Genomic DNA, 55,214 nt, shown 5'->3' with positions numbered 1-55,214 from the left:
TCAAATTAATGAAAAAGTGTTAAATTTAATATGGATAGGTGTTTTATATATGTCTCATTTGGCTAGGTCAGTTCAATATTCCTATTTGTTTTTCCTCTTGGGGGCTCCAAACCTACTTGTAGCAGTAGTGTTAACCCTCAATTACATTTAATTTCTTCAAAGAGTATTTCTTCATTTCAATTTCATATAGTATTGATGTCTAGCTCCAGCGCCTAAACCCTTGAGGCCATAAGCCAATCAGTCAAGGAGGATTAAATCCATCCTTCTCGCCAGCTTTTCTTATGCTTTTCGGACTTGCACATGATGTGCTGGCGTCTACGTTTGCCACAGGACGTGGCAGTAGTTAGTAGACGTTCAATTTCAAGGCGCTTGCGCTTTTCTTAATTTGTGAACAATTTTAAACACCTCCGTTTTCTGTGATGTACCTCACATTGCTTACTATTTTATAATGCTAAAATGTGTACATTAACAAGGGAGGTTTGCCTCATGTTTGAAAGAGACTATAACAAAGATCCGTTTATTGTGATTTGGGAGCTTACAAGGGCTTGCCAATTAAAATGTTTACATTGCCGTGCCGAAGCACAGTATAAAAGAGACCCTAGAGAGCTTTCCTTTGAAGAGGGGAAAAAGCTAATCGACCAAATATATGAGATGAATAATCCGATGCTTGTATTCACAGGTGGGGACCCGTTAATGCGGCCTGACGTTTATGACATTGCCGAATATGCAATTAAAAAAGGTGTGCGCGTTTCCATGACACCAAGTGCGACACCAAATGTAACAAAAGAAGCCATTCAAAAGGCGAAAGAAGTAGGATTAGCTCGCTGGGCATTTAGCTTAGATGGTCCAACTGCTGAAATTCATGACCATTTCCGCGGAACAAATGGTTCATTCGATTTAACAATGAGAGCCATTAAATATTTACATGAACTTGAAATTCCAATTCAAATCAACACTGTAATATCAAGATACAATGTCCATGCATTAGATGAAATGGCAAAATTAGTTGAGGACCTCGATTGTGTACTATGGAGCGTCTTTTTCCTAGTACCTACTGGTCGTGGAAAAGAAACGGATATGATTTCTCCGGTTGAACATGAAAAGGTATTTCGCTGGTTGTATGACCTAAGTAAACGTGTGAAATTTGATATAAAAACGACTGCTGCACAACACTATCGCCGTGTCGTTATACAATCAAAATTGCGTGAAACAAAGGATGCAAAACAACAAATCCGTTATGAAGACGCACTTATGCAAGGGAAAACGGGGCAAATTGATGGACTTGGAAGAGCGCCACAAGGTGTAAACGATGGGAATGGGTTTGTCTTTATTTCTCATACTGGAGATGTGTATCCGAGTGGTCTATTACCTGTAAAAGCAGGGAATGTTCGTGAGACTCCACTTGCTGAAATTTATCGTGAATCCCCAATCTTCAAAGATTTGCGTAATCCTGACAAATATAAAGGGAAATGCGGAGTATGTGAATTTAGACATATATGCGGTGGATCCCGTTCTCGTGCATATGCCATGACCGGCGATTACATGGAGAGTGAACCATTCTGTGTATATATTCCTGAAGCATTTCGTAAAAAAGAAAGAACATTACATTAAAATATCTAAGACCCATGGAGCCCGTGGGTCTTTTCTTTAGGTTATTCAATACTACAATATTTAGCTGGACATTCCTCGCACTGTATTGCTTTTTTGATATATCCTAAATTGTGAATAGTGATATAGCCCTTGTGAACAGAAATAATATCCTTCACTCGTAAATCATGCAGCATCCGGTTTACACTTTCTCTTGTGGTTGCACAAAAATTAGCTAGTTCCTGATTGGTCAGACGTAGGTCAATTAAAGTGCCGTTTTCCTTTTCAACCCCATAGCTGTTGGTCATCCTAATTAATGTGGAATATAATGCTCCTTTTTTGCCTAATAAAACAAGGTCTCTAAACTTTGTTTGTGTTTTTCGGAAATGATCACTCATCCACTTCATAAATTCAAATGCTAGTGTTGTATTTTCAAAGAGTTTTTTTTCTAATTCATCCTTTTGAATTACAGCAACTTCACAATCCTCCAATATCCTGCAATCAAATAAATATTTAGGTTGATCTGTAAATAGGGTCAACTCCCCAACGATTTCATTTTGGCTACAGATTCGAAGCGATAACTCATTGCCATCCGATGTCCCTTTACTTACCTTTACACGCCCTGATAGAATCAGATAGAGTTCAGAAGCTTTCATTCCTTCACGAAATAAATAGGTTCCTTTTTTCATATTGATGACTTGATTAGCTGATTTAAGAAGCTCGGTTAATTCATCTGAAATGGTTGATTGATGTAATGCTAATTGACTCATAGGTACCACCTTCCAAATAGGAATGCTATACTTGTTTCTAAGAAAATCATATAATGTTAGGCAGACAGTAGGTGTATAATAAATCACACTTACTTCATTTTTGAAGCATAATACCTTGGAAAATAAGGATTCCTGACATTTTGAACAATTTTTAACAATTGAGGTTTGTATAATGGAACTTACTTTTTGGTCACCTATTAAATTATCGATCACCATCGCCATAACGGCAGGTTGTATTGTCTTACTCCTTGGCCTAATCATAGGCAAATGGATGGCACATAAGCAATTTAAAGGAAAGCTCTTTCTGGAAACATTGTTAATGCTGCCACTGGTTTTGCCTCCATCGGTTGTTGGTTTTTTATTAATTGTGATTTTTGGACGAAATAGTTTTGTAGGAACGTTTCTTGAGAAATTAACAGGACAACCGATTATGTTTACGTGGTGGGCAGCTGTTATTGCTTCGACTGTTGTTGCCTTTCCGTTAATGTACCAATCCGTAAAGACGGGATTTCAAACAGTAAATACAGATATTGAGGATGCGGCAAGAACGGATGGAGCAAATGAATTTAGTATATTTCTGTTCATTTCGATTCCTTTATCGTTGAAAGCAATTGTAACGGGTTTTATCTTGAGTTTTACTAGAGCACTTGGGGAGTTTGGTGCAACCCTGATGTTTGCTGGTAATATACCAGGAAAAACACAAACACTGCCAACAGCAATCTATGTTGCCATTGATACCGGAAATATGGAATTGGCCTGGCTATGGGTATTAACAACGGTCTTCATCTCATTCCTAATGCTAGCGTTAACCTACTTAATTAAATAGTCGTTATATAAAGATGCATTCTTGACAAGAATGTGTCTTTTTTTGTTTCAGTCCCATTTTGTGACAAACTTAACAGATTTATGGCCGAGCAATATGTGACAATCTTGCTGAAAAGAGAAATTAGGAGGGGGTTTCTTTGTACCAAACAGCCGCTTGGTATCTTTCCATTATTTTAATGGCCTTAATTACAGTTATTTTTATTACCGTCGTATTAAAAACCAATAAGCGAAGAGAGTATGAACCAATTCAGAAAAAATGGTACCGTTTTAGAACGATTTATTTCTTAGTTCTACTCGTTGTATTTGGAACTTTAACGTATTTTACACTACAGGATCTTCCATTTGAAAGACCGGTATATGGACAAGAAGAAAATCCAGTCATTGTCGATGTTGAAGCCGTTCAATTTGGATGGAACATGAGTCTAACGGAATTCAAAGTGGGGGAGCCAATTGAATTCGATATCACAAGCTTAGATGTTAACCATGGCTTTGGTATCTATGACAAAGACATGAATTTATTAGCACAAACTCAGGCAATGCCAGATTATACTAATACGATTTACTACACATTCTCGGAGCCTGGGACATATCAAATATTATGTATGGAATACTGTGGGCTTGCTCACCATCTCATGGTTGGTGAAATTGTCGTAACAAATTAAGGAGGGGGTTAACAATGTCTACTAATATGGTAATGGGAGCGACAAATAACTCTCGAAACAAAACAATCGCTATTTATCTATTAACAGGTAGCCTCATCATTTTCTCAATGATGGTATTCGGAGTGTTAATGCTATTTGCACAAGGAAAAATGATTGATGTGGACCCTGCATTCTTTTATGAAATTATGACCGTCCATGGAACGGGAATGATAGGGGCCGCAGCATTAGCCGCAGCTGCAGTCATGTGGTTCTTCTTAAGTAAATATGTAAAATTAAGCAAAGCTATTTTAATCACAAATTTTATCACATTCATTATCGGTGTCCTAATGGTATTGGTAGGAATATTTGTATTTGACTTTGCAGGAGCTTGGACGTTTTTATATCCGCTACCAGCTATCTCTGCTGGTGGATGGGAGATGGCGGGAGCAACACTATATTTAGGTGGTATGCTCATACTTGGGGTAGGATTCTTATTGTTAAATTTGGATGTTGCTAGAGCGATTATTAAACAATATGGAAGTTTAGGAGAAGGTTTAGGATGGTCTATTGTCTTCGGTAAGGTAAAGGGCTATGGTCCCCCAGCTACTGTCGTTGCTAGTACAATGGTTTCAATTGTAAACACCACTGCATTAATCGCAGGTGCAACAGCACTCGTTATGAACCTTATTAATCTATATATTCCAACAATCACAATTGATCCAATGCTTGCAAAAAATCTAACATATGCATTTGGTCATATCTTTGCAAACTCTATTATTTACATGGGAGTTATCGCAGTTTATGAGATATTAGCGGCTTATACAAATCGTCCATGGAAGGCAAACCGCCCATTCTTAATTGCGTGGAACTGTTCAACATTATTTACGATTACTATCTATACTCATCACTTGTTAATGGACTTTGCATTACCAAAGTGGATGATTATAATTGGACAAGTACTCTCCTATGCAAACGGATTACCAGTATTAGTTATCACAGCATACGGTGCGCTAATGATTGTCTATCGTTCAGGAATTAAATGGGACATTGCCTCTTCGTTCATGTTTTTATCCATGTTTGGTTGGGTAATCGGAGTCGTACCAGCAATTATTGATGCAACAATTGTTGTAAACCATGTCATGCATAACACAAAATGGGTACCAGGTCATTTCCATATGTATATGGGATTAGGTGCAACTGCGATGTTATTTGGATTTATGTATTACTTGGCAAAAGTGAATAAAAAAGAGAAGGAAACAGCAATTGATGGAATTAGCTTTTGGGTATACATCATGTTTTTCATTGGATTATGTGGATCTTTTCTATTTTCCGGTAAGGTCGGAGCTCCAAGAAGATGGGCGGAGCATTTTCCAGAGTGGATTCCATATGACCGTATGGGAGCTATTTTCGGTATCTTTATAGTCTTAGCTGTATTGATATTTATAATCCGCTTTTGGAATTTCTGCAGGTCAATTGATTATAAATTTAAAGAAAAAATAGGATCAGATCGTCATGTTGCGTAAAAGTATTGGTATTCTATTTGCACTTGTAGCGGGTCTTTCATTGCTATGGATAGGTACAGATGGATTACGGGCTTTTACGGCTGAGAAAGCAAGAATTATTGAATTAGAAAGGGAGCAGCCAAAGCTCCCATCTGCTACATTAATTGATTCCAATTCAGAAAACTTTCAACTACAAGAGTTAAAAGGGAAATATACGCTTTTAACCTTCATGTATACATCGTGTGGGGACGTATGTCCGGTTTTAGAAAGAAATTTTGCAGAAATTTATGAAAATATCCCTAATGATGTCCTAGGGAAAGAAGTTGTGCTTGTAAGCATAAGCTTTGACCCAGAGAATGATTCTCCGACGGTATTAAAATCATATTCTAATCATTTTGGTGCAGATGGGGAGCATTGGAAAATGGCCACTATTCAGGATGAGCAGGAATTAAAGAATGTCCTTGACGCCCTTGAAGTAGTAGTTATCCCTAATGAATACGGGGGCTATGAGCACAATTCTGCATTTTATGTGATTAATCCAGATGGAAAATTAACGAATATCTTTGATTACCAAACACCACAAGTTGTTGTGGAATACATGGATTCTATCCTATTCTAGAGGTGAAAATATGTACCGTTTTCGATATGTAATGATAGGGCTACTTTTACTTCTATTCGTTTCACTTCCGTATATAATGTCTTTGTTAGAAGAGAGTATGGTTGGAACAATGCTTATTCAATATCCACTATTAATAGGAAGTGGATTTTTTCTTGCAAAAGGGTTTCCGAGAAAATGGCGAGGTTTCTTCGTGTTTTACAATGAAAATGGTATTGCGGGTATATTTACAGCAATATGCGTTGTAGGTTTTTGGCTGTTGCCTAGGTCAGTAGATGCCGCACTTAATGAGCCAATCATGGAGATTGCGAAATATATGAGCCTATCACTTCTTGTGGGGGTACTCTTGTTTTATAGTTGGCAACTGCTAGGTCCGATAAGTAAAGCCTTTATTTGGGCTAATCTGATTTCTATGATTTTTGTGATGAGCTGGCTTTATTCAGTATCACCAGTCCGTCTTTGTAATAACTACTTAGTGACAGCCCAACAACAGCTTGGAAAAGCGATGTTTGTATTAGGAGTAGCGATCTGTATTTTATTTATTGGACGGGTATTTTTAGGAAAGCCTGAAATCAATAAGAATACAACTATGAAAAAAAGGAAATATATTAACCTGAATATTCATGCAAAAGAACTGGATGAACGGATGACATAAAAAAGAGCTGACATATGTCAGCTCTTTTTGATTTGGTGTTAGTTGCCAGTCGCAGCTCTTGGAAAAAGTATATTATTTTCTAAATGAATATGCTCGAATAAATCTGCTTCAAGTGCCTCGAGACGTTGGTAGACAAGACGATACGTTCCACATGCACCGATTGGTGGTTGGAAATCATTTGTGATGTTACGAATTTCTTTTATAATATTTCCGGCCTCATCATGATCGTCTTCTAATTCGATTACATGCTTCTTCACTAATTCTTGATTTTCAGCAGTTGGTTCTTTTTCAAATTTTACGATGAGTGGAAAAGAATCTGCTTCTTCTTTAATAGTGTGTTGTTCTAGCTCAACCTTCAATTGATTAAAAAGTGAATGTACCCTTGCTAGGTGTGGATGATTTCCACCGTGAACGCGTAATACCTTTGTTACATATGGACTAAGCTGTGGAAGTTCTTCATTTAAATAACGATGGTGTTTATTAACGATATGATCAATTAATTCTGAATAGCTCGCAGCTTTCCAATCCACCGTTTTTTCATTTAATTCTTTCATGTCCTGGTAAAGAGCATTTAGTTTAGTTAAAACTTCATCTTTTGAAAGATTTCTTTCCTCAATTGCATCTATAAGTGGTCGGTTTCCACCACAGCAAAAATCAATTCGAAGTTTTTTGAAAAGGTCCCCAGCCTTTGGAAACTCAGTTACAATTTCTCCAATGATATGTTGTTCAGTAAAAGTGTGTTCCATGATTCTACCTCCTATTTAGTAAGCTACTTCTAGCATAGCTTGTAACACAATCAAATGAGGTGATGCGAATCACACTTTTGCTAAATAATCGTCGAAAAATAAGATGAAAGTGATGGAAATCACAAATACAAATGGGACAAGTTTGATAGTATTAAGCTATATTAAGATGGCTGCAAGGAGTTGGGGTAAATGTTTATTCGTAAACAATATATAGAAGATCTCGAAAAAGAAAATATCCAACTAAAAAGAGAATTAGAAGAATTAATAAATGAAAGAGATCGGCAAAATGAAAGCACTGCTACGTTTATTAAACATTTTTACGAAGAGCTTGTGGCGACAATTGAACAGCATGAGCATGTTAATGGACAGCATCATGTTTTAGGTGAACTCGTAGCAAAAATAAAGTCTAAATTCGATAGAGTGGAAGAGTTAAGTCTCTTATCCTTTCAAAATTCAACGAAATTATATAAAAATGGTCAATCCTTACTATCAGCAGCAAGTGATATGGTTACAAAATCAACGGAAGGAAAGAACGAAGTATTAGAGGTTGAATCAATCATGAAAAAGCTTGGAAGCCAATTAAATGATACATCTGAAAAAATGAATCATCTTAATAGCCGCTCAAGGGAAATCGAGGATATTGTTGGAGTCATTAAAGAGATTGCAGATCAGACTAATTTATTAGCATTAAATGCCTCAATTGAAGCTGCTAGGGCAGGTGAGCAGGGGAAAGGATTTTCAGTTGTGGCTGCAGAGGTTAGAAAATTAGCAGAGAGTACGGCAGTTAGTACGGAGCATATTAGTTCACTCACAAAGGCGATTCAGAAAGAAATCAATGAATCCTTACAATCGACTACACACAGTACAAGTCTTGTTCATTTAGGGGTTGATGTAAGTATAAATACAACCGAAAGATTTAATTACATTATGACAGTGATTCAGTCTGTGCAACAAGAAGTTCACTTGGTCTTGGACACAATCGAGGAACAAAAGGAGTTTTCACAAGATGTAATGAATGAAATATCAAATACAAAAGAGCTATTTGATAATGCTAATCATTTAATTGTTCAACATATTATAGATGCTAAAGTTGTTGATGATAAATTAGAAGAAGGAATCATTCAACTTAATGACATCACTGCAAGAAAGTAGTGGTTTTTGTTTAAATATACTACAATAGGAAAAAAGTAGATAAAAGAAGCGAGTGGATAACATGGTTGAAAAACGAACACCGATACCGGTTCCAGAAGCGGTATCTCGTGTAATGGAATTTGCGGGTACAGGTACAAAAGAATTAGTACCGATAGAGGCCAGTTATGGACGATTTTTAGCAGAGGATTTAATTGCTGATCACGATGTCCCTCATTTCAATCGTTCCCCATATGATGGCTTTGCTTTAAGGTCAGCGGATACAATAGACGCCAGACAGGACCATCCAATTGAATTTGAAGTAATAGAAGAAATTGGAGCAGGTTCAATTGCTACGAAAAAGGTAGATGCTTTTCAAACAGTTCGAATCATGACAGGGGCGCAAATGCCAGCCGAATGCGATGCGGTTGTGATGCTGGAATTGACAAATGAATACGAACGTAATGGCAAAAAATACATGTCGATTAAAAGACCTTTTAAATCCGGAGATAATGTTTCATTTCAAGGTGAAGATACAAAAAAAGATTCTGTCCTAGTCGAAAAAGGAATATTCATTAACCCTGGAGTAAAAGCACTTTTAGCAACCTTTGGCTATCATCAAGTTGAAGTGGCAAAGAAACCTGTAATCGGCATTTACGCTACAGGAACAGAGTTGCTTGATGTTAATGAAGGATTACTACCTGGGAAAATTCGTAACAGCAATTCTTATATGGTCAGTGCACAAATTGAAAGAGTAGGGGCAAAGCCCAACTATTTCGGTAAACTTTCGGATGATTTTGACCTTTGCTATGATGCAATCAAAAACGCATTAGATGAAGTTGATATTCTCATTACAACGGGTGGAGTTTCAGTTGGGGATTATGATTATCTACCCGCAATTTATGAAAAATTAGGTGCAGAAGTATTATTTAATAAGATTGCAATGAGGCCTGGTAGTGTCACAACGGTTGCTCAACTAAATGGCAAGCTATTGTTTGGCTTATCTGGCAATCCTTCTGCCTGTTATGTTGGCTTCGAACTATTAGTCAGACCAGTGGTGCGAACAAGATTATATTCGAATCATCCACATCTATTAAAAATACAAGCTGAACTCAATGCTGACTTTCCAAAACCAAACCCATTTACAAGGTTTGTACGGAGTAGAATTAGCTTCTCTGATGGCAAAATTTTGGTGACGCCTAGTGGGCTTGATAAATCGAATGTAGTTTCCTCGCTTGCTGGGGCGAACGCATTAATGGTGTTACCCGGTGGAACACGCGGGTTTGGAAAAGGCGACGAAGTGGATGTGTTATTACTGGAAGATCAGGAAGGAAGTATGTGGCCTTGGAAATAAGGTTTCCACTTTTACAAATCGTTGGATATCAAAACAGTGGAAAAACAACGTTAGTTGAAAAAATTTTAAAAAGAGGCACAGAACTTGGGGTTAGGATTGCAACAATTAAACATCATGGACATACAAGCATTCTGAAGGGACTTAATAAAGAAAAAGATTCTTCGAGACACTTTAAAGCAGGTGCATCTGCAACTATTGTTGAAGGCGGTGGAAGTCTTCAGCTAGAAGCAAAGACTTCCGGCTGGACTTTAGAAAAACTCATTCAGCTGTATGCTTTTTTTGAAAATGATATGGTATTAATTGAGGGGTTTAAATTAGCCGATTATCCCAAAATTGTTCTGATTAGGAATGACGCGGACAAGGAGTTGCTAACTTCATTAACAAACATAGTAGCAGTTATTTCTTGGATTCCAATCGAATCTAATTTTCCTCTTTTTCATATAAAAGATGAAGAAATTTATTTAGAATGGATATTTAACTTTATTCAAAAAGGATAAATGTAGTAATGAAGTTTAAAGGAGCAATCCTGAGTAGAATGAAGTTAAATGTCTCCGGCGGATGCAACAGATTTTTTATAAAAAGTTTACGAGAATAAGATAAAGGACTAAGAACGCCACGTCCTATGGCAACTTTTTTTTGACCCGCATCGTGTGGCGTTAAAAATCTGTGCGCAAATACGCCTATGCGTATTTGGATTGAGGGAGGTAAATCAATGACTAATACATTATATAAAATTACGAAAGAACCTATCAATGTTGAAGAAGTTACGAATAAAGTCGTTAGACGTGAGGCCGGTGCTGTTACTACTTTTATCGGCACAGTCCGCGAATTCACGAAGGGGAAACGGACCCTCTATTTAGAATATGATGCATATGTTTCAATGGCAGAAAAAAAGCTTGCTCAAATTGGTGAGGAAATAGCTGAAAAATGGCCAGAAGCTAAAACTGCCATTATTCACCGAATTGGTCGATTGGATATATCAGAAGCTGCTGTTGTCATCGCAGTCTCCACACCACATCGTAAGGATGCCTACGCTGCAAACGAGTATGCAATCGAAAGGATTAAACAGATTGTTCCCATTTGGAAAAAGGAGCATTGGGAAGATGGAGAAATGTGGATAGGCAATCAATTAGAGACAAAACAATATCTAACCGGTCGACCAGAAGAGGAGGATCTAAAATGATAACTGTTTTATTCTTTGCTCATTTACAGGAAATGGCAGGAACAGATAGAATAATTTTACATGAAAATGAGCTAACTGTAACAGATTTGAAAGAAAAGCTTTCGAACGACCATGGTATAATAAACCTTGACCAAATTATGTTTGCAATTAACGAAGAGTATGCAGGAGATAAGGACGTTGTAAAAGCAGGAGATACAGTGGCGTTGATTCCACCAGTAAGTGGAGGGTAATTATAAAACCATCGACTACTGGTGTTTTTTTTGTATAAAAAAACTGAATTATTTATAAAAATACAATTGATTTTATTTTTATACGGACTTATAATGAAACATATTTCAAAATTTAATTTGTAACTAAAAACAATGAGGTGGATATATTGAAAGCGGCAATTATAGGGGTTACTGGTTATGGCGGAATTGAATTATTAAGACTATTGACAAACCACCCAACTATAGACGTTCATTCTGTTCACACTTCGTCTCAAACAGGGATGAAGCTTTCAGAGGTCTACCCCCATGTTACTAATCTGGTAAATCATTCTTTAGAAGATATTGATATTCCTAAGATTGCAAATGAAGTTGATGTTGTATTTCTTTCTACACCATCAGGGGTATCAACCACGATTGTACCTGAACTATTGAAAGAAAATGTGAAGATTATTGATCTATCTGGGGATTATCGTTTAAAAAATCCTAGTGCCTATGAACAATGGTATAAAAAGCCAAGCGCCCTACAAGCAGACCTAGACAAAGCTACATATGGTCTTCCTGAATGGAATAAAGAAGAAATTAAGAGTAGTAGTTTTATATCCAATCCTGGGTGCTATCCCACTGCAACAGTGCTTGGTTTAGCTCCGTTAGTGAAACATAAACTAATAGATGAAAAATCAATTGTGATCGATGCTAAATCAGGAATATCCGGAGCTGGAAAGAGCCCTTCTAGAACTACGCATTTCTCTGAAAGCAATGATAACTTTTCAATTTATAAGGTAAATCAACATCAACATATTCCGGAAATTGAACAGGTGATACAAGGGTGGGACGATTCAATCCCATACGTGACGTTTAGTACACATTTGGTTCCAATGACCAGGGGAATTATGTCAACGATGTATATCAATCGTGCAGTAGAGACATTTACAATGGACCAACTTTATGAACTTTATAAGGAAAGCTATCAAGATGCTCCATTTGTAAGAATCCGAGAAAAAGGCGCATTTCCTGCCACAAAAGAGGTTTATGGAACGAATTATTGTGATATTGGCCTTGCATTAGATGAGCGAACAAATCGAATTACCGTTGTGTCAGTCATCGATAATTTAGTTAAAGGGGCTGCTGGTCAGGCCATCCAAAATGCAAATATAATGTTAGGTTTAGAAGAAAATACGGGATTACACTATGTCCCTCTATTCCCATAATAGAATTATGATTGATAGATAAGGAGTGACTTTGCATGATAGATATGAAGGAGATTCAAATAATAAAATTGGAAGAGGGAACTGTTGTAACCCCAAAAGGTTTTAAAACAGCAGGAGTCCATGCCGGATTACGTTATAAAAAGAAAGACTTAGGAGCGATTGTTTGTGATGTTCCGGCTAACTGTGCCGCTGTATATACGCAAAGTCATTTTCAAGCCCCTCCTTTAAAGGTTACGAAAGAGAGTATTGCCGTAGAGAACAAATTACAGGCTGTTGTGATCAATAGTGCATGTGCTAATGCATGTACTGGTGAGCAAGGTTTGTTAGATGCATACGAAATGAGAGCTGAATCTGCAGCTCAGTTTGGTATTGAAGATCATTTAGTTGCAGTTGCTTCAACGGGTGTCATCGGGGAACTATTACCGATGGATAAAATAAAAGCAGGCATTAAACAACTTCAGCCAACTGATACAGTAGAAGCAGCTGAAAGCTTCCAAACGGCTATTTTAACAACAGATTTAGTTATGAAAAAAGCATGTTACCAAACAACAATTGATGGAAAGACGATTTCAATTGGTGGAGCAGCAAAAGGTTCTGGAATGATTCATCCAAACATGGCAACGATGCTAGGTTTTGTAACAACTGATGCTAATATTGATTCAAACTCCCTACAAGCTGCAATCAAAACAGTGACAGATGTGACCTTTAACCAAATCACAGTCGATGGAGAGACCTCAACAAATGATATGGTTTTGGTAATGGCCAGTGGTTTGGCGGAAAATGATCTACTTACACAAGAACATCCTGAATGGGATTCATTTGTTTCTGCACTTCAATCCACTTTCGAAGATCTTGCAAAGCAAATTGCAAAGGATGGAGAAGGAGCTACAAAACTGGTCGAAGTGAATGTAACGGGAGCTGTATCTGATGTGGATGCACGTATTATTGCTAAAAAGATTGTCGGTTCAAACCTTGTTAAAACAGCAATCTACGGAGCAGATGCGAACTGGGGAAGAATTATTGGAGCGATAGGTCACAGTACAGCTACTGTGAATCCTGATAATGTAGATATTTCAATTGGAACAATCCAAATGCTACAAGGAAGTCAGCCGTTGACTTTCTCAGAAGAGCTTGCAAAAGAATATCTTGAAGGTACTGATATTGTTATACACGTTGACCTCCATTTAGGAAAAGGTACTGGTACGGCATGGGGCTGTGATTTAACCTATGATTATGTCAAGATAAATGCAAGCTACCGAACATAAGGAGACTTGAAATGGAGACAATTGTTATCAAATGTGGAGGTAGTATACTCAGTGAGTTATCAGACTCATTTTTTAATAGTATTAAAGAATTAAAAAACAGTGGCTATAATGTAGTTGTTGTGCATGGTGGCGGGCCAGAAATAGCTCAGACCCTCGCCTCACTGAACTTAAAAAGCGAATTTGTTAACGGGTTAAGGAAAACAACAAAAGAGGTCCTTAATGTTGTTGAAATGGTATTATCAGGAACGGTTAATAAAAAGGTTGTAGTTGAGCTTGGGAAGGCTGGTATCCCAGCAGTTGGGTTATCTGGCTGTGATGCAGAACTAATAAAAGTGAAGCCTGTGGACCTTGAAAAATTGGGGTATGTTGGCGAAATTGTAGATGTTAATGTTTCATTCCTGGAGTTTCTAATTTCTCAAAATTATGTTCCGGTAATTTCTCCAATTGGGATTGATGAGGACTTTAGCAAATTCAATATCAATGCTGACACTGCTGCAGCAAGTGTTGCCATAGCCCTTCAGGCAAAACATTTATTATTCGTAACGGATGTAGATGGAATTAAAAAAGACGGTGAAGTCTTACCATCGCTTACAACAGATTCAGTTTTATCCCTCATCGATGAAGGGACGATCTACGGGGGAATGATTCCAAAAGTAAAAGCAGCCCTCTCAGCTTTGAATGATGGGGGACTTAATGAAATAACGATTATTAACGGGAAAAGCTCTTTATTATCCGTAGATGGAATGTTAAAAGGAACAAAAATTGTAAAAGAACTAGAGGTGGTATAATGGATGCACTATTTCCAACCTATGCAAGATGGGATTTAACGGTTGAATCTGCAGAAGGTGCAATCATTGTAGACAATAAAGGAAAAAAATACTTGGATTTCGTTTCCGGAATCGCAGTTTGTAATCTAGGACATCGCCACCCTAAGGTTATGAAAGCAGTAGAAGAGCAGCTGCAGAAATATTGGCATGTATCAAATTTGTTTAAGTCAGATATTCAACAAGAAGTGGCTGAAAAGCTAGTATCAAATTCAGAGCTTGATGCCGTTTTCTATTGTAATAGTGGAGCTGAAGCAAATGAAGCAGCTTTAAAACTTGCTCGTAAATACACACAAAAATCAAAAGTCATTACATTTAAACAATCCTTCCATGGAAGAACATTTGGAACTATGGCTGCTACTGGACAGGAAAAAATTCATACAGGATTTGGCCCTCTTTTGCAGGAATTTGTCTATCTTCCATACAATGACTGTGACACGTTAGAGCGCGAAATGGATGATAAAGTTGCAGCGGTTATGGTAGAAGTTGTGCAGGGTGAAGGTGGAGTGGTCCCTGGAACAGAAGAGTTCCTTAAAAAGATTGAAGAACTTTGTGCAAAACATGGTTCCCTATTTATTATAGATGAAGTTCAAACAGGAATTGGTCGTACTGGAAAGGCCTTTGCTCATCAGCATTTCAACCTTACACCAGACATTATTACGTTAGCAAAAGGTTTAGGAAGCGGCCTACCCATTGGTGCTATGCTTGGTAAGGAAAAACTGAAGGATGCATTTGGCCCTGGTTCACATGGGTCAACTTTCGGTGGAAACCCGATTTCATTAGCTTCTGCTAAAGCCACCCTATCGATTATTTTTCAGGATGAGTTTTTAGAAGAAGTTGAGAAAAAAGGGGCTTATTTACAAAATGAGCTTACCACAGCACTTTCAGATCAGGACTTAGTTACAGAGATTCGTGGTAGTGGATTAATTGTAGGGATTGCTTGTAAGGAAGAGGTAGCAGCTACAATTACAGCACTTCGAAAAAATGGTCTTTTAACTCTGCCAGCTGGCCCGAATGTCATTCGCTTATTACCACCATTAACTGTTACTTACGAAGAAATCGATGAAGCAGTTAAGATGATTAAAGAAACACTTGTGGCAGTACATATTGCCTAGGATTGATGCTGGTAGTTAGGAATCTATCTAACTACCAGCTTATACAATCGAATTTTTTTTGAATATGTTTGCATAAAAATACGTCTACCTAAATAAAAATACGAGGTGAAACAATGAAGGGATATCTGCATTTAGAAAATGGTGAAAGCTTTGAAGGAACGTTATCGCAAGCTTCTGAAAAGGCTGTAACGAACGGTGAAATCGTATTTTATACTGGGATGACTGGGTATCAGGAAGTGTTAACGGATCCTTCTTATAAAAATCAAATCATTGTTTTCACATACCCATTAATCGGAAACTACGGAATAAATGAATTCGATTTTGAAAGTAAAGAACCTCACGTGGCTGGAGTCATTGTATATGAAACAAAGGATTCTTATTCTCACTATAATGCAAAGTATTCCTTAAAACAGTATCTTGAGAAATGGAATATACCATTGCTATCCCATGTTGATACTCGTGCAATTGTAAAGAGAATTAGAACTGAAGGAACAATGCAGGCTGTAATAAGTGATTCTCCTTCGTTTGATGTACCGGCCATGTCTGTTACTGCTAATCCTGTGGGAGAAGTATCAAGTAAGGAGTGGCAAACATTTGGTACAGGAGATAACCACATTGTATTAGTTGATTTCGGGTATAAGAGATCGATCTTACAATCTCTTTTGTCAAAGGGATGTACGGTAACTGTAGTTCCTTATACCACATCTTTTGAAAAGGTCAAACAACTTCAACCAAATGGTATTGTCTTGTCAAATGGTCCTGGAGATCCAAAGGCTCTAGCTGAACATCTCCCGACAATTAAGCAGATGATCGAATACTTTCCAACACTAGCCATTTGCTTAGGACATCAGCTTGTTGCCTTAAGCCTTGGTGGAGATACAAAGAAGTTGAAATTTGGCCATAGAGGTGCAAATCAACCAGTGGTAGATTTGCGTAATGATAAAGTTTATATTACCTCACAAAACCATAGTTATGTAGTTGATGAAGACAGTTTGAGTGAAACAAAACTGAAAGCGCGCTTTATAAATTGCAATGACAAGTCAGTAGAAGGATTAACGCATTCAACGCTTCCAATATTAACTGTTCAATTTCATCCGGAAGCACACCCAGGACCAGCTGAAAGCAGTTGGGTTTTTGATGAATTTATAGCCAACAACTGTACTGTTAGGAGAGAAGAGATATATGCCTAAGGATCATTCAATACAATCTATATTAGTAATTGGCTCTGGACCCATTGTAATCGGGCAAGCAGCAGAATTTGATTATTCTGGGACACAGGGGTGCAGAGCTCTACGTGAAGAAGGCTATAAAGTCATCTTAGTAAATAATAATCCAGCAACCATTATGACAGATGAAGTCAATGCAGACACAGTATATTTTGAACCATTAACTGTTGAAAGCCTTGAAAAAATCATTGCAAAGGAACGTCCAGACGGTTTACTCGCAACACTTGGTGGTCAGACAGGTCTCAACCTAGCTTTTAGTTTAAGTGAAGCAGGTATTTTAGATAAGTATAATGTGAAAGTACTTGGTACTCATATTGAATCCATCAAAAAGGGAGAGGACCGTGAGGCCTTTCGAAGCTTAATGAATGAACTAAATGAGCCAGTACCGGATAGCGAAATTGTAACAACAGTTGAAGAAGCGAAAACTTTTGCAGAAAAGGTTGGATTTCCTGTCATTGTTCGTCCAGCTTACACATTGGGGGGAACAGGAGGAGGCATTGCGCATGAACTGCAACAATTAGAAGAACTAACGAAAAATGGCTTATCCGAAAGCCCAATTACTCAATGTTTGATTGAAAAAAGTATTGCTGGATATAAAGAGATTGAATATGAGGTAATGAGGGACAAAAAGGGAACCTGCATTACTATCTGTAACATGGAAAATATTGATCCCGTTGGAGTCCATACTGGTGATTCAATCGTTGTGGCACCATCACAAACACTAACAGATGAAGAATATCAAATGCTACGAGCTGCATCTATTAAGATTATTTCTGCTTTAGGTATTATTGGCGGCTGTAACATTCAATTTGCTTTGGATCCATTTAGTAAGAATTATTATCTAATTGAAGTAAATCCACGAGTTAGTCGTTCTTCAGCACTAGCTTCAAAAGCAACTGGATATCCAATCGCAAAAATGGCCGCAAAGCTTGCGGTAGGATATACATTAGATGAATTAGTAAACCCGGTTACAGGAAAAACATTCGCTAGCTTTGAACCAGCGTTAGATTATGTTGTTGTTAAATTCCCACGCTTTCCATTTGATAAGTTTACAGATGTTCCTACTACGCTTGGAACTCAAATGAAAGCAACGGGTGAGGTAATGGCCATTGACCGAAATCTAGAAAGTGCCATTCAAAAAGCTGTACATTCGTTAGAAGGCGATAATAAAAGCCTTCGTTTACCTGCAATTGTAAATAAATCTGGTGAGGAACTCCTCCAACTTGTTGAAAATGGAAGTGAAAATCGTTTCTTTGCTGTTCTAGAATTGTTAAGAAGAGGAACAACTGTCGGGGAACTTCATTCGATTTCAAAAATAGATCTATTTTTCCTAGAGACGTTCAAGGTCTTAGTAGACACTGAAGAAAAAATTCAACAAACTGCACTTAATGATTTTACTGTAGAATTTATGCAAAACGTAAAGGAAAAAGGGTACTCCGATCAGCATATTGCGTTCCTTTGTCATGAAGAGGAATCGATTGTTCGTGCAAAACGAAAAGAACTTGGCATTATTCCAAGTTACAAATGCGTGGATACCTGTGCAGGAGAGTTTGCTGCACAAACTGCTTATTATTATTCAAGTTATTTTGGTGAAAATGAGCTGGGCGTTTCCGAAAAGCAAAAGGTATTAATTCTTGGCTCTGGACCTATTCGAATCGGTCAAGGCATTGAGTTTGACTATAGCTCAGTTCATGGGATATTTGCGCTACAAGACGAGGGTTACGAAACCATTTTGATGAATAACAATCCTGAAACTGTAAGTACCGATTATGAGATTGCTGACAAATTATTTTTTGAACCCTTAACTCTTGAACATGTATTAAATGTAATTGAAGCAGAAAAAGTGGATCAAGTAATGGTTCAATTTGGTGGTCAAACCGCGATTAATCTTGCCCAAGGATTAGAAGCTGCAGGTATTTCAATTGTTGGAATCACACACGATATTATTGACCAGCTTGAGGACCGTGACCGTTTTTATCAGCTTTTAGAAAAAACGAATATTCCGCATATTCCTGGTGAGATTGCCGTTAATGCGGAGGAATTAGTGGAAAAGGCTAAGGTGATAGGTTATCCTGTCTTAATCCGTCCTTCGTATGTTATTGGCGGCAAGGGAATGCTCGTAATAACTGATGAGGACGAGCTTGTATTATTTTTAAAAGACATAACAAAGGATACGTATCCACTTCTGATTGATGCATATGTACCTGGATTAGAAATCGAAGTTGATTTGCTTTCTGATGGCGACGAGATTTTAATTCCAACCATTGTTGAACACATTGAAAAAGCAGGAGTTCACTCTGGTGACAGTCATGCAATAATGCCTGCAGTTTCTTTAACAGAAGATAACAAGAAAACGGTTGAAACCTATGCTACTAAGATTGTTCGTGAATTAGACTTTAAAGGTATTATGAACATACAATTCGTAATCAGTAACAATCAAATTTATGTACTCGAAGTGAACCCAAGAGCAAGCCGTACGGTACCAGTTATTAGCAAAATTACAGGGATTCCAATGGCTCAACTAGCGTCAAAACTTGTGCTTGGTAGATCACTACAAGAAGTAACTTCAGAAAGTGGATTATTACGTGATTTACCGTTCTATACAGTGAAATATCCAGTTTTCTCAACATATAAACTACTCGGTGATCCGACAGTAGGACCTGAAATGAAATCTACCGGTGAAGGAATCAGCATTGCTGCAACAATTGATGAAGCACTAACAAAAGTTTTCCACAGCTACATCAATTCAAAAAAAGGCGCTGATGAAATTGTCTTTGATGCGGATTATATTCCTGAAGAAGTGAACCAAATAGCTAAGGAAATGGGACTAAAAACGTATGTTGCTAACGACATTTCAGAATGGTGTAAGAGTGAAAAAGCTTTAGCATTTGTAAGCCTTACAGGTGAGAAAAGTGCAAAAAAGAATAAGTTAGAGGCAAGTCAAAAACGAATTCATGTATTCACTGAAATTGAAACATTACACGCATTCTTAAAAGCGTTCCGGGTATCGCATTTTTCCGTAATGTCGATTCAAGAACGAAGAAATACATTTAATAACCAGAAAGAAGTGATTAGCAAATGACAACTGCTACTAAATATAATGCTAAAAACGTTCTAAAGGGAAAGGATCTACTCACTCTCCTTGATTTAACGGGTGAAGAAATTATCAATTTGTTGGATACAGCTATTGAAATAAAACAAAAGCATAAAAATGGGGAAGACACACCGTATTTAAAAGGAAAAACCTTAGCGATGATCTTTGAAAAGCATTCAACCCGTACAAGAGTATCATTTGAGGCAGGCATGCTTCAGCTTGGGGGAAATGCAATCTACCTAAATAGCAATGATATGCAGTTAGGTAGAGGAGAATCAATTGCTGACACAGCAATGGTCCTATCTGAATATGTAGATGCAATCATGATCCGCACATTTGAACATGAAAAAATTGAGGAACTCGCTAAATTCGCAAATATTCCAGTCATTAACGGTTTAACAGAAGATTATCACCCATGCCAAGCATTAGCCGACTTACTCACGATTTATGAAAAAAAGAAAATCTTCAAAGGAAGCAAACTTGTCTATGTTGGGGATGGCAATAATGTTGCTCATTCGCTAATGATTGCTTCGGCAAAGGTTGGATTGGACTGTACGGTTGTTTGTCCGCCTAATTATGCTCCGAAGGCTTTTATCGTAGAGAAGGCAAAAGAAATTGCAAAGGAAACACATGCAGTTATTGAGGTTAGCCATGATCCAGTCTGTGGCCTAGAAGGTGCCGATTATATTTACACAGATGTATGGGCTAGCATGGGGCAAGAAAAGGAACAGCAAGAAAGACTTAAGGCGTTTATGCCATATCAAGTTAATTCAGAGCTTGTAAGTGCTGCTAATGAAGACTACATGTTCATGCACTGTTTACCAGCTCATCGTGGTGAAGAAGTTACGGCCGATGTGATTGATGGACCACAATCAGTTGTATTCGAACAAGCGGGAAATCGTCTCCACGTTCAAAAAGCAGTATTAAAAGCAATTATGGAATAAGGAAATTTAATGAAGCTTCAGCCTTTTTAGGTACTGGGGCTTTTTTTCATGATTTTAAAGGGTAGTGGGAATAGTAATCTTGTAATACTATTCAAAAAGGAGGATTATGATGGGGCAAAGTCATGAATTTCGTGCAGGGCAAAAAGCACCGAATAATGGGATTTATGTAGAAATCGGAGAGCAAGGAGATATGGTTAAGAACCCTAAAAGTGTTAAATTAAATGCCGGTGACCCGTTCCCGGAGAACTCAAACCACAACCGCAAATGGTCATATAAAAGAAAGCCGTAAACAACAAAAAAAGACCCGTTCGGGTCTTTTTTTGCATTGTCTAGTTCAGGCGCCATCGGCTCGAGGTCATAAGCCAATCGCTTCGGAAGGTAAAAGGCACCTTCTGTCAGCGCTTGTCTTATGCTTGTCGCCGATAAGCAGGCGCCTTACACTTTTCTTAATTAATGATGAGGTTCCTCTACAGGCTCGTTTGGAAGAACAGAACCTAAAATAATGATTAGGGCTGTAACGATCACAGCAACGATCGAAGCTGTTTGGAATGAATATGTAGCTGCCTGCATTGATCCAATAACATATGAAGCCATTTGGATTAAGAGGAATGTCCAAAAGAAAGTCCAAAAATAACGCAATGTTTTCACCTCATTAAATTTAACTATATCTTTAAGTAGTTTACCACATTTGTCATCTTTAAGAAAAGTTATTTATAGGCATTTCCCCCTTTCATCTTTTATTCCACAACATACACTAATAATGAAGGACGAAAATTAGGAGTAGGAGAAGAGAGCAATGGTTCAAAATAAAGTATTTTTCAAGCTCGACACGGAGTGGTCTGCTCTTCATTTGCCAAAACGTCCAAACGGCTTTGCTGTATTAATCATTGGGGATAATACGAATTTTGTAGAAGAGAGCTCAAGCTTCTGGATACAAAACTACGCAAGATCCCAAATTCTCGAATACCTTAAGGATGAGGGATATACTGTATTTTATTCAAACTTGTATGGTGCAAACTGGGGAAATCCTGCCTCCATAAAATTAGCAATACAGTTGTATCACATCGTGATGAAACGTGAAATCCTAAATAAACGCATCCATATTCTTGCAGAAGGAATGGGAGCATTAACTGCCATGCAGTTAAGTAAAAGGATGCAGGGGGAGATACGATCTATGGCCTTCCTAAATCCATGCATTGACTTAGTTGCACATATTGAGAATGAAAGAAAAAATAAATTTTTTTATAAAAAGCTGCTAAAAGAAGTTGCGAAGGCTTACCACCTTGAGGAAAGAGAAGTTGAATCTAAAATTGCAGATTTAGCACCAAAAGATAATCTTGTAATCCCAAGTATCCCAATCAAAATTTGGCATAACACAAATGAAAGAACATACACTCCTGAAATACACAGTAAGAAATATCAAAGTGGAAACGAGATGGTCACGTTAAGCTATCATATCAGTGAAAATACGTATGCATTTAGTCGCTCAATTGGTAGCTTCTATAAAGAAAATGAAAAGGAATTATAAAAAGTCCCAGTTTCTATAAAGAATAGGGACTTTTTATTTACTCTTTCGCATACGATACTGTAACTTTATTCAGCAGAAGTCCCTATTAATATAATGGGGGGATGAGGAGTAAGGGGTTAGTCTTTTGTGGGAGTTCAAACTATGGCTGAATAAAGTTAGCCTCCGGCGGATGCCACGATTTTTCAATGGAAGTTTTTCGAGCAGGCTCGAAAAAAATCGGGCGGCAAATACGCCAAGGCGCATTTGATTAATAATATATGGGGGATGTTACAAGTGAAGAAGGTTTTACTATTCGATGCTTTCTCCTTTATAGGATATGGACTCTGTTGCAAGATGCTAGACGAGGAAATCAATGTCATTGGGATAGATGCTGAACCGATGGAAAATAGTCCGGAAGAGAATAAATTGCTCTTTATTGGGCGTAATGCATATTTTCGTTTTTTCGAGAATTCGAAGGCATCATTGAACCAAGGTTTGTTCGATAAAACAGATGCTGTCATCTATCCTTGGTGTAGTTCTACCCATCCCAATCAAAATGAGGAAAAAGAGGAGAGACTTCAATCCATATTCGACTATTGTAATGATTCAAAAACCAAACTTATCCTGGTATCGGCACATGAAATAAACAGAGTTGAAATTGACTCTTTAGCAGATGAATTGGATGATGGTTGGTATTCAAAAATTAATATAAAAAATAGTCTGTGGGAACATCGGAAAATACGAACAAAGAACGTAGATTTTTTGTTTACTTTTATCGATTTTGCTAATAAAAGTTTTACTGAATGTATTCGAATAATGAATGACCATAGGGAATATATCTACCAAAACATAGACAGCTAATACTTCTTTTGCTTTCCAAGTAGTACAAAGTACAATAAAATAAATATATAGAGGACGAATATTGTTTTTGTTTTTGAAGGAGTTGTAGGAATGCAAAAGTGGTTTAGGTGGGTGACACTCTTAATCCTGTTAAGTTTTCTTGTATCCTGTGGACAAACAGATGCAGATACTGGGGTCAAAAAAGTAGGTTTGCTTGTACCTGATACAATTGATGACCAAGTATGGGGTACGAAGGGGTATAAGGGGCTTTTACAGATAAAATCTCAATTTGAGGTTGATGTTTTTTATAAAGAAGGAATTACAACAGAAGCTGCAACTAGATCTGCTGTAGATGAATATGTTGATAAAGGTGTTAATTTAATATTTGGTCATGGTAGTGAATACACTACAATTTTTAATGATATCGCTGACGAGTACCCTGATGTGCATTTTGTTTTTTTCAATGGGAATACGAGAAAAGAGAATGTGACGAGCCTAAACTTTGAAGGGCATGCAATGGGATTTTTCGGTGGCATGGTTGCAGGTGAAATGACGACTACAAATAAAATCGGAATTATTGCTGCTTTTGAATGGCAACCGGAAATCAATGGGTTTTATGAAGGTGTTTTATTTCAAAATGATGAAGCCGATGTAGAAATAGGATATGTTCAAAACTGGGATGATGACGAAAAGGCAATTTCGATTGCAGAGAATATGATCTCAGAGGGTATCGATATTATATATCCTGCTGGGGACGGTTACAATGTCCCAGTGATAGAAAGGCTGAAGGAAGAAGGCCTATATGCAATAGGTTATGTTTCGGACCAATCTGACCTGGGCAAAGAAACCGTCTATACAAGTACTGTTCAACATGTGGATCAACTCTATTTATTAGTTGCCGAAAAGTTCAATAAAGGTGAACTTGCTTCAGGAAACCTCTCGTTTGACATCCAGGATGGAGTCATTTCAATGGGGGTTTTTAGCCCGAAGGTAGATGAAAACTTTATTTCAGAACTAAATGATTATATTAATCAATATGTAGAATCAGGAGATCTTCCATCAAAATAGAAGAAGCTATCACATCAAGTGATAGCTTCTTATTTTTTACGAAAATAATCAAGTAGTGGCGAAAGATCTTTTAAAGCTGGTTTGATTTTGTCAATTGAGGTCATAATATCATTAATTTGTCCCATTAATTGGTTGAAATCTACTCCATCAGCATGGTTTTGATTGGATTTTGCCTCAGAAGGTTCATTTTCATTTCTCTTTGCCGAACGAGGACCAAACATGAGGCGATCAAACTTATCCATTGAAGAAGAATCACTCTCACTCTTTTTTGCCTTTAAATCAAATTCTTCATTCTCATTACTCATTTTTATCACCACTCACATTAGAAGTTTTCATCAAAACATTTTTATTATATTCATATGATACATCTCAAAAAATGAGATGGGCTAGTATCACTTAAAACCCTAGGCTAATATGGAATCTAACAAAAAATAAAACCAAAGAGTTGATAACAATTAAAAAATGGATTAAAATTAGTACCAAGTCATAATAATTGATAATAAGAAAAGCGCGGAATAGGAAAAGCTTTTTTGATAAAAATTATGTTTTCTCATAAAAGGGAGATGTTTGTATGGGTGTAGGAATAATTGGAATCAATCGATTTGTACCAGATAGAGTGGTAACAAATAAAGATCTCGAAAAAGTTTTGGATACATCAGATGAATGGATTCGTACAAGAACAGGAATAGAAGAACGTAGAATTGCAGATGATGATACAAATACTTCTGATATGGCGTATGAAGCAGCCCGTAGAGCTTTAGAAGATTCAGGTATCACCGCGGATGCATTAGACCTAATTATTGTCGCTACAGTAACGCCTGACCATCCATTTCCGTCAGTTGCATGTATGATTCAAGAACGTCTTGGTGCAAAAAATGCAGCGGCAATGGATATTAGTGCAGCATGTGCAGGATTTATGTACGGAATCATTACCGGTAAACAATTTATTGAAAATGGAGATTATAAGCACGTATTAGTAGTAGGTGTTGAAAAACTATCTAAAATTGTGGACTGGAGCGACAGAAATACAGCTGTACTATTTGGAGATGGAGCAGGTTCAGTTGTTCTAGGTGAAGTTTCTGAAGGAAGAGGAATCCTCTCTTTCGAATTAGGAGCAGACGGAACTGGTTCAAAACATCTTTACCAAGATGAACACATTATTATGAATGGACGCGAAGTCTTCAAATTTGCAGTAAGACAAATGGGCGAATCAAGTGTAAATGTAATTGAAAAAGCAGGATTAAAGCGTGAAGATGTTGATTATTTAATCCCACACCAAGCAAACATTCGAATCATGGAGGCTTCAAGAGAAAGACTTGAACTACCAGTAGAAAAAATGTCTAAAACAGTGAATAAATACGGAAATACATCTGCCGCATCTATCCCAATTTCAATTGTTGAAGATATTGAAGCAGGAAAAATTAAGGATGATGACGTAATTGTTATGGTAGGGTTTGGTGGAGGACTAACTTGGGGTGCCATTTGCATCAGATGGGGTCGCTAAAAAAGAACTAACAGATTAGAACATCATTAGTCGAAAATATTGATAGAAATGTTGAAATAGGCTGGAAGGAGAAAGATTATGGAAAAGAAGCGTGTAGTAGTAACAGGATTAGGCACGGTTTCGCCGTTAGGTAACGATGTGAAAACGACGTGGGAAAACGCGAAAAACGGTGTTTCAGGTATCGGTCCATTAACAAGAGTTCAAATCGAAGGCTTACCTGCAAAGGTAGCAGCGGAATTAAAGGATTTTAATCCGGAAAATTATATGGACAAAAAGGAAGCACGTCGTATGGACCGCTTCACACAATATGCAATAGCTGCTTCATTCATGGCAGTTAAGGATGCAAATTTAACAATCAATGAAGAAAATGCTGAGCGCGTTGGAGTATGGCTTGGTTCAGGAATTGGCGGAATGGAAACTCATGAGGAACAGCATAAAATTTTCTTAGAAAAAGGATATCGTCGTGTAAGTCCATTCTATGTACCAATGATGATTCCAGACATGGCAGCTGGCCAAGTTTCCATCGCAATTGGAGCAAAAGGAATTAACACATGTACAGTTACGGCATGTGCGACTGGTACGAACTCAATCGGTGATGCGTTTAAGGTAATTCAACGTGGAGATGCAGACGTTATGGTCACTGGTGGAACAGAAGCACCATTAACTAATATGTCATTTGCCGGTTTCGTTTCAGCAAGAGCCGTATCATTAAATCCAGATCCAAAAACAGCAAGCCGTCCATTTGATAAAAATCGAGACGGATTTGTAATGGGTGAGGGAGCTGGAGTTCTTGTCCTTGAAGAACTTGAACATGCATTAGCACGCGGAGCCAATATTTATGCAGAAATCGTTGGCTACGGTGCAACAGGAGATGCTTATCATATCACGGCTCCAGCACCAGGTGGTGAAGGTGGAGCTCGCGCAATGCGCCAAGCCATTGCTGATGCAGGATTAAATCCAAGTGAAATTGATTATATCAATGCACACGGAACTAGCACAGATTATAATGATAAGTTTGAAACTGCAGCAATTAAAGAAGTACTAGGTGATCATGCATATAAAGTAGCGATTAGCTCTACCAAATCAATGACAGGTCACTTGCTTGGAGCAGCTGGTGGTGTGGAAGCGATCTTCTCAGTACTTGCAATTAAAGAAGGAATCATTCCACCAACGATTAACTATGAAACACCAGATCCAGAATGTGACTTAGACTATGTACCAAACAAAGCAAGAAAACAAGAAGTAAATGTTGCCTTAAGTAACTCACTTGGTTTCGGTGGTCACAACGCAACTATTCTATTTAAGAAATATCAATAACATATAAATCCAAGGAGTCAGGCCAAATGGTCTGGCTCTTTTTTTATGTAAATCGAATACGATAAAGAGGTAAGAAAGGATGTGGTGACGTGGGGTAATCCGCACTGATCAATGGCTGAAGGATTCACATGATAATCCAATTAAACTTTGTAAAAAATTAAAAAGTTATTTTTCAAATAGAGCATCTGAACGTGAGATTTATGAGTATCTAAAAATGCACGGAATGTACAGAACAGTATCTGAAAACATACTTGAGAGCCTTCCTAAAAACGTATGGGGAAAGGTAGAAAAAGAATATAGTGTCTTGCAAAAAAAATGGAACGGTCCGCAGGTCCCAATTTTCATTTTTCCAGCAGACAAAACAAACTCAAGGATCAACAATGAATATAATGGGAAATCAGGGCTTGCCTTTAAGGACAAATTATTTCTATTTTTCTCTCCGCACAATTCTCATGACGAAATCAAAGCAGTCCTCACACATGAATACAATCATGTTTGTCGTCTAAAAAAATATAAAAAGGATGAAGCTGATTTAACTTTTTTAGATACCGTGATCTTAGAGGGTATTGCAGAAAATGCAGTTCGTGAGCATTGCGGTGCAGAAAATCTAGCGGGGTGGACAAAATATTACTCGGATGTACAGCTACAAAAACTAGTCAAACAACTAATATTTCCGAACCAATCTGTAAAAATAAAAGAACGAAAACACAACGATCTCTTATACGGAAAAGGATTCAGCCCCAAGATGGCCGGATATTGTGCAGGATATTACTTAGTTAAGCAATATTTGGAAGCCAACAAACTTCAAACGAACGCAATCTTGGGTGTGGATTCGAAGGAATTTGTGAAGGAGTATCTTTGATGGTGGTATTTTGTTTTTAATCTAATCATATGTGTAAAAAATGTATTGGTAATAGTAGTTACGATCTCACTTTTAAAAAAATGGTAAAAATAGCTCCGTATAAGAAGTGACTTTTGGAAAAACGGGAAAAAGTTCAAGCATAGGTATCGAATAAACTAGGAGTTTTGGATAAAACAGGGAAATGTCCAAGTATAAGTTGCGGATATGACAGGGGTTATGGATAAAACAGGAAAAGGTCCAAGCATAAGAAGCGAATAAACCACCGGTTTTGGATAAAGTAGGAAAAAGTCCAAGTATCAGCAGCGCATAAGACTGTACTATTGGATAAAACAGGGAAAAGTCAAAGAATACCCTTGATTCAAAATGGAATCGTATCATACAAATATAAACCCCACAAAATAAAAAAGATAAGAGTCCCCTTTTGAAAGAAACAGGGAAAGCTCTTATCTTATTTTCCTCATATTGCACTATTTATTTTTTTATATATAGTATGTCCCTTTTTTGGATGAGCAAGATTGATAGGATTTTGCAAGTGCTCTTTGGATGACAGCCCTTGATCTTATAATTTTACACCATTCGAAAATAATCCCTGAAGTAATCTTCATTTGTGGAAAAAGTAAACTGAACTCCTCTGTACTCCGCAAGATTGCAGCTTCTTTATCTTCAACAAAATCACATTTCTTACATGTTAATGTTGTAGTGAATCCTGAATCAAATTCACCACACCCCTCACACAATATCCCCTTCGTCAATCCATCAAAACTATACTCTGGCAGCAGTGAAAAAGGTGAATCTTTTACATGCAATTCCATGAGTTTCTCCGCTAGTGCATGGTGTTTCCCTGCTAATTTGAAAAACTGTGAATTTAATTGATTCATAAATCGTCCAAGTTGTGATGGAAAAATAATTGGTAGGTCGGGGGATGCTCCGTAGAGGTAAAATTCCGGGTTAATAAAAACAAGATGAGCCTCTACTTTTTGGTTATAACCGAGCTGTTAGAGCAATTGCCGAAAGAGAGATTCGGTACGTGATAGGTGAATGAGGGGATTTTTAATCTCCTTACCAGAGATTAGTCGCATTCGGTTGTCTTCAATCAGGAAATCTCCTTCAAAATTTTTCACTTCAAAAATGTGAATTTTAGGCGGAGATACAAGGAGAGAATCGATTTAGTAGTGGGTATTGGCCGTTTCAAGTAGGAGGTCATTAATGATGAGGCATTCTACGGAGAGCTTTTCTAGTTTCTGGTCAAACATCTTTTCTCCATGATAACCTTTTTCGAGCGTTATAATTTGATTCATTCGTGCTTGGATGGATCTTAGGAGCAGCAATTCAAATGGAATAGTTCTTTTTTTAATAATCAAAGCAACACTTCCCTTTATACAAGATTCGAGTTAATTGTAAGTCTATTTAACTATGTTTTCAATTACTATTCTAATCAAGTTGTATAGACAGGTTTTTTGAAAATTCTAATATAATATATTTTTATAATATATTGAAATAATTTGAGTTGATAGATAATTTATTATAAAACCTTATTTTGCAACATTTTAGACGATTTTGACTCTGATTATAAAAAATTGTCTTGCAATTATAATATTATAGTAATAAAATTCTATTTACATAATAATTTTGACTAATCTAGAAGAATCTGGGGTGTTTTTATGCATCAGACAAAAACGGAAGCACCTTTGCTAGAAGTAAAGGGATTGAAAACAGGCTTTAACATTGATGGTCAAATCTATCATGCTGTCGACGGTGTTTCTTTTAGTGTTAAATCGCGCCAAATTGTCGGAATTGTTGGGGAATCAGGTTGCGGTAAAAGCGTTATGTCAATGTCTGTTATGAAACTACTACCTGTAGGGGTCGGAGAAATTACAGACGGAGAAGTTGTTTTCCAAGGAAATAATATTGAGAATCTATCAGAATCTGAAATGAATAAAATTCGTGGGAAAGATGTTTCAATGATTTTCCAGGAACCAATGACAGCGTTAAATCCTGTTTTTACTATCGGTTTTCAATTAGCAGAAGTTTTACTTAATCATTTTGATATTTCAAAGCAGGATGCACGTGAAAGATGTATCAGTTTGTTACAGAGTGTCGGAATATCTAGGCCGGAAAAAATTGTGGACGAGTACCCACACCAGTTATCGGGCGGAATGCGTCAACGGGTTATGATTGCCATGGCAATTGCATGTCAACCAAAATTATTGATTGCGGATGAGCCGACTACAGCATTGGATGTTACAGTCCAAGCACAAATCCTTGATCTATTAAAAGAGATTCAAGAAAAAAATGATATGTCCGTTATTTTAATTACACACGACTTAGGTGTTGTTGCGGAAATGTGCGATGAAGTAATCGTGATGTACGCTGGGAAGATTGTGGAACGAACTGATGTCGACACGCTGTTCTATAATCCGAAGCATCCGTATACAAAAATGCTATTAGATTCCATTCCTAAAATGGAAGAAGTTGAAGAAACATTAGGTTCAATTGAAGGTATAGTTCCTTCGCTGAAGAACATGCCAAAGGTTGGTTGTCGTTTTGCTGAACGCTGTCCAGTGGCAACAGACGAATGCAAACGAATTACACCTAAGTTGGCAGAGGTAGCGAGCGGCCATGAGGTATCTTGTCTTCTTTACAAAACAAGTTATCCAATGGAAGAGGTGAAATAAGAAATGAACCAGGCAATGAAAAAAAGAAAAGATGAAGTTTTGCTCGAAGTTCAGAATCTCAAAACCTATTACCCTATTAAAGGCGGGTTTTTTAAGAGAACTGTAGGAAATGTAAAAGCAGTGGATGATGTATCATTTGAGATACTTAAGGGTGAAACGTTAGGTCTTGTTGGTGAATCAGGCTGTGGAAAATCGACAACAGGTCGTACTATTTTACGATTAACTAAACCAACAGATGGAAAAATCATTTTTGATGGTAAAGATATAACGAATCTAGCCGGAACAACATTAAGAAAGATACGCCAAGACTTTCAAATGGTGTTCCAAGATCCATATGCTTCTTTAAATCCAAAGCAAATGGTAGGGGATGTTGTAGCAGAACCAATAAAGAACTATTACAAGAAATCGTCTAAGGAATTAAAACCCGAAATTATCGAACTATTAAAAAAGGTTGGTCTTCCGGAGGATGCGTACTATAAATATCCGCATGAGTTCTCAGGTGGACAAAGACAACGTATCGGAATAGCCCGAGCGTTAGCTTTACGACCAAAATTAATTATTGCGGACGAGCCAGTATCAGCTTTAGACGTTTCTGTTCAATCACAAGTATTAAATTTATTGAAGGAACTGCAAGAAGAATTTGATTTAACGTTCTTATTTATCGCTCACGATTTAAGTGTTGTAAAACATATGAGTGATCGAATCGGAGTTATGTACTTAGGTGGAATCGTAGAAATTGCAGATAAAAATGGATTATATGCAGAACCATTGCATCCCTATACAAAAGCTCTAATCTCAGCGATTCCATATCCAGACCCTAGAAGAAAGAAGGAGCGCATCATCTTAGAAGGTGATGTACCTAGCCCAGCAAATCCTCCAACTGGCTGTCCATTCCATCCGCGTTGTGCTTTTGCAACTGATGAATGCCGAGCAGTAAAACCAGCTTTAAAGGAGGTGAAACCAGGACATAGAGTAGCGTGTCACCTCTACAACGAGTAGGGTGATAAATGAAAAATTCTAGTTCATACTTACATGAAAAACAAACACAAAACGGGGGTAACAAAGATGAAAAAATCACTATTGTCTGTGATTTCCCTGTTGCTAGTAATGTCTTTATTTTTAGCAGCATGTGGAGGTAATGATTCTAAATCTGGTGAGGAAAAAGAATCTGCGGAAAAAACAACTGAACCACAACAAGGTGGCAAAGTAACATATGCGTTAGGTGGAGAATTCCAAGGTTTATTAGAATGGGCATTCTATGAAGAAGCTTCAGATTCTGAAATTATTCAGTTCTTTAATGAATCTTTAATTCAAACTGATGACAACTTAAATTACATTCCAGGAATTGCAAGCTGGGAAACAGAAGATAACCAACACTATACTTTCACTTTCAAAGAAGGTGTAAAATGGCATAACGGTGAAGAACTTACTGTTAATGACTGGGTATTTGCATTAGAAACAATTGCACACCCTGATTATACAGGTCCACGTTATGTGAACGTAAAAGACATTGTTGGTGCTCCTGAATTCCATGATGGAAAAGCAGAGAGTATTTCTGGTATTAAAGTAATTGATGATTACAATATCGAAATTACTTTTGACAAAGCACGTGTTAACAACTTAGAAAATCTTTGGACATATCCAATGCCTGAAAAGCATTTTGAAGGTGTAGCTGTTAAAGATATGGCTTCTTCACCACAAGTTCGTCAAAACCCAGTAGGGCTTGGACCTTTCAAAGTGAAGAACATTGTTCAAGGTGAATCCGTAGAGATGGAGCGCTTTGATGATTACTATCAAGGTAAGCCAAATCTAGATACTGTTGTTGTAAAAGTAATTGACGCAGCATTAACTTCAGGTGTACTTCAATCTGGAGAAGTAGATGTAATGTCTGTACACGCTTCAAACTACGAGCAGGTTGCGGCATTAGATAATGTTAATCTTGAAAAAGTATTAGGCCTTTCTTATTCTTACATCGGATTTAAATTCGGTCACTGGGATGCAGAAAAAGAACAAAACGTTATGGATAATGAAAAATTCCAAAACTTACAATTACGCCAAGCATTGGTACATGCACTTAACCGTGAAGAATGGATTAAAGGATTCTTTAATGGTTTAGGTGAAGTAGTGGACACTCCAGTACCAAGTGCGCACTGGATTGCAGCTGATAAAGAAGATTTAACTCATTATGAGTATGATCCAGAAAAAGCAAAAACATTATTAGATGAAGCTGGTTACAAAGATGTTGATGGTGACGGCTTTAGAGAAGATCCTAATGGAGAGCAATTCTCTATTCAATTTGCTCACTACGCAGGTAGTAACCCAACATTCGAACCACGTGCGAAGTATATTGTTCAAGCATGGAATGAAGTTGGGATTAAAACAGAATTTGCAAAAGGGGCATTAATCGACGGTACCCTTTATTACGATATGTTAGAAAAAGACGATAAGGATATGGAAGTTCACTTCGGTACTTGGGGAACTGGAACTGACCCAGATCCATCTGGATTATGGGGAAGAGATGCCATTTGGAACTTCACTCGTTGGACAGATGATAAGAACGACCAATTGCTAGAAGATGCGCTTGATGTTTCAATCGTTGGTTCTGACCAAGAAAAACGTAAAGAGCTTTATGTTGAATGGCAGCAATTATGGAACGAACAATTACCTATTATTCCAATCGTAGAATATTATGATTTATGGGGCATGAACAAACGTGTTCAAGGTGTACATGTTTCTGCACCTGGATTAAGTGATTTCCATAAGTGGTATGTTACTGACGGTAAATAATATGTGATGGTTCTATCAGTGGGCGATTCGCCCACTGATACTACTTTAAAGTAATACTAGATAAGGAGAATCGACCATGTTAAAGTTTGCTCTTCGAAGAATACTCGGTATGATTCCAGTTTTGCTCCTTATCTCCATCGTTGTGTTTACTTTGGCGAAACTAATGCCAGGGGACTCACTAAGCGGAGAAATTGATCCAACAAACACGGATCCTCAGTATATTGAGGAAATGAGGGAAAAACTTGGTTATAACGACCCTATTCATATTCAGTATATTCGTTGGATATCTGATTTCGTACAAGGAGAATTTGGTACATCTTCACGCTATAAAATGCCAGTTATCGATGTAATTGCAGAACGTCTTCCAAATACACTTCTATTAGGTGTAGCTGCACTTATCATTACGTATATTCTAGCATTCTTTATGGGAATGTATTCCGGAAGAAAACCCTATACAGTGGGTGACCATGTAATTAGCGGAGGGAATTATTTTGCATTAGCGATTCCTTCATTTGTTGCCGCAATTGTAGCAATCTATGTTTTCTCATTCCAATTAGGATGGTTTCCATCAGGTGGATCTTCAGAGGTTGGATTAATGGAAGGAACATTTGCATATTATATGAGTCGTTTACATCATGTTCTTTTACCTGCTCTTGTACTTGGTGCGTTTAGTACAGCATCTTATACACAATTTTTACGAAATGATGTAATTGAAAACAGCCGTAAGGATTTTGTAAGAACAGCACGTGCAAAAGGTACAAAGGAATCTACTATCTATAACAAACACATTCTTCGTAATTCAATCATTCCCCTTGTAACATTTTTTGGCTTTGATTTAGCAGCGTTAATCGGTGGGGCGATTATTACAGAAACTATATTTACCTATCCTGGTATAGGAAGTCTATTTTTAAACTCAGTAAGTCAACGTGATTATACAGTTTTAATGTCATTAACTATGCTTTTATCTACTCTAACACTTGTAGGGAATTTAATCGCAGATATCTTGTACGGTATCGTAGATCCGCGAATTCGTTTAGATTAGGAGGAATGGTTTTATGGAAACAGCAACAAATACTAGCTTAAAAGCAAACATAAAGCCTCGTAAAAGTCTATCTCCATGGGCCATTGCTCGGAAAAAATTTGTAAAGAACAAGCTTGCGATGGTGAGTTTAATCTTTTTAATCTTTGTTGCTATTATTTCTTTTTTAGCCCCGTTTATTACAACGGCAGATGTAACAAAGGTAGATATCGGAAAGATGAATTTATCTCCATCTAGCGAACATTGGCTAGGTACGGACAACGCAGGGCGTGATGTATTTACACGTCTTTTATACGGTGGAAGAATCTCCTTAACAGTTGGGGTTGCCTGTACGATTTTAATTGTAACATTTGGTACATTTATTGGATCAGTAGCAGGGTATTTTGGTGGGAAAATCGATAATATGTTAATGCGTTTTACTGATTTTGTTCTGAACTTCCCATTCATCGTATTTGTTATTGTTATCAATACCATTTTAATTGGAAAAGTATCAGGGGTTTGGGTACTTATTGGTGTAATTAGTCTGCTAAGTTGGGGTGGAGTTGCACGTATCGTTAGAAGTAAGGTTCTTGCAGAAAAAGAGAATGAATATATTTTAGCAGCACAATCAATAGGTTGTTCTTCAGCGAAAATTATTGTAAAGCATTTATTACCGAACGTCTTTTCAACTATTATCGTTCAAGCAACTCTTTTATTCGCTGGTATGATTGTTGCTGAAACAGGACTAAGCTTTTTAGGTTTTGGTATCCCGCAGGATGTTCCGAGTTGGGGAAATATGCTTTCAGTAGCAAATCAGCCGGATGTACTTCAAAATAAAACATGGATATGGATTCCGCCTGCTTTGGCAATAACATTAACGATTTTATCTATAAATTTTATAGGTGAAGGTTTGAAGGATGCGCTAAATCCTAAATCAAATCGTTAGCTAGATCTATCACAAAATGTGATGGATCTTTTTTTATTTTTATATTTCATTAATGTAACGCTTTTTAGCACTAAAGAATTATACTAATAAAACAAAATCCCCTGTTTTCTTGAAAGGTGTATTTTAGATATTACTTTAAAAAAACTAATAATATCAACAGTTACACTAAAAAGTAATAAAAATAATAAAAATTATCTTGCAATTTCGACATAGTTTTAATAGAATTTTAAATAGATTAGGAGAATAGTCACTTTTCTGTTAAAGATGTATATTAACTTAATTTAAAAAATTGACTTGTATTTGTAATCTTTCTGTAATAAAATTTAGTTGATTCTTTTGTCAGATAATTTCTATATATTTGACACTTAAAAGCTTTACTGTGGTAAAATAAGAGATTGCTAGAATTTTTTGGTTGATATTTCACTAAAGATATTATATTTTGAATAATGAGTGAACTTGCTTTTTAGTTCCGGTAAGGAAGGTGAACCGTTTTTATGGCTACATTACTAGAAGTGAAAAATCTAAAAACCTACTTCTACAAAAAGAAAACTGTAATACCTGCCGTAGATGGCGTTGATTTGAAAATAAATAAAGGTGAAACCCTAGCTATTGTAGGTGAATCAGGATCTGGTAAAAGTATTACATCATTATCAATTATGAAATTAGTGCCAAGTCCAGCTGGGAAAATTGTTGAAGGTGAAATCATTTTAGATGGTAAGAACCTGGTTGATTTATCAGAAGCTGAAATGTGCAAGGTTCGTGGGAATGATATTTCAATGATATTCCAAGAACCAATGACATCTCTTAACCCAGTACTAACAGTTGGAGAACAAATTACGGAGGTACTAATGTATCACCAAAAAATGTCGAAAGCTGAAAGTACAAAAAAGGCAATTGAAATGTTAGAAATGGTTGGTTTCTCAAGGGCAGCGGAATTAATAAATGATTACCCACACCGCCTATCAGGTGGTATGCGCCAAAGGGTCATGATAGCGATTGCAATGAGTTGTAATCCGAAACTTCTAATAGCGGATGAGCCTACAACAGCACTAGACGTGACAATACAAGCTCAAATTCTCGACTTAATGAAGGACTTAAGTCACAAATTTGATACTTCAATTCTACTAATCACTCACGATTTGGGTGTTGTATCAGAAGTAGCAGATAAGATCGTTGTAATGTATGGGGGCCAAGTTGTGGAACAATCACCTGTAGATGACTTGTTTGATGAACCGCTTCACCCTTACACAGTTGGACTCATGAATTCTATTCCTACAATAGAAGGTGAGATAGAACGTCTACAGTCAATTGAAGGAAATGTACCATCACCGGAAAATATGCCAAAGGGATGCAGGTTTGCTCCACGCTGCTCAAAAGCATTTGATCGCTGTTTTGCAGAAGCGCCTCAGCTAAAACAAATGGGGAATGATCGAGCAGTTCGCTGTTTCTTATATGACGACGAGGGGGCAAAAGCATGATTTCAACAAACGTAGAAAATAAGGTTGATACTTCGAAAGAAAATAGTGAAATCATCCTTGAACTTCAAGATGTAAAAAAATACTTTCCGATTAAAGCTGGTCTACTACAACGAAATGTTGGAAATGTTAAAGCGGTAGATGGAATAAGTTTGCAGATAAAAAAAGGTGAAACAATTGGACTAGTTGGAGAATCAGGTTGTGGGAAATCAACAACTGGTAGAACAATTATCCGGTTGTATGAACCAACCGATGGGAAGATCATCTTTAAGGGGAAAGATATTACCCATATGTCTGAAAATGAATTAAGAAAGACTGTACGAAGAGATATTCAAATGGTCTTTCAAGATCCTTTTGCAACCCTTAATCCAAGAAAGTCTTTACGCTCTATTATTAAAGAACCATTAATCACTCATAATCTATATACCGCTAAAGAGCGGGAAGAAAAAGTAAAAGAATTAATGGAAACAGTTGGATTGAATGCTTCATTCATTAACAGGTATCCGCATGAGTTCTCAGGAGGACAACGCCAAAGAATTGGGATTGCAAGAGCGCTCGCTTTGAACCCTGAATTGATAATCGCTGATGAACCAGTATCAGCGCTAGATGTGTCAATTCAAGCACAGGTAATTAACTTAATGGAAGACCTCCAAGAAGAATTTGGTCTAACTTATATCTTTATCTCTCATGATTTGAGTGTTGTAAGACATATAAGTGATAGAGTGGGAGTTATGTATCTTGGTAAGATGATGGAATTAGCGAATAAAGAAGATTTATATGCTGAACCACTTCATCCATATACGCAGGCATTATTATCTGCAGTTCCAGTCCCTAAAAAATCAGGGGCAATCAAAAGGGAACGTATAGTGTTAAAGGGGGAACTTCCAAGCCCTTCAAATCCACCAAGTGGTTGTGTATTCCACACAAGGTGTCCGGCAGCCACAGATATTTGTCGCCAGTTGGTACCAGAATTTAAAGAAGTAAAACAAGGGCATTTTGTTGCATGTCACCTTTACGAGTAAAAGTGACGGCACAGAATATATATAGATTCTTTGAAGGGAGGAGATGCCACCTATAGGGATCAATTTAAGCAGTAAAAACTAAAAATTCTAACAAAATGATAGGGGGAAACAAACGTGAAGTTAAGAAAAAGCTTATGGCTATTTTTAGTCCTAACACTTGTAATGTCACTTTTCTTAGCAGCTTGTAGCGGTGGCGGCGAAGAAGCTGGCACTGACACACAAAAAGAAGAAGAACCAGCTAAGGAAGAACCAGCAAAAGAAGAACCAAGCAATGAGCCAGTTGATGGTGGAGATTTAGTTGTTGGATCTGCTGGTAGCCCAACATTATTCAACCCATATTTCTCAACTGATACAGCTTCAAGTGATATTGAAGGATTCATTTACAATGGATTAGTAACAGTTAACTTAGATTTAGAAGTAACAAATGACCTAGCTGAAGAAATCACTCCTTCAGAAGACGGTTTAGAGTATACTGTAAAACTTAAAAAAGGTGTTAAATTCCATGATGGAGAAGAAATGACAGCTGATGATGTTGTATTCTCTTACATGTTAATGAAAAACCCAGACGTAGTTTCTGAGCGTAAATCAAACTTTGAAAGCATGGAAAAAGTAGAAAAAATCGACGATTACACTGTTAAATTTACTTTAAACAAAGTAGACGTAACTTTCTACCCAACAACTTTGAGCTATTCTGTACTACCTGAACATATCTTAGGTGATGTTGATCCTGCTACATTACACGAGAATGAGTTCAATACTAAAAACCCAATCGGTACTGGTCCATTCAAATTTGTTGAGTGGAAAGATGGAGAGTATGTAAAAGTTGAAGCATTTGATGACTATTTTGATGGTCGTCCACACTTAGATTCAATCACTACACGTTATGTAGCTGATGCTAACGCACTAGTTGCTGCATTACAAGCTGGTGAAATCGACATGTACAACGCAGTTCCTGGAACTGAAGTTGACACAGTTAAAACTATCGAAGGTACTAAAGTTGAAAATGGTTTAGCATTATCTTATACATTCTTAGGTTTCAACCAAAAAGATGAAAGATTCAAAGACAAGAAAGTTCGTCAAGCATTTACACATGCAGTTAACAAAGAAGCAATCGTTGAAAGCATCATGAATGGCGCGGGTCAACCAGCTACTGCTCCTGACAGCCCATTAATGTGGACTTACAATGACGATGTACCACAATTTGAGTATGATTTAGAAAAAGCAAAAGCATTACTTAAAGAAGCTGGATGGGAAGATACGAACGGAAACGGTATCGTAGATAAAGATGGTAAAGAAATGTCATTCTCTATCAAAACGAACCAAGGTAACAAAATCCGTGAAGATATCGCTGTAGTATTACAACAACAATTTAAAGAAATTGGTGTAGAAGCAAAACCTGAAATCGTTGAATGGTCTGCATTCATCGAGCAAATCTCAGCTCCAAACTGGGAGTATGAAGCTATGATTCTTGGTTGGGCATTATCAACATTCCCTGACCAATATGATATCTTCCACTCTTCACAAGCTGAAGAAGGCTTAAACATGACTTGGTATAGTAATCCAGAAGCTGACAAGTTAATGGAAGAAGCAAGACAAACTACTGACATTGAGAAGTACAAAGAGATTCACAAAGAACTATACAATATTCTTGTAGAAGATCAAGCTTACACATTCTTGTATTATCCTGAAGAATTCCGTGCTATGCCGGAAGAATTACAAGGTTATGAGTTCCATTCAAGAAACCCATTCTATAATGCTCATAAATGGTGGTTACAACCAGCTAACTAATATGAGTTAGTTAAAATGATAGTTGAAGAGGGAAGGGTAGTTTCCCTTCCTTCTTTCTTTTGAAACCGAAAACTCCTGGATATACGTATCTAGATAAAACATAGAGAATTTATTAAATTATGAAGGAGAAATAGCTATGGTATCTTATATCATCCGACGAACATTAATGGCTATTCCCCTATTATTAGGAATTACCATCATTTCATTTGCAATTATGCATATGGCACCTGGTGACCCAACTGCACTAATGATGGATCCTAATATTAGTGCAGCAGATAGAGCATTGGTTATGGAGAAATACGGATTTAATGACCCAATCCATGTCCAGTATTTTAAGTGGTTAGGAAATATGCTTCAAGGTGACTTTGGAGATTCTGTTATTAATAAGGGAAGAGACGTTTCCGAATTGATTTGGAATCGATTGCCGAACACCCTCCTGTTGATGGGAGTATCTACGATTTTAGCAATTGTTATTGCAGTCCCGTTTGGGGTAATTTCTGCAGTACGTCCATATTCTAAAATCGACTATACGGTTACTGTATCCTCATTTTTAGGACTTGCTATACCAAATTTCTGGTTCGGATTAATTTTAATTATGGTTTTCTCTGTTCATCTAGGGTGGTTCCCTGCTTCTGGTACTCAAACTCTAAATGCTCCGTTTAGCATTTGGGATCGTTTTCACCATTTAATCTTACCAGCGTTTGTATTGGCTACTGCAGATATGGCGAGTTTAACACGCTATACTCGTTCAAGTATGATTGAGGTTGTCAACCAAGACTATATGAGAACTGCAAGAGCAAAAGGCTTTAAAGAAAGAAAAGTTATTGCAAAACATGGATTACGAAATGGTCTAATTCCGGTAATAACGATTTTTGGTATTATGATACCAAGTTTCATCGGTGGTTCTGTTATTGTTGAATCTGTATTTGGTTGGCCAGGTCTTGGTAAATTATTTGTTGATTCAGCTTTCCAACGTGACTATCCAATTGTTATGGCAATAACTGTAATTTCCTCCGTATTAGTAGTAGTAGGAAATCTTATAGCCGATATCTTATACGCTATCTTTGATCCGAGAATTGAATACTAGAAGGGGGGAAGAAGGATGGCACAACCTAATTTAGCATCAGGAAACGAAATAGAACTCCAAGGTTTAAATTCAAAAGCTGACACTTTAACGAAGATAATGATTCGTAAGTTCTTTAAAAATAAACTTGCAGTTATAGGTGCAGTGCTTTTAATTCTTATTATCTTATCATCAATATTTGCACCTTTATTAACACCACATGATCCAGATAAACAGGATTTGTTAAAAAGACTAGTAGACCCTAGTAAGGAACATCTCCTAGGTACAGATACATTTGGACGAGATCTCTTAACCCGATTATTGTATGGTGGAAGAATCTCATTACTAGTTGGCTTTGCTTCTGTTGCTGGTGCAATTACGATTGGAACAGCACTAGGTGCAATTGCAGGATATTTTGGTGGTATTGTGGATGCAATGATCATGAGATTTGTAGATATCATGCTTTCCATTCCACAAATCTTCTTGTTAATTACACTTGTAACAATTTTTAACCCAGGTGTGGACAAGTTAATTCTCATTTTTGCACTTACAGGGTGGACAACCACTGCCAGATTGGTACGAGGTGAGTTTTTATCATTACGTGGCCGTGAATTTGTTTTAGCATCAAAAACTATTGGAACTAGGAGTTTTACGATAATCTTCAGGGAAATTCTACCTAACGCAATGGGTCCAATCATTGTTGCGGCAACATTAAATGTTGGTGGAGTAATTTTAGCTGAGTCTGCTCTTAGTTACCTTGGATTAGGTATTATGCCACCAACACCAAGTTGGGGGAATATGCTTCAAGGTGCACAAAGTATTACAATCATGCTTAATCAGTGGTGGGTACCAACTGCTCCAGGCTTAATGATTTTAATTACTGTATTATGTTTTAACTTTGTGGGTGACGGCTTACGTGATGCCCTTGATCCAAAAATTAATGAGTAAAAAGCCAAGATGCCATCTTGGCTTTTTCTTTTTGAAATAAAACTATGCATAAGTGTTATTGTCATGTTTTGTGAGCTTGTACCATAGATTGGTAATATGAGTATGGGGCGAGCAGGTGATTGGTTTGAAATTAGCTATTGCAAGGTATTCAGATGGGTAGAGCATTTATATTTTTAGTTGGGTTTGGACTGGCTGTTTGCGGTGGAATTACTACTATTGCATATTTGAATTTAACTACGACAGGATACACTTTTATTGAATTTCTACAATTTATTAGTAAAAGAATCGAGTGTTACTTAATCGTAGTCGGTTTAGTAATGGTTTGGATAAGTATTTATTTTCCTTTTGAATCCACAGAAAAGGATTAATTTTATATGTATTTTCTAACAATACATGAATATTTTGGAATAAAACTTTCTCCTTCTGCCTATACTGTTGACAAACAGCTTTGAAGTGAGGGGTAAAAAATGTTGTTTCTTCATGATATTTGGGTAAATTGGTTTGAAGGTGAAGAAAATGGTTACAACGTTTGCCACTTCCATGAATGGCGCAAGGATGATAGTGTTGAACTGTTAGACCAGGTACCTTTGCTAAAAATTGAGTCTCCTTTGTTTAACTACATTGAGAATGATTTAATGGAACTACCACAACAACTACTCATGGATGTTTACCAAAAAGCGTATGTTCGTAAAAATCATGAACGAATTCAGCAAGATTATTGCTTCGTTGTAACAGATGGTCAAGGGATTATTGCAGTAGACACAATAGGTTATAATATCCCAATTCGAAAAAGTCGATTAATTCCTCGACAAGAACAACTCGTTTATGAGATGGTGAATGGCCATGAAGCGATTCCTTATACCTTTGATAATAAGGATATCATAAAGGATAAGGAACATCACATTTTATCTCCATCGCCAATTGAAATGGCAGGCTTGACCCGAAAGGAAAGACAGTTAAAGCAGCTATTATTTATGGCGTTAGATCAATTAGCATCAACGAAAAATGTGGCAGAGATAAGGTATTGGTATACGGAGTGGAATCCTTCGAAATACCACGAAATTCAAGAAATGCAATTTGAAGAAGTTTGGCAAAACCTCTATGAAGAAACGAGAAACGGTTGGACAAGCAAACATGTACAACTATGTGAAAATTTGATTAAAGGTCAACCATTTTTTGAAAAACTTTGGGAAATAGAACATGAATCAAAAGTGTAAAAGAAAAAGGATTTGTTTTTAAAACAAATCCTTTTTTCTTTTTGATTCAGATATCATCAAGTTTGAAGTTATGGCCGATAAATAAATTTAATGGCCGTAAAAAAAAGTTTATAGCCGATAATCTAGATTTATGGACATTACATCAACTTTATGGTCGTTAGCTAAGACTTGAAATTCTGCTGAATTATTTTCTCTTTCTACCAAGTCCCATGGCATTTTCCATTTTTTTTACGGTTTTACTCGCAACTCTATTGGCCTTTTCAGCACCAGCATCAAGGATTTCGTCCAATTTTGGTGAGTTAAAAATTTCGTGGTATCTTTCTTGTATTGGGCGAATCTCGCTTAATACGACTTCCGCAAGGTCTGCTTTGAAATCCCCATAACCTTTTCCTTCATATAATGCTTCGATTTCCTCAATGGTTTTATTGCTGAAATTTGAATAGATGGTAAGCAAATTAGAAATACCGGGTTTATTTTCCTTATCAAATTTTACAATACCCTCTGAATCTGTTACTGCACTCTTGATTTTCTTTTCAATTTGTTTTGGGTCATCAAGTAAAGCAATATATGCTTTTGGATTTGGATCAGATTTACTCATTTTCTTTGTAGGATCCTGTAAGGACATAATTCTTGCGCCTTCTTTTGGAATTCTTGGTTCAGGTATTGTAAAGATTTCACGATATTTTTTGTTGAATCTTTCCGCAAGGTCTCTTGTGAGTTCAATATGTTGCTTTTGGTCTTCACCTACTGGAACGAGGTCTGTATTATAAAGAAGAATGTCTCCAGCCATTAACGGTGGATATGTTAATAAACCAGCCACAACAGCTTCTTTTCCTTGGGACTTATCTTTAAATTGAGTCATTCTTTCGAGTTCACCTATATAGGAAACACATTGTAACATCCAACCAGCTTGAGCATGTGCTGGAACCTCTGACTGAATAAATAAAGTAGCTTTTTCTGGATCAAGTCCAATTGCGATATAAAGTGCTGCTAAGCTCTTAATGTTCTTACGTAATTCTTGAGCATCCTGTGGAACAGTAATTGCATGTTGGTCAACAATACAATAGAAGCAATTGTATTCATTTTGCAATTCAATAAATTGTTTCATTGCCCCAATGTAGTTACCTAATGTTACAGAACCGCTCGGTTGAATACCTGAAAAAATAGTTTGCATGTTGTTTCTCTCCTTTAAATGACTGGTATAAAGCTTAGAGTAGAGTTGGGCAAAATAAAAAAACATCCGTCCCTAACAAATTAATGTTAGGGACGAATGGTTTCCGCGTTGCCACCCTAGTTATTTTACCCATATAGGTAAAATCTCTCGTTTCCTTGTAACGTAAGGAATGCGTCTTAGCCTACTTCAATTTTCAGCAAAGATGCTCAAAGTCCATTCCATATGCTCCAATATCTGTTCACACCAACCACAGACTCTCTGAAAGAGGTAATGACCTCTTAATTAATGTCCACATATGTACTACTCTTCTTCATAGCCCGATATTAATATTATTTTTATTATAATCTTTTCTTCATGAAATGCAAGTATTCTAGCTAAAAACTTAAGGCCCATTTGCGCATAAGATAGTACGTTTTGAAACAACATAAGTAGCGTATATCTTTTGAAACAAAAAAAGGAAATTACATATTGGGAGGTCATCTATTTGAAAAAAATATCGTGGCTATTAAGCATACTTTTTGCGAGTATTCTTATTTTATCAGCCTGTGGCACATTTGATAATGGAAATGAAAAAGGAGGAGGAGCAGAGGGGGAAGGGCCAAAGCAAGAACTACGAATCAATATAAGTTCTGAACCACCTACTTTACACCCAGGTCTGGCAACTGACTCCACTTCGGGGGTAGTTCTCAATCATGCTTTTGAAGGTTTAACTCGCATCAATAAAAATGGAGAAGCCGAAGAAGCAATGGCGGAAAAGATTAATGTGTCAGATGATGGAAAAACCTATACTTTCACAATCCGGGATGCCAAATGGTCGAATGGTGATCCTGTTACCGCTCACGATTTTGAATATGCTTGGAAGTGGGTATTGGTCCCTGCAAATCAATCAGACTATGCGTCACAAATATACAATTATATTGAAGGCGCAAAGGAGGCGTACGATACACCAGATATCTCAATTGAGAAAATGGAGAATGTGGGCATAAAAGCGATTGATGATAAAACTCTTGAAGTAAAACTAACGAACCCGACAGCTTATTTCTTAGAATTAACAGCTTTTTATACGTATTACCCTGTTAATAGTAAAATTGCGAAGGATAATCAAGATTGGGCAAATCGAGTGGATGAATCCTATGTCTCAAATGGACCTTTTGTCATAACGGATAAATCATCGACTATCACTCTTGAAAAGAACAAAGATTATTGGGATGCAGATTCAGTGAAGCTCGAAAAAATCACAATGGATATGATTAACGATCCGAATACTGAATACCAAAGCTTCAAAAAGGGTGAGCTTGATTGGGCTGGTGCACCTACATCATCATTACCTACAGATGTAATTCCAACTTTAGATAAAGAAGGCACTTTACAAAAGAGCCCGATTGCGGGTACGTATTGGTTTAAATTTAATATTAATAAAGAGCCGTTTCAAAATGAAAATCTTCGAAAAGCTCTTAGTTATTCAATCAATCGAAAAGCAATAGTTGAAAATGTCACGCAGGGTGGACAAATTCCAGCAATGGCCCTCGTTCCGTCTGCAATATTAAAGGAAAATGAGAAGGGCTATTTTAAAGATAATGATGTGGATGCTGCAAAGGAACATTTACAAAAAGCTTTAGATGAACTTGGGTTATCAGACGTTTCTGAACTTCCAGAGATTGCTTTATCCTATAATACCTCAGAAGGCCATCAAAAGGTTGCCCAAGCGATTCAAGATATGTGGAGAAAGGCTTTGGGGATTGAAGTTACTCTTAATAATGCTGAATGGAACGTGTATCTTGATAATATTGATCAAGGAAATTTCCAAATTGGTCGTGCTGGTTGGTTAGCTGATTTCAACGATCCTGTGAACTTCCTTGAAATCTTTACAGTCCCAAAAGGAAATAATGATACCGGCTGGACAAATGAAACATTTAATAATCTTTTAGCACAAGCTGCAAAAGAAACCGATAAAGAAAAGCGACTTGGGCTATTAAAAGATGCTGAACAATTGGTAATCGATGAAATGCCAATTGCACCAGTATACTTTTATACAAACAACTGGGTTCAAAATGACAACCTAAAAGGAGTCGTTATTTCTCCATTAGGAGATGTTCAATACAAATGGGCGTATTTTGAGTAATCGCAAACTAGGAAATCACCAATAAGAACAAAAGAGTAAGGTATATAGTTGGCCTATATACCTTACTTTTTGAAAACCATATGTGATTGCAATGGGAGGTGTACGAAGTGGCAAAATATATAATTAAGAGATTAATCTATATGATCGTTTCGCTTATCTTGATTGTTACCGCCACATTTTTCTTAATGCAAGCAGCTCCGGGAGGTCCATTTACGAAAGAGAAGGATGTCCCTCCAGAGATTGAAGCAGCTCTTAATGCCCATTACGGCTTAGATCAGCCATTGTATAAGCAGTATTTTGACTATTTATATGATGTGGCAAGATGGGATTTTGGCCCATCCTTTAAATATAAAGCAATGACCGTTAATGAAATCATCAATAATGGATTTCCAATTTCTCTCTTTTTAGGGATCGAGGCTATTCTTATTGCGATTGCTTTCGGTGTTGTACTAGGTGTGATTGCTGCACTTTATCATAACAAATGGCAAGACTATTCTGCGATGATAATTGCGGTTTTTGGTATATCCGTTCCAAGCTTTATTTTAGCTACGGTTTTACAATATATATTCGCCATTAAGCTAGACCTGTTTCCAGTTGCGAGGTGGGAATCATTTATGCATACTATATTACCTGCAATTGCATTATCATCCTCACCAATGGCCTTTATAGCCAGATTAACACGTTCAAGTATGCTTGAGGTACTAAGTAACGATTACATAAAGACAGCTCGAGCAAAAGGATTAAAGAAAGGTACAATCACCATGAAGCATACGATACGTAATGCAATGTTGCCTGTTGTATCTTATATGGGGCCATTAACTGCTGGTATCTTAACTGGTAGTTTTGTTATCGAAAAAATCTTTGGAATACCTGGATTAGGGGACGAATTTGTAACGAGTATAACCAATCGCGACTACACCGTGATTATGGGAGTTACTGTTTTTTATAGTATCTTACTCTTAATTTCTGTTCTCCTTGTTGATATTTTGTACGGATTTATTGATCCTCGCATTAAGCTATCTGGTGCGAAGAAAGGAGAGTAACTTATGCAGAATATTCCAAAGGAAATGTTTGCACCAGCAACATTAAATGAGAATGAGGCTGAAAAAATTTCAAAACCAAGTTTATCGTTTTGGAAGGATGTCACCTCTAGATTCAAAAAAAATAAATTGGCCATAGTAGGTATAGTTCTCTTAGTCCTACTATTATTCATGGCGATTTTTGGGCCAATGATGACTGAGTTTGATTATCGGACAACAGACCTTGCCCATGCGAATGAAGCACCATCTAGTGTGCATTGGTTTGGAACAGATGAATTGGGTAGAGATGTGTTCACAAGGACATGGGAAGGTGCGAGAATCTCTTTATTTATAGGACTAGCAGCTGCAATAATTGATCTTGTGATTGGTGTTTTATGGGGTGGCATATCAGGTTACATGGGCGGTAAAGTGGATGAATTCATGATGAGAGTCGCTGACATTCTATACGGCGTCCCATATTTGCTTTTAGTTATTTTACTTATGGTTATTCTCGAACAAGGGTTAGGAACAATGATACTAGCAATGACGATTACTGGATGGATCAATATGGCAAGAATTGTAAGGGGACAAGTTCTACAATTAAAATATCAGGAATATGTACTTGCCGCACAAACGCTTGGAGCGGATGTTAAAAGAATAATGTTCAAACATTTGATACCTAATTCAATGGGCCCCATTTTGGTAACAATGACGCTAACAATCCCAAATGCCATTTTCACTGAATCTTTTCTAAGTTATCTTGGATTAGGTGTTCAAGTTCCACTTGCCAGCTGGGGAACGATGGCCTCTGAGGGACTACCTGCATTTGAATATTATCCATGGCGCTTGTTTTTCCCTGCTACCTTAATCTGTATCACAATCTTTGCTTTTAACGTAATTGGAGATGGAATGCGTGACGCATTAGACCCTAGGCTGCGCAAGTAAGGGAGTGAGTAAATGGAAAAGTTATTGGAAGTAAAAGACCTAGAAGTCTCTTTTCAAACCTATGCTGGTGAAGTAAAGGCGGTTCGCGGTGTGAATTTTGATTTATATAAAGGTGAAACACTTGCGATTGTCGGCGAATCAGGGTCAGGGAAAAGTGTAACCTCACAAACAATCATGAAGCTTATTCCAATGCCACCTGGAAAAATTAGTAATGGTCAAATTCTTTTTGATGGTGAAGATCTTGTTCCAAAAACCAACAAGGAAATGGAGAAGATTCGTGGGAAGGATATCGGAATGATCTTTCAGGACCCAATGACCTCCCTTAACCCAACGATGAAGGTTGGTATGCAAATTATTGAGGTTTTAATTAAACATCAAAATATGTCAAAGGGAAATGCAAAGGACCGTGCAATCGAACTCCTTCGTCTTGTTGGAATCCCTAGCCCAGAGAAGAGAGTCAATCAATATCCACATGAATTTAGTGGGGGTATGAGGCAACGTGCGATGATTGCCATTGCGTTAGCCTCAAATCCGAAATTATTGATTGCAGACGAACCTACCACAGCATTAGATGTTACGATACAAGCGCAGATTTTAGAATTAATGAAGGACCTCCAAAAAAAAATGGAAACATCCATTATTTTTATCACTCATGATTTAGGTGTGGTTGCGAATGTAGCCGATCGGGTAGCGGTAATGTATGCTGGGAAAATCGTTGAGACTGGTACAGTGGATGAAATTTTCTATAATCCTAAGCATCCTTATACTTGGGGATTATTATCGTCAATGCCAAGCTTAGATAGTGATGAAAAAACAGAGCTTATGGCAATTCCCGGTTCACCACCTGACCTTACAAATCCTCCAAAAGGGGATGCATTTGCTCCAAGAAATCGTTATGCAATGAAAATTGACTTTGAAAAGGAACCACCAATGTTTAAAATTTCTGAGACACATTATGCAGCGACTTGGCTTCTACACCCTGATGCTCCTAAAGTGGAACCACCTGAAGCAGTCAAGCGTCGTATGAAAAATTTCTCATCCGATAAGCTTAGGAAAGGATGATGAATGAAATGGCTGAAAAACAAAAATTGGTAGAAATTAAAAACTTAAAGCAATATTTTAATATTGATAAACCAAATATGGTGAAAGCTGTTGATGGGATTACCTTTGATATTTACAAAGGTGAAACACTTGGCCTGGTTGGAGAGTCTGGATGTGGTAAATCTACCACAGGAAGGACCATTATACGGTTATACAATGCCACGGGTGGAGAGGTCCTTTTCAATGGAGAGAATGTTCATGGAAGAAAGTCGCGTAAAGAATTGAAAAAGTTTAACCGAAAAATGCAAATGATTTTTCAAGATCCATATGCTTCACTAAATCCAAGAATGACCGTAGCGGATATCATCGCAGAAGGAATCGATATTCATGGGCTCGCAAAAAATAATGCCGAACGTATGGAACAGGTTTATACGTTACTTGAAACAGTAGGGCTAAACCGTGAGCATGCGAATCGATATCCACATGAATTCTCTGGAGGACAACGCCAACGGATTGGTATTGCGCGTGCCCTTGCGGTAAAGCCAGATTTTATTATTGCTGATGAACCGATTTCTGCATTAGATGTTTCCATTCAAGCTCAAGTTGTAAACTTAATGAAAAAACTTCAAGAAGAGAAAGGCTTGACTTACTTATTTATTGCCCATGATTTGTCAATGGTAAAATATATCAGTGACAGAATTGGTGTTATGTACTTCGGAAAAATTGTGGAACTTGCCGATGCTAACGATCTCTATTCAAACCCTATTCATCCCTACACAAAATCTTTGTTATCAGCAATTCCATTGCCAGATCCGAACTATGAACGCAATCGAAAAAGAATTATATATGATCCGAAAGAACATGGATACTCAGATAATGAAGAAGTCAAATTACGTGAGATTCGCCCCGGGCATCTCGTTTCTTGCTCGGAAAAAGAATTTCAAGAATATAAATCGCATTACAGTTAAATGGCCTAATAAGAGGGCCATTTTTTTGTTTGAGCAGATTTACCACTAATATCAGTAAGGTTTATAAGAACACTAAAATATATAGACAAAACTGCTCATACAATTGAATAAATACCTTATTCACTAAGAATTTTGTCTAAATTTGTATTATTTTCTGGAAAGTTCATTTAAAATGACTATAGAAGATTGGAAGGAAGGAGGAAGCTTTGATGAAAAAGATTATATCTTTAGTTGGGGCAATGATTATCGTTGTATTCGGTACTTTCTTTGTTACTCAAACAAGCTCTGCAGAAAATAAAAATTTTGCTATGGACTCACATCCAACGAGTAAATTGGTTATGCCAAAAAAGGAATTACCTGAGTTAGTTTCGCGTTTTGAATTTAATTCTGGCTTTCAATTTGAATATCCTGATGCCATAAGAGGGGTATACGTAACAGCCCATTCTGCCGGTGGTGATCGTTTTTCACAACTTGTCCAATTAATCGAGAATACGGACCTTAATGCTATGGTTATTGATGTTAAAGACGACTTTGGATATTTAACCTACGTACCACCAAAAGGCTCAAAACATCAGAATATTAGTAAGGATTATATCAAAGACCCAACAGCAATGCTTAAAAAACTAGAAGAAAAGCAGATTTACCCAATCGCAAGGGTTGTTGTATTTAAGGACTCTGTATTAGCACAGCAACGTCCAGAATTATCGTTTAAAGATGGGGATAAAGTATGGAAAAATGGGCGCGGAGAAGCTTTTGTAAATCCATTTTTAAAAGAAGTTTGGGACCATAATGTAGGAATCGCAATTGAAGCAGCCAAGCTTGGATTTCAAGAGATACAATTTGATTATGTTCGCTTTCCTGAAGGGTTTGAAAGACGAGATAGTTCTTTAACCTATAGTATGGGTGAATATGAAAAAGTGGAGCTTGATAATGTACAAAAGAGAGTCGCCGCTGTTACCGATTTTGTGGCATATGCAAAAGAAAAATTAGAGCCATATAATGTGAAGGTTTCTGTAGATATTTTTGGGTACACCGCAACATTACCTGAAGCACCAGGTATTGGTCAAAATTTTTCGAAAATATCTGAGCATGTTGATGTCATCTCATCCATGATTTACCCGAGTCATTGGACGTCTTATTTTGGAATTCCCCGCCCAGACTTAGAGCCGTATCGATTGGTATCTGAATATGCAAAAGTTGAAAATCATAAGCTAAATCAAATTAAAAATAGACCTGTTTCAAGACCTTGGCTCCAAGATTTCACAGCAAGCTGGCTTGGAAAAGGTAATTATACTGTTTATGGAAAAGATGAAATTGAAGCCCAAATAAAAGGATTGCAAGACCAAGGTATTCATGAATTCCTACTATGGAACGCTGGGAATAGCTACACAAAAGGTGTAGATTATACGCCATAAAAAAGCTGGCACGACTCAATGTGCCAGCTTATCATATTTATTTTTTCCGTCCACCAACGTTTTTCCAACCAGCTTTTACATTTAGATCACGTGTTACTATATTAGAGCCGGATTTACCTCCAAAAACATTTTCCCCAACGCCATTTGCGATAACACCCATCAAAGCAGTAATACCAATGACTAAAATAGCAATTAGACCTAAATCCATTATGTAGCTTGCCATGAATATCCCCCTTAATGAAAACGCTTCTTTACTTCTATTCTATTCCAAGTTTAGTTTTAAAGAAAGAGGGAATATCTAAATTTAGAAACAAAACAAAAACATTGCATACACTAAGAAAGTCCTATCAAAGTACAAGGAGCAGATGTATGAACTGGTATGAGAAACTAAATCAATATTTTCCAATTGAAGAAATGAAGTCAAAAGAGCATATGGAAACCCTCTTGAAAGAAAAAGGAGATATTTATCATAAAGATGAAGGACCCTATCATGTCCTCATGTATGTTGAACTTGATCATTTTATTTTTATCGACTATCTCTTCGTTTCAAAAGAATCGCGTGGACAAGGGCTTGGCCATAAACTTCTTGAAAAATTAAAGAAAAAAGGAAAACCCATTATTCTAGAGGTCGAACCCGTGAACTATGAAGACTCAGATACTGAAAAAAGGTTAAAGTTCTATAAGAGAGAAGGTTTCGAACACGCAACTTCAATTGGTTATGAACGTAAATCGTTAGCAACAAATGAGTCTAATCAAATGGAAATACTATACTGGTCTCCAACTAACGAGTCGGAAGAACTTATTTACAAAGCTATGAGAAAAACGTACGATGAGATTCACACGTACAAAGATAAAGAATTTTATGGAGATTCCTACCAAGATGTTAATGAAGTATTATCATTTAACAATAAGAATGATAATCGTGATATCTTAAGAGATGTGTAAACTATTAAGCAATTGGGGCTGTATTTCCAATTGCCTTTATTAGAGAAACGACTGTGAATCAACATGTTAATTAAGCAAAAGTTTTCTTTAAAATTGTCTATCTTTCTCAGAAAATTTAAGGTATAATAATTAAAGAAATTACTTAATTAAATTAATTTTAATTTAGCATAAACTCCATGACCAATCATGCTGATTGTTAAGTAATAATCTACTTTTTAAGGGAGTGATAAGTTAATGGTTACTCTTTATACTTCTCCAAGCTGTACTTCATGCCGTAAAGCGAAGTCATGGTTAGAGGAAAATCAAATTCCATATCAAGAAAGAAACATTATTTCTGATTCTCTTTCAATCGAAGAGATTAAAGAAATTTTACGTATGACGGAAGATGGAACAGATGAGATCATCTCAACTCGTTCTAAAGTATTCCAAAAATTAAATGTAAATCTTGAGACAATGCCTCTTCAAGATTTATATAAATTAATTCAAGAAAACCCTGGTCTTCTTCGCCGACCAATTATCATCGATGAGAAGAGACTTCAGGTTGGATACAATGAGGACGAAATTCGCAGATTTTTACCAAGAAAAGTTCGTACCTTCCAATTAAAAGAAGCACAACGCTTAGTAAACTAACAACAAGAAACTTCTACTCCTGTAGAAGTTTTTTTATTTTTTTCTAGCTACAGGCGCCATTCGGCTCTATGGTCTAAGCCAGTTGCTTCGGCAGATAAATAACACCTTCTGCCATCACTATTCAAATGCTGCTCGCCAAAGACTGCTCGCCTTGTACTTTTCTAAAATTTATTAGGACATATTTCTCGTTTTCTTTTGTGTTTCGTATTATAATGGTACGTAAAACAGTAACATCCCGAAAAACTTAACCGCATTCAAAATAAATTTGAATGAAAACCGGGCAAAATCACTGTTTTTTACAAATTACTCTTTTTTATTTCCATTCTCATATCTTTTAACATAAAATAAAGTACAAGATATAGACTTTTTTCTTTAAGATAGGTTATTCTACAGCCATAATGGGAAAAGTGAATAAAAGAGCATCTGGCTCGGGGGTATAACGTCCCTTCAAAATCTGAGCAAGAAGGGAGAGGTTCTGTAATGGAAATCGAAAGAATAAACGAACATACTGTAAAATTCTACATTTCATATAATGACATAGAGCAACGCGGATTTGAACGTGAAGAAATATGGTATAACCGGGAACGAAGCGAAGAGCTCTTCTGGGAAATGATGGATGAAATTCATCAAGAAGAAGAATTCACGATTGATGGTCCACTATGGATCCAAGTCCAGGCGTTAGAAAAAGGGTTAGAGGTACTTGTAACACGCGCACAGCTATCAAAAGATGGGAATAAATATGAACTTCCTGTTGGTGACGATAAGATTCCAGTAGACGAAAAGATTGAATCTTTACTTGATCAGCAATTTCATTCTAAGTATGAGGAAAATGATTTTGTCGAGGAATTTGAGGAAGAAAACTTCCAATTTCTAATTCGATTTAATGATTTTGAAGATGTTATTTCTCTTGCACACCGGATTCAACTAAATGGATTGAACAATTCCTTGTACTCGTATGAAAATAAGTACTATTTATTCATTGAATTTAATGAGGAACTCTATACAGAGGACGAACTCGAGAATATGCTCAGCATAGTCTTGGAGTATGGGAATGAGTCAGCACTTTCTGTTCATAGAATTGAAGAGTATGGTAAAAAGATAATCAATGAGAATGCATTAACTGAGATGGTCAAATACTTCTCGCTATAAGTAATAGTCGATTTCATTTTTTGGAATCGGCTTTTTTGTGTGAAAAATTTGAAATTTTATAATTGTACATGCACGGGTATCTATGCTATTTTTAAGTAGCAGTAAATTAGAAGTAAGGAGATGACGTGAGTGTTTGTTGCGTTACGTGAAAATGGTGAATATATTTCGTTAGTGGAAAAATGGAAGCGCTCTGATTTGCTTGAACTTCGTAGCAATGAAAGCTTTCTTTGTCCGGCATGTCTTAGTAAGGTTCAGTTAAAAGCGGGAATGAAGAAAACACATCATTTCGCACATCTAAGAGGAGCAGAATGCAGTGTTAAAACTGAGCCAGAATCTGAGTACCATCTCGAAGGCAAACGAAAGCTCTATCGTTGGTTTCAAGGACAAGGCTATAAAGTCCAGTTAGAGCCATATTTAGATGAAATCTCGCAGCGCCCTGACCTTTTAGTGACCACAGAAGACAAACAGTATGCAATCGAGTACCAGTGCTCCCAAATTGATTACCCTTTGTTTAAGAAAAGATCAGACTCTTATAGGAACAAAGGTATCGTACCTATTTGGATTTTAGGAGCAAAATGGTTTAAACGACAGTCAACCTACTCAGTTCGACTCTCACCATTTCAATGGCTTTTTGCAACCTCTTTCAATCAACCATTCCAACCTAGCATACATTATTATTGCCCAGATACCTCTACCTTTGTAAAACTCTCCAACCTTCAACCTTTTACAACTAGTGAAACCTTTTGTACCATTCAATTCCATAAAGAAAATGTGCATACCTTTCCAAAATTACTCGCCCCTATAAATGCTAACCTAAGAATGTACAAAAGTGATTGTTTAAATATGTACACTTTTGACGAATTTTCTGCATAATATT

Annotated in this window: 56 protein-coding genes and 1 other annotated feature; of the genes, 47 read left to right on the top strand and 9 right to left on the bottom strand. The window is 37.0% G+C overall.

The window, feature by feature from the left end:
- Nucleotides 1–486: 486 nt before the first annotated feature.
- Entirely contained in the window at nucleotides 487–1,611 is a 1,125-nt protein-coding gene (locus ACR65M_RS11655; protein WP_440273386.1) for a TIGR04053 family radical SAM/SPASM domain-containing protein, read from the top strand.
- Between the two features lie 41 nt (nucleotides 1,612–1,652).
- Here the strand turns inward: ACR65M_RS11655 and ACR65M_RS11650 are convergent, their stop codons facing one another.
- Entirely contained in the window at nucleotides 1,653–2,357 is a 705-nt protein-coding gene (locus ACR65M_RS11650) for a Crp/Fnr family transcriptional regulator (protein ID WP_440273385.1), read from the bottom strand.
- A gap of 172 nt (nucleotides 2,358–2,529) precedes the next feature.
- On the opposite strand from ACR65M_RS11650, the gene modB reads away from it, so the two are divergent.
- From modB to ACR65M_RS11625, 5 genes are all read left to right on the top strand, one after another.
- Nucleotides 2,530–3,183 (top strand): molybdate ABC transporter permease subunit, encoded by a 654-nt coding sequence (gene modB / locus ACR65M_RS11645; protein WP_121445437.1) that lies wholly within the window; start codon nucleotides 2,530–2,532, stop codon nucleotides 3,181–3,183.
- A 136-nt stretch (nucleotides 3,184–3,319) separates the two neighbouring features.
- Nucleotides 3,320–3,844, top strand: a complete 525-nt coding sequence (locus ACR65M_RS11640) for a cupredoxin domain-containing protein (RefSeq protein ID WP_440273384.1) — start codon at nucleotides 3,320–3,322, stop codon at nucleotides 3,842–3,844.
- Between the two features lie 14 nt (nucleotides 3,845–3,858).
- Nucleotides 3,859–5,346, top strand: coding sequence for a cbb3-type cytochrome c oxidase subunit I (locus ACR65M_RS11635; protein WP_440273383.1), 1,488 nt, complete (start codon nucleotides 3,859–3,861; stop codon nucleotides 5,344–5,346).
- Nucleotides 5,336–5,944 carry an SCO family protein gene (locus ACR65M_RS11630; protein ID WP_121445434.1) on the top strand — a complete coding sequence of 203 codons (609 nt, stop codon included), beginning with the start codon at nucleotides 5,336–5,338 and terminating at the stop codon, nucleotides 5,942–5,944. The genes ACR65M_RS11635 and ACR65M_RS11630 overlap by 11 nt, the downstream gene beginning before the upstream one ends.
- A gap of 31 nt (nucleotides 5,945–5,975) precedes the next feature.
- Nucleotides 5,976–6,596 (top strand): hypothetical protein, encoded by a 621-nt coding sequence (locus ACR65M_RS11625; protein WP_440273382.1) that lies wholly within the window; start codon nucleotides 5,976–5,978, stop codon nucleotides 6,594–6,596.
- A gap of 38 nt (nucleotides 6,597–6,634) precedes the next feature.
- Here the strand turns inward: ACR65M_RS11625 and ric are convergent, their stop codons facing one another.
- On the bottom strand, nucleotides 6,635–7,342 hold the full coding sequence (ric, locus tag ACR65M_RS11620) for an iron-sulfur cluster repair di-iron protein (protein ID WP_440273381.1): 708 nt from the start codon (nucleotides 7,340–7,342) through the stop codon (nucleotides 6,635–6,637).
- Nucleotides 7,343–7,531: 189 nt separating this feature from the next.
- Between ric and ACR65M_RS11615 the strand changes: the two genes are divergently transcribed.
- The 13 genes from ACR65M_RS11615 (at nucleotide 7,532) to ACR65M_RS11555 (ending at nucleotide 21,181) form a co-directional block, all read left to right on the top strand.
- Entirely contained in the window at nucleotides 7,532–8,494 is a 963-nt protein-coding gene (locus ACR65M_RS11615; RefSeq protein ID WP_440273380.1) for a methyl-accepting chemotaxis protein, read from the top strand.
- A gap of 61 nt (nucleotides 8,495–8,555) precedes the next feature.
- On the top strand, nucleotides 8,556–9,824 hold the full coding sequence (locus tag ACR65M_RS11610) for a molybdopterin molybdotransferase MoeA (RefSeq protein WP_440273379.1): 1,269 nt from the start codon (nucleotides 8,556–8,558) through the stop codon (nucleotides 9,822–9,824).
- Nucleotides 9,809–10,321, top strand: a complete 513-nt coding sequence (gene mobB / locus ACR65M_RS11605; RefSeq protein WP_440273378.1) for a molybdopterin-guanine dinucleotide biosynthesis protein B — start codon at nucleotides 9,809–9,811, stop codon at nucleotides 10,319–10,321. The genes ACR65M_RS11610 and mobB overlap by 16 nt, the downstream gene beginning before the upstream one ends.
- Before the next feature lie 215 nt (nucleotides 10,322–10,536).
- Nucleotides 10,537–11,007: a molybdenum cofactor biosynthesis protein MoaE gene (locus tag ACR65M_RS11600; protein WP_440273377.1), complete on the top strand. Its 471-nt coding sequence runs from the start codon at nucleotides 10,537–10,539 to the stop codon at nucleotides 11,005–11,007.
- Complete coding sequence (gene moaD, locus ACR65M_RS11595) at nucleotides 11,004–11,237, top strand: molybdopterin converting factor subunit 1 (RefSeq protein ID WP_121445427.1); 234 nt, start codon at nucleotides 11,004–11,006, stop codon at nucleotides 11,235–11,237. Before ACR65M_RS11600 ends, moaD begins: the two co-directional genes overlap by 4 nt.
- A gap of 146 nt (nucleotides 11,238–11,383) precedes the next feature.
- A complete protein-coding gene (gene argC, locus ACR65M_RS11590; RefSeq protein ID WP_121445426.1) occupies nucleotides 11,384–12,424 on the top strand; it encodes an N-acetyl-gamma-glutamyl-phosphate reductase in 1,041 nt (346 codons plus the stop codon).
- A 35-nt stretch (nucleotides 12,425–12,459) separates the two neighbouring features.
- Nucleotides 12,460–13,689: a bifunctional ornithine acetyltransferase/N-acetylglutamate synthase gene (gene argJ / locus ACR65M_RS11585; protein WP_440273376.1), complete on the top strand. Its 1,230-nt coding sequence runs from the start codon at nucleotides 12,460–12,462 to the stop codon at nucleotides 13,687–13,689.
- Nucleotides 13,690–13,700: 11 nt separating this feature from the next.
- Nucleotides 13,701–14,477, top strand: coding sequence for an acetylglutamate kinase (gene argB / locus ACR65M_RS11580; RefSeq protein WP_440273375.1), 777 nt, complete (start codon nucleotides 13,701–13,703; stop codon nucleotides 14,475–14,477).
- Nucleotides 14,477–15,628, top strand: coding sequence for an acetylornithine transaminase (argD, locus tag ACR65M_RS11575; protein ID WP_440273374.1), 1,152 nt, complete (start codon nucleotides 14,477–14,479; stop codon nucleotides 15,626–15,628). The genes argB and argD overlap by 1 nt, the downstream gene beginning before the upstream one ends.
- A gap of 113 nt (nucleotides 15,629–15,741) precedes the next feature.
- On the top strand, nucleotides 15,742–16,818 hold the full coding sequence (locus ACR65M_RS11570) for a carbamoyl phosphate synthase small subunit (RefSeq protein WP_440273373.1): 1,077 nt from the start codon (nucleotides 15,742–15,744) through the stop codon (nucleotides 16,816–16,818).
- Nucleotides 16,811–19,936: a carbamoyl-phosphate synthase (glutamine-hydrolyzing) large subunit gene (carB, locus tag ACR65M_RS11565; protein WP_440273372.1), complete on the top strand. Its 3,126-nt coding sequence runs from the start codon at nucleotides 16,811–16,813 to the stop codon at nucleotides 19,934–19,936. The genes ACR65M_RS11570 and carB overlap by 8 nt, the downstream gene beginning before the upstream one ends.
- Entirely contained in the window at nucleotides 19,933–20,892 is a 960-nt protein-coding gene (gene argF / locus ACR65M_RS11560; RefSeq protein WP_440273371.1) for an ornithine carbamoyltransferase, read from the top strand. Before carB ends, argF begins: the two co-directional genes overlap by 4 nt.
- A gap of 109 nt (nucleotides 20,893–21,001) precedes the next feature.
- Entirely contained in the window at nucleotides 21,002–21,181 is a 180-nt protein-coding gene (locus ACR65M_RS11555; protein ID WP_121445419.1) for a YjzC family protein, read from the top strand.
- 161 nt (nucleotides 21,182–21,342) lie between these two features.
- On the opposite strand, the gene ACR65M_RS11550 is transcribed toward ACR65M_RS11555, so the two are convergent.
- Nucleotides 21,343–21,531, bottom strand: a complete 189-nt coding sequence (locus ACR65M_RS11550; protein ID WP_440273370.1) for a YjzD family protein — start codon at nucleotides 21,529–21,531, stop codon at nucleotides 21,343–21,345.
- A gap of 157 nt (nucleotides 21,532–21,688) precedes the next feature.
- On the opposite strand from ACR65M_RS11550, the gene ACR65M_RS11545 reads away from it, so the two are divergent.
- From ACR65M_RS11545 to ACR65M_RS11535, 3 genes are all read left to right on the top strand, one after another.
- A complete protein-coding gene (locus ACR65M_RS11545) occupies nucleotides 21,689–22,420 on the top strand; it encodes an alpha/beta hydrolase (protein ID WP_440273369.1) in 732 nt (243 codons plus the stop codon).
- A gap of 273 nt (nucleotides 22,421–22,693) precedes the next feature.
- A complete protein-coding gene (locus ACR65M_RS11540; protein WP_440273368.1) occupies nucleotides 22,694–23,260 on the top strand; it encodes a hypothetical protein in 567 nt (188 codons plus the stop codon).
- Between the two features lie 90 nt (nucleotides 23,261–23,350).
- Complete coding sequence (locus ACR65M_RS11535; protein ID WP_121445415.1) at nucleotides 23,351–24,307, top strand: BMP family ABC transporter substrate-binding protein; 957 nt, start codon at nucleotides 23,351–23,353, stop codon at nucleotides 24,305–24,307.
- Nucleotides 24,308–24,336: 29 nt separating this feature from the next.
- Here ACR65M_RS11535 and ACR65M_RS11530 read toward each other — a convergent pair whose 3' ends face one another.
- A complete protein-coding gene (locus ACR65M_RS11530; protein ID WP_440273367.1) occupies nucleotides 24,337–24,612 on the bottom strand; it encodes a hypothetical protein in 276 nt (91 codons plus the stop codon).
- Nucleotides 24,613–24,878: 266 nt separating this feature from the next.
- On the opposite strand from ACR65M_RS11530, the gene ACR65M_RS11525 reads away from it, so the two are divergent.
- From ACR65M_RS11525 to ACR65M_RS11515, 3 genes are all read left to right on the top strand, one after another.
- A complete protein-coding gene (locus tag ACR65M_RS11525; protein WP_121445413.1) occupies nucleotides 24,879–25,811 on the top strand; it encodes a beta-ketoacyl-ACP synthase III in 933 nt (310 codons plus the stop codon).
- A 78-nt stretch (nucleotides 25,812–25,889) separates the two neighbouring features.
- Complete coding sequence (gene fabF, locus ACR65M_RS11520; protein WP_341332347.1) at nucleotides 25,890–27,128, top strand: beta-ketoacyl-ACP synthase II; 1,239 nt, start codon at nucleotides 25,890–25,892, stop codon at nucleotides 27,126–27,128.
- 223 nt (nucleotides 27,129–27,351) lie between these two features.
- Nucleotides 27,352–27,990 (top strand): DUF2268 domain-containing putative Zn-dependent protease, encoded by a 639-nt coding sequence (locus ACR65M_RS11515; protein ID WP_440273366.1) that lies wholly within the window; start codon nucleotides 27,352–27,354, stop codon nucleotides 27,988–27,990.
- A 479-nt stretch (nucleotides 27,991–28,469) separates the two neighbouring features.
- Here the strand turns inward: ACR65M_RS11515 and ACR65M_RS11510 are convergent, their stop codons facing one another.
- The 3 genes from ACR65M_RS11510 to ACR65M_RS11500 form a co-directional block, all read right to left on the bottom strand.
- A complete protein-coding gene (locus ACR65M_RS11510) occupies nucleotides 28,470–28,868 on the bottom strand; it encodes a hypothetical protein (RefSeq protein WP_440273365.1) in 399 nt (132 codons plus the stop codon).
- 117 nt (nucleotides 28,869–28,985) lie between these two features.
- A complete protein-coding gene (locus tag ACR65M_RS11505; protein ID WP_440273387.1) occupies nucleotides 28,986–29,156 on the bottom strand; it encodes a nuclease-related domain-containing protein in 171 nt (56 codons plus the stop codon).
- Nucleotides 29,157–29,351 carry a hypothetical protein gene (locus ACR65M_RS11500; protein WP_440273364.1) on the bottom strand — a complete coding sequence of 65 codons (195 nt, stop codon included), beginning with the start codon at nucleotides 29,349–29,351 and terminating at the stop codon, nucleotides 29,157–29,159.
- A 300-nt stretch (nucleotides 29,352–29,651) separates the two neighbouring features.
- On the opposite strand from ACR65M_RS11500, the gene ACR65M_RS11495 reads away from it, so the two are divergent.
- The 12 genes from ACR65M_RS11495 to ACR65M_RS11440 all read left to right on the top strand — a co-directional run bounded on the left by ACR65M_RS11495 (nucleotide 29,652) and on the right by ACR65M_RS11440 (nucleotide 42,929).
- The gene (locus ACR65M_RS11495) at nucleotides 29,652–30,665 is read left to right on the top strand and encodes an ABC transporter ATP-binding protein (protein WP_341332345.1); all 1,014 of its coding nucleotides are present in this window, start codon (nucleotides 29,652–29,654) and stop codon (nucleotides 30,663–30,665) included.
- A gap of 3 nt (nucleotides 30,666–30,668) precedes the next feature.
- Nucleotides 30,669–31,664: an ABC transporter ATP-binding protein gene (locus ACR65M_RS11490; RefSeq protein ID WP_440273363.1), complete on the top strand. Its 996-nt coding sequence runs from the start codon at nucleotides 30,669–30,671 to the stop codon at nucleotides 31,662–31,664.
- Nucleotides 31,665–31,730: 66 nt separating this feature from the next.
- Nucleotides 31,731–33,452: an oligopeptide ABC transporter substrate-binding protein gene (opp4A, locus tag ACR65M_RS11485; protein WP_440273362.1), complete on the top strand. Its 1,722-nt coding sequence runs from the start codon at nucleotides 31,731–31,733 to the stop codon at nucleotides 33,450–33,452.
- Nucleotides 33,453–33,528: 76 nt separating this feature from the next.
- Complete coding sequence (gene opp4B / locus ACR65M_RS11480) at nucleotides 33,529–34,494, top strand: oligopeptide ABC transporter permease (RefSeq protein ID WP_440273361.1); 966 nt, start codon at nucleotides 33,529–33,531, stop codon at nucleotides 34,492–34,494.
- A gap of 13 nt (nucleotides 34,495–34,507) precedes the next feature.
- Nucleotides 34,508–35,416: an oligopeptide ABC transporter permease gene (gene opp4C, locus ACR65M_RS11475; RefSeq protein WP_440273360.1), complete on the top strand. Its 909-nt coding sequence runs from the start codon at nucleotides 34,508–34,510 to the stop codon at nucleotides 35,414–35,416.
- 494 nt (nucleotides 35,417–35,910) lie between these two features.
- The gene (locus ACR65M_RS11470) at nucleotides 35,911–36,894 is read left to right on the top strand and encodes an ABC transporter ATP-binding protein (protein ID WP_440273359.1); all 984 of its coding nucleotides are present in this window, start codon (nucleotides 35,911–35,913) and stop codon (nucleotides 36,892–36,894) included.
- A complete protein-coding gene (locus tag ACR65M_RS11465; protein WP_341332341.1) occupies nucleotides 36,891–37,913 on the top strand; it encodes an ABC transporter ATP-binding protein in 1,023 nt (340 codons plus the stop codon). The genes ACR65M_RS11470 and ACR65M_RS11465 overlap by 4 nt, the downstream gene beginning before the upstream one ends.
- Before the next feature lie 114 nt (nucleotides 37,914–38,027).
- Nucleotides 38,028–39,701, top strand: a complete 1,674-nt coding sequence (locus tag ACR65M_RS11460; protein ID WP_341332340.1) for a peptide-binding protein — start codon at nucleotides 38,028–38,030, stop codon at nucleotides 39,699–39,701.
- A gap of 136 nt (nucleotides 39,702–39,837) precedes the next feature.
- A complete protein-coding gene (locus ACR65M_RS11455; protein WP_341332339.1) occupies nucleotides 39,838–40,788 on the top strand; it encodes an ABC transporter permease in 951 nt (316 codons plus the stop codon).
- Nucleotides 40,789–40,803: 15 nt separating this feature from the next.
- Nucleotides 40,804–41,712 (top strand): oligopeptide ABC transporter permease, encoded by a 909-nt coding sequence (gene opp4C / locus ACR65M_RS11450; RefSeq protein WP_121445400.1) that lies wholly within the window; start codon nucleotides 40,804–40,806, stop codon nucleotides 41,710–41,712.
- 137 nt (nucleotides 41,713–41,849) lie between these two features.
- Nucleotides 41,850–42,080, top strand: a complete 231-nt coding sequence (locus ACR65M_RS11445; protein WP_440273358.1) for a YuzI family membrane protein — start codon at nucleotides 41,850–41,852, stop codon at nucleotides 42,078–42,080.
- 99 nt (nucleotides 42,081–42,179) lie between these two features.
- On the top strand, nucleotides 42,180–42,929 hold the full coding sequence (locus ACR65M_RS11440) for a YjbA family protein (RefSeq protein WP_341332338.1): 750 nt from the start codon (nucleotides 42,180–42,182) through the stop codon (nucleotides 42,927–42,929).
- A 184-nt stretch (nucleotides 42,930–43,113) separates the two neighbouring features.
- On the opposite strand, the gene trpS is transcribed toward ACR65M_RS11440, so the two are convergent.
- The gene (trpS, locus tag ACR65M_RS11435; RefSeq protein WP_341332337.1) at nucleotides 43,114–44,103 is read right to left on the bottom strand and encodes a tryptophan--tRNA ligase; all 990 of its coding nucleotides are present in this window, start codon (nucleotides 44,101–44,103) and stop codon (nucleotides 43,114–43,116) included.
- 85 nt (nucleotides 44,104–44,188) lie between these two features.
- Nucleotides 44,189–44,426, bottom strand: a binding site (T-box leader).
- Between the two features lie 161 nt (nucleotides 44,427–44,587).
- On the opposite strand from trpS, the gene ACR65M_RS11430 reads away from it, so the two are divergent.
- The 6 genes from ACR65M_RS11430 (at nucleotide 44,588) to ACR65M_RS11405 (ending at nucleotide 51,613) form a co-directional block, all read left to right on the top strand.
- Nucleotides 44,588–46,225, top strand: a complete 1,638-nt coding sequence (locus ACR65M_RS11430; RefSeq protein WP_341332336.1) for a peptide ABC transporter substrate-binding protein — start codon at nucleotides 44,588–44,590, stop codon at nucleotides 46,223–46,225.
- Nucleotides 46,226–46,332: 107 nt separating this feature from the next.
- Nucleotides 46,333–47,268 carry an ABC transporter permease subunit gene (locus ACR65M_RS11425; RefSeq protein ID WP_121445395.1) on the top strand — a complete coding sequence of 312 codons (936 nt, stop codon included), beginning with the start codon at nucleotides 46,333–46,335 and terminating at the stop codon, nucleotides 47,266–47,268.
- Nucleotides 47,269–47,271: 3 nt separating this feature from the next.
- On the top strand, nucleotides 47,272–48,189 hold the full coding sequence (locus ACR65M_RS11420; protein WP_341332335.1) for an ABC transporter permease: 918 nt from the start codon (nucleotides 47,272–47,274) through the stop codon (nucleotides 48,187–48,189).
- A 12-nt stretch (nucleotides 48,190–48,201) separates the two neighbouring features.
- Complete coding sequence (locus tag ACR65M_RS11415) at nucleotides 48,202–49,251, top strand: ABC transporter ATP-binding protein (RefSeq protein WP_341332334.1); 1,050 nt, start codon at nucleotides 48,202–48,204, stop codon at nucleotides 49,249–49,251.
- 8 nt (nucleotides 49,252–49,259) lie between these two features.
- A complete protein-coding gene (locus tag ACR65M_RS11410; RefSeq protein ID WP_341332333.1) occupies nucleotides 49,260–50,198 on the top strand; it encodes an ABC transporter ATP-binding protein in 939 nt (312 codons plus the stop codon).
- Between the two features lie 209 nt (nucleotides 50,199–50,407).
- Nucleotides 50,408–51,613: a putative glycoside hydrolase gene (locus ACR65M_RS11405; protein ID WP_341332332.1), complete on the top strand. Its 1,206-nt coding sequence runs from the start codon at nucleotides 50,408–50,410 to the stop codon at nucleotides 51,611–51,613.
- 37 nt (nucleotides 51,614–51,650) lie between these two features.
- On the opposite strand, the gene ACR65M_RS11400 is transcribed toward ACR65M_RS11405, so the two are convergent.
- Complete coding sequence (locus tag ACR65M_RS11400) at nucleotides 51,651–51,836, bottom strand: hypothetical protein (protein WP_341332331.1); 186 nt, start codon at nucleotides 51,834–51,836, stop codon at nucleotides 51,651–51,653.
- 146 nt (nucleotides 51,837–51,982) lie between these two features.
- Here ACR65M_RS11400 and ACR65M_RS11395 point away from each other — a divergent pair, with 146 nt between their 5' ends.
- From ACR65M_RS11395 to ACR65M_RS11380, 4 genes are all read left to right on the top strand, one after another.
- Entirely contained in the window at nucleotides 51,983–52,558 is a 576-nt protein-coding gene (locus tag ACR65M_RS11395; protein WP_341332330.1) for a GNAT family N-acetyltransferase, read from the top strand.
- Nucleotides 52,559–52,792: 234 nt separating this feature from the next.
- On the top strand, nucleotides 52,793–53,188 hold the full coding sequence (gene spxA, locus ACR65M_RS11390; protein WP_099354197.1) for a transcriptional regulator SpxA: 396 nt from the start codon (nucleotides 52,793–52,795) through the stop codon (nucleotides 53,186–53,188).
- Between the two features lie 480 nt (nucleotides 53,189–53,668).
- Nucleotides 53,669–54,337 carry an adaptor protein MecA gene (gene mecA, locus ACR65M_RS11385; RefSeq protein WP_121445388.1) on the top strand — a complete coding sequence of 223 codons (669 nt, stop codon included), beginning with the start codon at nucleotides 53,669–53,671 and terminating at the stop codon, nucleotides 54,335–54,337.
- A 129-nt stretch (nucleotides 54,338–54,466) separates the two neighbouring features.
- Nucleotides 54,467–55,210, top strand: a complete 744-nt coding sequence (locus ACR65M_RS11380; protein ID WP_440273357.1) for a competence protein CoiA — start codon at nucleotides 54,467–54,469, stop codon at nucleotides 55,208–55,210.
- Nucleotides 55,211–55,214 lie beyond the last annotated feature (4 nt).

This window comes from Ferdinandcohnia sp. SAFN-114, assembly GCF_059415045.1.
The sequence above is the reverse complement of the archived record's forward strand: the minus strand, read 5'-3'. Positions and strand labels throughout refer to the sequence as shown.

Bases quoted from the DNA above. Each gene is read 5' to 3' on its own strand.
- ACR65M_RS11465 (WP_341332341.1), top strand. From the start codon at position 36,891: ATGATTTCAACAAACGTAGAAAATAAGGTTGATACTTCGAAAGAAAAT.
- spxA (WP_099354197.1), top strand. From the start codon at position 52,793: ATGGTTACTCTTTATACTTCTCCAAGCTGTACTTCATGCCGTAAAGCG.
- ACR65M_RS11650 (WP_440273385.1), bottom strand. From the start codon at position 2,357: ATGAGTCAATTAGCATTACATCAATCAACCATTTCAGATGAATTAACC.
- ACR65M_RS11470 (WP_440273359.1), top strand. From the start codon at position 35,911: ATGGCTACATTACTAGAAGTGAAAAATCTAAAAACCTACTTCTACAAA.
- ACR65M_RS11400 (WP_341332331.1), bottom strand. From the start codon at position 51,836: ATGGCAAGCTACATAATGGATTTAGGTCTAATTGCTATTTTAGTCATT.
- ric (WP_440273381.1), bottom strand. From the start codon at position 7,342: ATGGAACACACTTTTACTGAACAACATATCATTGGAGAAATTGTAACT.
- ACR65M_RS11455 (WP_341332339.1), top strand. From the start codon at position 39,838: ATGGTATCTTATATCATCCGACGAACATTAATGGCTATTCCCCTATTA.
- ACR65M_RS11495 (WP_341332345.1), top strand. From the start codon at position 29,652: ATGCATCAGACAAAAACGGAAGCACCTTTGCTAGAAGTAAAGGGATTG.
- ACR65M_RS11515 (WP_440273366.1), top strand. From the start codon at position 27,352: ATGTACAGAACAGTATCTGAAAACATACTTGAGAGCCTTCCTAAAAAC.
- ACR65M_RS11610 (WP_440273379.1), top strand. From the start codon at position 8,556: ATGGTTGAAAAACGAACACCGATACCGGTTCCAGAAGCGGTATCTCGT.
- ACR65M_RS11510 (WP_440273365.1), bottom strand. From the start codon at position 28,868: ATGAATCAATTAAATTCACAGTTTTTCAAATTAGCAGGGAAACACCAT.
- ACR65M_RS11490 (WP_440273363.1), top strand. From the start codon at position 30,669: ATGAACCAGGCAATGAAAAAAAGAAAAGATGAAGTTTTGCTCGAAGTT.
- ACR65M_RS11655 (WP_440273386.1), top strand. From the start codon at position 487: ATGTTTGAAAGAGACTATAACAAAGATCCGTTTATTGTGATTTGGGAG.
- opp4C (WP_440273360.1), top strand. From the start codon at position 34,508: ATGGAAACAGCAACAAATACTAGCTTAAAAGCAAACATAAAGCCTCGT.
- fabF (WP_341332347.1), top strand. From the start codon at position 25,890: ATGGAAAAGAAGCGTGTAGTAGTAACAGGATTAGGCACGGTTTCGCCG.
- opp4C (WP_121445400.1), top strand. From the start codon at position 40,804: ATGGCACAACCTAATTTAGCATCAGGAAACGAAATAGAACTCCAAGGT.
- ACR65M_RS11395 (WP_341332330.1), top strand. From the start codon at position 51,983: ATGAACTGGTATGAGAAACTAAATCAATATTTTCCAATTGAAGAAATG.
- ACR65M_RS11555 (WP_121445419.1), top strand. From the start codon at position 21,002: ATGGGGCAAAGTCATGAATTTCGTGCAGGGCAAAAAGCACCGAATAAT.
- carB (WP_440273372.1), top strand. From the start codon at position 16,811: ATGCCTAAGGATCATTCAATACAATCTATATTAGTAATTGGCTCTGGA.
- argB (WP_440273375.1), top strand. From the start codon at position 13,701: ATGGAGACAATTGTTATCAAATGTGGAGGTAGTATACTCAGTGAGTTA.
- opp4A (WP_440273362.1), top strand. From the start codon at position 31,731: ATGAAAAAATCACTATTGTCTGTGATTTCCCTGTTGCTAGTAATGTCT.
- ACR65M_RS11615 (WP_440273380.1), top strand. From the start codon at position 7,532: ATGTTTATTCGTAAACAATATATAGAAGATCTCGAAAAAGAAAATATC.
- ACR65M_RS11405 (WP_341332332.1), top strand. From the start codon at position 50,408: ATGAAAAAGATTATATCTTTAGTTGGGGCAATGATTATCGTTGTATTC.
- modB (WP_121445437.1), top strand. From the start codon at position 2,530: ATGGAACTTACTTTTTGGTCACCTATTAAATTATCGATCACCATCGCC.
- ACR65M_RS11570 (WP_440273373.1), top strand. From the start codon at position 15,742: ATGAAGGGATATCTGCATTTAGAAAATGGTGAAAGCTTTGAAGGAACG.
- ACR65M_RS11535 (WP_121445415.1), top strand. From the start codon at position 23,351: ATGCAAAAGTGGTTTAGGTGGGTGACACTCTTAATCCTGTTAAGTTTT.
- ACR65M_RS11625 (WP_440273382.1), top strand. From the start codon at position 5,976: ATGATAGGGCTACTTTTACTTCTATTCGTTTCACTTCCGTATATAATG.
- ACR65M_RS11545 (WP_440273369.1), top strand. From the start codon at position 21,689: ATGGTTCAAAATAAAGTATTTTTCAAGCTCGACACGGAGTGGTCTGCT.
- ACR65M_RS11630 (WP_121445434.1), top strand. From the start codon at position 5,336: ATGTTGCGTAAAAGTATTGGTATTCTATTTGCACTTGTAGCGGGTCTT.
- ACR65M_RS11415 (WP_341332334.1), top strand. From the start codon at position 48,202: ATGGAAAAGTTATTGGAAGTAAAAGACCTAGAAGTCTCTTTTCAAACC.
- opp4B (WP_440273361.1), top strand. From the start codon at position 33,529: ATGTTAAAGTTTGCTCTTCGAAGAATACTCGGTATGATTCCAGTTTTG.
- ACR65M_RS11530 (WP_440273367.1), bottom strand. From the start codon at position 24,612: ATGAGTAATGAGAATGAAGAATTTGATTTAAAGGCAAAAAAGAGTGAG.
- ACR65M_RS11440 (WP_341332338.1), top strand. From the start codon at position 42,180: ATGTTGTTTCTTCATGATATTTGGGTAAATTGGTTTGAAGGTGAAGAA.
- ACR65M_RS11420 (WP_341332335.1), top strand. From the start codon at position 47,272: ATGCAGAATATTCCAAAGGAAATGTTTGCACCAGCAACATTAAATGAG.
- argJ (WP_440273376.1), top strand. From the start codon at position 12,460: ATGATAGATATGAAGGAGATTCAAATAATAAAATTGGAAGAGGGAACT.
- argD (WP_440273374.1), top strand. From the start codon at position 14,477: ATGGATGCACTATTTCCAACCTATGCAAGATGGGATTTAACGGTTGAA.
- ACR65M_RS11410 (WP_341332333.1), top strand. From the start codon at position 49,260: ATGGCTGAAAAACAAAAATTGGTAGAAATTAAAAACTTAAAGCAATAT.
- trpS (WP_341332337.1), bottom strand. From the start codon at position 44,103: ATGCAAACTATTTTTTCAGGTATTCAACCGAGCGGTTCTGTAACATTA.
- mecA (WP_121445388.1), top strand. From the start codon at position 53,669: ATGGAAATCGAAAGAATAAACGAACATACTGTAAAATTCTACATTTCA.
- ACR65M_RS11600 (WP_440273377.1), top strand. From the start codon at position 10,537: ATGACTAATACATTATATAAAATTACGAAAGAACCTATCAATGTTGAA.
- moaD (WP_121445427.1), top strand. From the start codon at position 11,004: ATGATAACTGTTTTATTCTTTGCTCATTTACAGGAAATGGCAGGAACA.
- argF (WP_440273371.1), top strand. From the start codon at position 19,933: ATGACAACTGCTACTAAATATAATGCTAAAAACGTTCTAAAGGGAAAG.
- ACR65M_RS11635 (WP_440273383.1), top strand. From the start codon at position 3,859: ATGTCTACTAATATGGTAATGGGAGCGACAAATAACTCTCGAAACAAA.
- ACR65M_RS11525 (WP_121445413.1), top strand. From the start codon at position 24,879: ATGGGTGTAGGAATAATTGGAATCAATCGATTTGTACCAGATAGAGTG.